At 70.7% G+C, this 56,936-nt stretch carries 44 protein-coding genes (1 of these 44 only partly in view); 16 read left to right on the top strand and 28 right to left on the bottom strand.

The window, feature by feature from the left end; all coding sequences use genetic code 11:
* Positions 1–791, bottom strand: the 5' portion of a protein-coding gene (locus tag ACIRD7_RS23445; protein WP_403456262.1) for a site-2 protease family protein. The gene continues 10 nt to the left of window position 1, outside the view; 791 of the gene's 801 nt are visible here — the first part of the coding sequence; its start codon is at positions 789–791; its stop codon lies beyond the left edge, outside the window.
* Positions 792–1,168: 377 nt separating this feature from the next.
* Between ACIRD7_RS23445 and ACIRD7_RS23440 the strand changes: the two genes are divergently transcribed.
* Positions 1,169–4,573, top strand: coding sequence for an AfsR/SARP family transcriptional regulator (locus ACIRD7_RS23440; protein WP_403456260.1), 3,405 nt, complete (start codon positions 1,169–1,171; stop codon positions 4,571–4,573).
* A 19-nt stretch (positions 4,574–4,592) separates the two neighbouring features.
* Here the strand turns inward: ACIRD7_RS23440 and ACIRD7_RS23435 are convergent, their stop codons facing one another.
* The 4 genes from ACIRD7_RS23435 to ACIRD7_RS23420 all read right to left on the bottom strand — a co-directional run bounded on the left by ACIRD7_RS23435 (position 4,593) and on the right by ACIRD7_RS23420 (position 9,094).
* Complete coding sequence (locus ACIRD7_RS23435) at positions 4,593–5,423, bottom strand: ABC transporter permease (RefSeq protein ID WP_403456258.1); 831 nt, start codon at positions 5,421–5,423, stop codon at positions 4,593–4,595.
* Positions 5,420–6,445, bottom strand: a complete 1,026-nt coding sequence (locus ACIRD7_RS23430; RefSeq protein ID WP_403456255.1) for an ATP-binding cassette domain-containing protein — start codon at positions 6,443–6,445, stop codon at positions 5,420–5,422. The genes ACIRD7_RS23435 and ACIRD7_RS23430 overlap by 4 nt, the downstream gene beginning before the upstream one ends.
* Positions 6,446–6,670: 225 nt before the next feature.
* Positions 6,671–7,894 carry an MFS transporter gene (locus ACIRD7_RS23425; RefSeq protein WP_403456254.1) on the bottom strand — a complete coding sequence of 408 codons (1,224 nt, stop codon included), beginning with the start codon at positions 7,892–7,894 and terminating at the stop codon, positions 6,671–6,673.
* Positions 7,895–8,041: 147 nt separating this feature from the next.
* Positions 8,042–9,094: an endonuclease/exonuclease/phosphatase family protein gene (locus ACIRD7_RS23420; RefSeq protein WP_403456252.1), complete on the bottom strand. Its 1,053-nt coding sequence runs from the start codon at positions 9,092–9,094 to the stop codon at positions 8,042–8,044.
* A gap of 374 nt (positions 9,095–9,468) precedes the next feature.
* Here ACIRD7_RS23420 and ACIRD7_RS23415 point away from each other — a divergent pair, with 374 nt between their 5' ends.
* A complete protein-coding gene (locus ACIRD7_RS23415) occupies positions 9,469–10,692 on the top strand; it encodes an RNA-guided endonuclease InsQ/TnpB family protein (protein ID WP_403456250.1) in 1,224 nt (407 codons plus the stop codon).
* Between the two features lie 58 nt (positions 10,693–10,750).
* Here ACIRD7_RS23415 and ACIRD7_RS23410 read toward each other — a convergent pair whose 3' ends face one another.
* Positions 10,751–11,380 (bottom strand): TetR/AcrR family transcriptional regulator, encoded by a 630-nt coding sequence (locus tag ACIRD7_RS23410; RefSeq protein ID WP_403456249.1) that lies wholly within the window; start codon positions 11,378–11,380, stop codon positions 10,751–10,753.
* Positions 11,381–11,487: 107 nt separating this feature from the next.
* On the bottom strand, positions 11,488–13,095 hold the full coding sequence (locus ACIRD7_RS23405; protein ID WP_403456248.1) for an MFS transporter: 1,608 nt from the start codon (positions 13,093–13,095) through the stop codon (positions 11,488–11,490).
* Positions 13,096–13,296: 201 nt separating this feature from the next.
* Here ACIRD7_RS23405 and panB point away from each other — a divergent pair, with 201 nt between their 5' ends.
* Complete coding sequence (gene panB, locus ACIRD7_RS23400; protein WP_403456246.1) at positions 13,297–14,172, top strand: 3-methyl-2-oxobutanoate hydroxymethyltransferase; 876 nt, start codon at positions 13,297–13,299, stop codon at positions 14,170–14,172.
* An 89-nt stretch (positions 14,173–14,261) separates the two neighbouring features.
* Here the strand turns inward: panB and ACIRD7_RS23395 are convergent, their stop codons facing one another.
* The 3 genes from ACIRD7_RS23395 to ACIRD7_RS23385 all read right to left on the bottom strand — a co-directional run bounded on the left by ACIRD7_RS23395 (position 14,262) and on the right by ACIRD7_RS23385 (position 17,625).
* On the bottom strand, positions 14,262–16,205 hold the full coding sequence (locus ACIRD7_RS23395) for a protease pro-enzyme activation domain-containing protein (protein WP_403456244.1): 1,944 nt from the start codon (positions 16,203–16,205) through the stop codon (positions 14,262–14,264).
* A 131-nt stretch (positions 16,206–16,336) separates the two neighbouring features.
* On the bottom strand, positions 16,337–16,960 hold the full coding sequence (locus tag ACIRD7_RS23390) for a DUF305 domain-containing protein (RefSeq protein WP_403456242.1): 624 nt from the start codon (positions 16,958–16,960) through the stop codon (positions 16,337–16,339).
* Positions 16,957–17,625, bottom strand: coding sequence for a DUF3105 domain-containing protein (locus ACIRD7_RS23385; RefSeq protein ID WP_403456239.1), 669 nt, complete (start codon positions 17,623–17,625; stop codon positions 16,957–16,959). Before ACIRD7_RS23385 ends, ACIRD7_RS23390 begins: the two co-directional genes overlap by 4 nt.
* Positions 17,626–17,810: 185 nt before the next feature.
* Between ACIRD7_RS23385 and ACIRD7_RS23380 the strand changes: the two genes are divergently transcribed.
* Positions 17,811–18,245 carry an Rrf2 family transcriptional regulator gene (locus ACIRD7_RS23380; protein ID WP_403456238.1) on the top strand — a complete coding sequence of 145 codons (435 nt, stop codon included), beginning with the start codon at positions 17,811–17,813 and terminating at the stop codon, positions 18,243–18,245.
* A 13-nt stretch (positions 18,246–18,258) separates the two neighbouring features.
* Here ACIRD7_RS23380 and ACIRD7_RS23375 read toward each other — a convergent pair whose 3' ends face one another.
* Positions 18,259–19,449 (bottom strand): globin domain-containing protein, encoded by a 1,191-nt coding sequence (locus tag ACIRD7_RS23375; protein WP_403456235.1) that lies wholly within the window; start codon positions 19,447–19,449, stop codon positions 18,259–18,261.
* A gap of 338 nt (positions 19,450–19,787) precedes the next feature.
* Here ACIRD7_RS23375 and glnA point away from each other — a divergent pair, with 338 nt between their 5' ends.
* On the top strand, positions 19,788–21,149 hold the full coding sequence (glnA, locus tag ACIRD7_RS23370) for a type I glutamate--ammonia ligase (RefSeq protein WP_403456234.1): 1,362 nt from the start codon (positions 19,788–19,790) through the stop codon (positions 21,147–21,149).
* Positions 21,150–21,252: 103 nt separating this feature from the next.
* On the opposite strand, the gene ACIRD7_RS23365 is transcribed toward glnA, so the two are convergent.
* Entirely contained in the window at positions 21,253–21,696 is a 444-nt protein-coding gene (locus ACIRD7_RS23365) for a VOC family protein (protein ID WP_403456232.1), read from the bottom strand.
* A gap of 2 nt (positions 21,697–21,698) precedes the next feature.
* Positions 21,699–22,220, bottom strand: a complete 522-nt coding sequence (locus ACIRD7_RS23360) for a pyridoxamine 5'-phosphate oxidase family protein (protein WP_403456230.1) — start codon at positions 22,218–22,220, stop codon at positions 21,699–21,701.
* Positions 22,221–22,390: 170 nt separating this feature from the next.
* On the opposite strand from ACIRD7_RS23360, the gene ACIRD7_RS23355 reads away from it, so the two are divergent.
* A complete protein-coding gene (locus ACIRD7_RS23355) occupies positions 22,391–25,390 on the top strand; it encodes a bifunctional [glutamine synthetase] adenylyltransferase/[glutamine synthetase]-adenylyl-L-tyrosine phosphorylase (RefSeq protein ID WP_403456228.1) in 3,000 nt (999 codons plus the stop codon).
* A gap of 101 nt (positions 25,391–25,491) precedes the next feature.
* Here the strand turns inward: ACIRD7_RS23355 and ACIRD7_RS23350 are convergent, their stop codons facing one another.
* Both ACIRD7_RS23350 and ACIRD7_RS23345 read right to left on the bottom strand, forming a co-directional pair.
* Positions 25,492–26,385, bottom strand: a complete 894-nt coding sequence (locus ACIRD7_RS23350) for a phosphatase PAP2 family protein (RefSeq protein WP_403456225.1) — start codon at positions 26,383–26,385, stop codon at positions 25,492–25,494.
* A gap of 142 nt (positions 26,386–26,527) precedes the next feature.
* A complete protein-coding gene (locus ACIRD7_RS23345) occupies positions 26,528–27,562 on the bottom strand; it encodes a LacI family DNA-binding transcriptional regulator (RefSeq protein ID WP_403456223.1) in 1,035 nt (344 codons plus the stop codon).
* Between the two features lie 381 nt (positions 27,563–27,943).
* On the opposite strand from ACIRD7_RS23345, the gene ACIRD7_RS23340 reads away from it, so the two are divergent.
* The 8 genes from ACIRD7_RS23340 to ACIRD7_RS23305 all read left to right on the top strand — a co-directional run bounded on the left by ACIRD7_RS23340 (position 27,944) and on the right by ACIRD7_RS23305 (position 42,285).
* Positions 27,944–29,215, top strand: coding sequence for an extracellular solute-binding protein (locus ACIRD7_RS23340; RefSeq protein WP_403456222.1), 1,272 nt, complete (start codon positions 27,944–27,946; stop codon positions 29,213–29,215).
* Between the two features lie 110 nt (positions 29,216–29,325).
* Positions 29,326–30,330: a carbohydrate ABC transporter permease gene (locus ACIRD7_RS23335; RefSeq protein ID WP_403456219.1), complete on the top strand. Its 1,005-nt coding sequence runs from the start codon at positions 29,326–29,328 to the stop codon at positions 30,328–30,330.
* Between the two features lie 13 nt (positions 30,331–30,343).
* Positions 30,344–31,252 (top strand): sugar ABC transporter permease, encoded by a 909-nt coding sequence (locus ACIRD7_RS23330; RefSeq protein ID WP_403456218.1) that lies wholly within the window; start codon positions 30,344–30,346, stop codon positions 31,250–31,252.
* 164 nt (positions 31,253–31,416) lie between these two features.
* Positions 31,417–33,078 carry a glycoside hydrolase family 13 protein gene (locus tag ACIRD7_RS23325; protein ID WP_403456424.1) on the top strand — a complete coding sequence of 554 codons (1,662 nt, stop codon included), beginning with the start codon at positions 31,417–31,419 and terminating at the stop codon, positions 33,076–33,078.
* A 160-nt stretch (positions 33,079–33,238) separates the two neighbouring features.
* The gene (locus tag ACIRD7_RS23320; protein ID WP_403456216.1) at positions 33,239–34,609 is read left to right on the top strand and encodes an alpha-amylase family protein; all 1,371 of its coding nucleotides are present in this window, start codon (positions 33,239–33,241) and stop codon (positions 34,607–34,609) included.
* A 113-nt stretch (positions 34,610–34,722) separates the two neighbouring features.
* Positions 34,723–40,137, top strand: a complete 5,415-nt coding sequence (gene pulA, locus ACIRD7_RS23315; RefSeq protein ID WP_403456214.1) for a pullulanase-type alpha-1,6-glucosidase — start codon at positions 34,723–34,725, stop codon at positions 40,135–40,137.
* A gap of 75 nt (positions 40,138–40,212) precedes the next feature.
* On the top strand, positions 40,213–41,901 hold the full coding sequence (locus tag ACIRD7_RS23310; RefSeq protein ID WP_403456213.1) for a SpoIIE family protein phosphatase: 1,689 nt from the start codon (positions 40,213–40,215) through the stop codon (positions 41,899–41,901).
* A 27-nt stretch (positions 41,902–41,928) separates the two neighbouring features.
* On the top strand, positions 41,929–42,285 hold the full coding sequence (locus ACIRD7_RS23305; protein WP_403456211.1) for a 5-carboxymethyl-2-hydroxymuconate Delta-isomerase: 357 nt from the start codon (positions 41,929–41,931) through the stop codon (positions 42,283–42,285).
* 20 nt (positions 42,286–42,305) lie between these two features.
* Here ACIRD7_RS23305 and ACIRD7_RS23300 read toward each other — a convergent pair whose 3' ends face one another.
* The 5 genes from ACIRD7_RS23300 to ACIRD7_RS23280 form a co-directional block, all read right to left on the bottom strand.
* A complete protein-coding gene (locus ACIRD7_RS23300) occupies positions 42,306–42,995 on the bottom strand; it encodes a TetR/AcrR family transcriptional regulator (RefSeq protein ID WP_403456208.1) in 690 nt (229 codons plus the stop codon).
* A 56-nt stretch (positions 42,996–43,051) separates the two neighbouring features.
* Complete coding sequence (locus ACIRD7_RS23295) at positions 43,052–44,074, bottom strand: PDR/VanB family oxidoreductase (protein WP_403456206.1); 1,023 nt, start codon at positions 44,072–44,074, stop codon at positions 43,052–43,054.
* Positions 44,074–44,961: a metal-dependent hydrolase gene (locus ACIRD7_RS23290; RefSeq protein ID WP_403456203.1), complete on the bottom strand. Its 888-nt coding sequence runs from the start codon at positions 44,959–44,961 to the stop codon at positions 44,074–44,076. The genes ACIRD7_RS23295 and ACIRD7_RS23290 overlap by 1 nt, the downstream gene beginning before the upstream one ends.
* Before the next feature lie 82 nt (positions 44,962–45,043).
* Positions 45,044–46,969, bottom strand: coding sequence for a hypothetical protein (locus ACIRD7_RS23285; protein WP_403456201.1), 1,926 nt, complete (start codon positions 46,967–46,969; stop codon positions 45,044–45,046).
* 52 nt (positions 46,970–47,021) lie between these two features.
* Positions 47,022–47,510 carry a tetratricopeptide repeat protein gene (locus ACIRD7_RS23280; protein ID WP_403456422.1) on the bottom strand — a complete coding sequence of 163 codons (489 nt, stop codon included), beginning with the start codon at positions 47,508–47,510 and terminating at the stop codon, positions 47,022–47,024.
* Positions 47,511–47,636: 126 nt separating this feature from the next.
* Between ACIRD7_RS23280 and ACIRD7_RS23275 the strand changes: the two genes are divergently transcribed.
* Positions 47,637–48,068 (top strand): hypothetical protein, encoded by a 432-nt coding sequence (locus ACIRD7_RS23275; protein WP_403456199.1) that lies wholly within the window; start codon positions 47,637–47,639, stop codon positions 48,066–48,068.
* Between the two features lie 89 nt (positions 48,069–48,157).
* On the opposite strand, the gene ACIRD7_RS23270 is transcribed toward ACIRD7_RS23275, so the two are convergent.
* The 8 genes from ACIRD7_RS23270 to ACIRD7_RS23235 form a co-directional block, all read right to left on the bottom strand.
* On the bottom strand, positions 48,158–49,717 hold the full coding sequence (locus tag ACIRD7_RS23270; protein WP_403456196.1) for a DUF1996 domain-containing protein: 1,560 nt from the start codon (positions 49,715–49,717) through the stop codon (positions 48,158–48,160).
* Positions 49,718–49,922: 205 nt separating this feature from the next.
* Positions 49,923–50,576: a LuxR C-terminal-related transcriptional regulator gene (locus ACIRD7_RS23265; protein WP_403456193.1), complete on the bottom strand. Its 654-nt coding sequence runs from the start codon at positions 50,574–50,576 to the stop codon at positions 49,923–49,925.
* A complete protein-coding gene (locus ACIRD7_RS23260; protein WP_403456191.1) occupies positions 50,561–51,823 on the bottom strand; it encodes a sensor histidine kinase in 1,263 nt (420 codons plus the stop codon). The genes ACIRD7_RS23265 and ACIRD7_RS23260 overlap by 16 nt, the downstream gene beginning before the upstream one ends.
* A 52-nt stretch (positions 51,824–51,875) precedes the next feature.
* Positions 51,876–52,901, bottom strand: a complete 1,026-nt coding sequence (locus tag ACIRD7_RS23255) for an SDR family oxidoreductase (RefSeq protein WP_403456190.1) — start codon at positions 52,899–52,901, stop codon at positions 51,876–51,878.
* A gap of 78 nt (positions 52,902–52,979) precedes the next feature.
* A complete protein-coding gene (locus ACIRD7_RS23250; protein WP_403456187.1) occupies positions 52,980–53,543 on the bottom strand; it encodes a winged helix-turn-helix domain-containing protein in 564 nt (187 codons plus the stop codon).
* A 336-nt stretch (positions 53,544–53,879) separates the two neighbouring features.
* Positions 53,880–54,911 carry a glutamine synthetase gene (gene glnII / locus ACIRD7_RS23245; protein WP_403456185.1) on the bottom strand — a complete coding sequence of 344 codons (1,032 nt, stop codon included), beginning with the start codon at positions 54,909–54,911 and terminating at the stop codon, positions 53,880–53,882.
* A 242-nt stretch (positions 54,912–55,153) separates the two neighbouring features.
* Positions 55,154–55,876, bottom strand: coding sequence for a hypothetical protein (locus tag ACIRD7_RS23240; protein ID WP_403456182.1), 723 nt, complete (start codon positions 55,874–55,876; stop codon positions 55,154–55,156).
* A gap of 118 nt (positions 55,877–55,994) precedes the next feature.
* Positions 55,995–56,360 (bottom strand): ArsC/Spx/MgsR family protein, encoded by a 366-nt coding sequence (locus tag ACIRD7_RS23235; protein WP_403456179.1) that lies wholly within the window; start codon positions 56,358–56,360, stop codon positions 55,995–55,997.
* Between the two features lie 220 nt (positions 56,361–56,580).
* Here ACIRD7_RS23235 and ACIRD7_RS23230 point away from each other — a divergent pair, with 220 nt between their 5' ends.
* Positions 56,581–56,907 carry a hypothetical protein gene (locus ACIRD7_RS23230; RefSeq protein ID WP_403456176.1) on the top strand — a complete coding sequence of 109 codons (327 nt, stop codon included), beginning with the start codon at positions 56,581–56,583 and terminating at the stop codon, positions 56,905–56,907.
* Positions 56,908–56,936: the final 29 nt, after the last annotated feature.

Here is a 56,936-nt window from a genome sequence, read left to right as displayed (position 1 = left end):
ATGGTGCACAGCTCGTTCGAGTCGCGCCAGAAGCGGAAGAGGTCGTATCCGCAGTACGTGTCGAAGTCGCTGATGCCGAGGCCGCGCAGGACGGCGTCGATCATGTCGAAGAACACGCTGTTGACCTCCGGCACCCACAAGAGCGCGAACACGAACAGCAGCCCGAACGGCGCGAACGGCTCCACCTGGCGCTTGACCTTCTGCGACAGCCAGGGCTCGAGCACGCCGTAGCCGTCCAGACCCGGGACCGGCAGGAAGTTCAGGATCGCGGCCGTGACCTGCAGCAGCGCGAGGAAGGCGAGCGCGAAGCGGAAGTCCCGCGGGACGCCGTCCAGCGCGTCCAGCCAGAACGGCGCGGTGCACACGACGGCGAAGAGCACATTGGTCAGCGGCCCCGCGGCCGAGATCAGACTGTGCCGCCAGCGGCCCCGGATCCGCCCGCGCTCGATGAAGACGGCACCGCCCGGCAGACCGATACCGCCCATGATCACGAAGATGACCGGGAGCACGATGCTGAGCAGCGCGTGCGTGTACTTCAGCGGGTTCAGGGTGAGATAGCCCTTCGCACCGACCGAGATGTCGCCGCTGTGCAGGGCGGTACGCGCGTGCGCGTACTCGTGCAGACACAGGGACACGATCCAGGCGGCCGTCACGAACAGGAACACCGCCAGCCCCGGCTGCTCGGCGAACCCGGTCCAGGTGGCCCAGCCCGTCACGGCGGTGACGGCCAGGATCCCGACGAAGACGGGGCTGATCCGCCGTTCGCTGCGGCGGCTGAGGGCGGTGGTCATGGGGCTCCCTGGACTCTCGTGACGCGCGGGACCGCGCGGCGGCCTGCCCGACCGTACCGGGCGCACGGGGAAAACGTCTCGCGGTGGGGTGGTGGTTCCGGAGAGGGTGGGGGCATGGGGCTTTCGCGGGTGTGCGACGAGGACGGGCGGATCCCGCGGAGGGTTGCCTGGCGCCCGCGCCCCTCGACGGCGATGGCGGTGCCATGGGCTCTGCGGCCGGCGCTCGGCCCAACCCCCTGGGGGCGCGGGGAACCGCGCGATCAGCCCCCACCGGCCCGTACCCGGACGACACGCGCGGCCACGCCGGGACCGCCCACCGGAACTCCTCACCCGCCCCGCCGCCCAACCCTGTGACCGCCCCCCACCCACCAGAGACAATGGACCCCGTGCGCTATCGCATCCTCGGCACCACCCAGGCCCTTCGCCCCGACGGCCGCTCCGTTCCGGTCGGCGGGGCGCGGCTTCGTACTCTGCTGACCGTGCTGGCGCTGCGGGCCGGCCGGACCGTCCCCGTGGGGCTGCTCGTCGACGAGGTGTGGGGCGGGGAGCCGCCCGCCGATGCCACCGGCGCCCTCCAGGCGCTCGTGGGACGGCTGCGCCGAGCCCTCGGGGCCGACGCGATTCTCTCGGCGGAGGGCGGCTACCGCCTCGCCGCCGCCCCCGACGACATCGACCTGCACCGCTTCGAGCGGCTCGTCGGCGAGGGCACCCGCGCGCTGGCCGACGGCGACCCGGCGAAGGCGGCCGGCATCCTCGACGACGCCCTCGCCCTGTGGCACGGCCCCGCCCTCGCCGACCTGCCCGACCACACCGCCGAGGCGGCACGCCAGCGGACCCGCCGCCTCGACGCCCTGCGCTCCCGGCACGCCGCCGCCCTCGCCCTCGGCCACGCCGAGCAGTCACTGCCCGAGCTGACCGCCCTGTGCGACAGCCACCCGCTCGACGAACCCCTGCAGGCCCTGCGCCTGCGCGCCCTGCGCGACGCGGGCCGCACGGCGCAGGCCCTGGCCGCCTACGAGGACGTACGACACCTCCTGGCGGACCGGCTCGGCTCGGACCCGGGGCCGGAGCTGCGCGCGCTGCACGCGGAACTGCTGCGGCCGACCGAGGGCGGCGTCGCCGACGGCACGGTGCGTCGTACGGCGTTCGGCGCGGTCGGTACGGGCGCGCCCCGCGCCGCCGACGCGTCCGGCGTTCCCGAGGCCCTCGACAGCGGCCGCGCCACGACCGCTCCCGCCGGCACGCGCGGCACACCTGACGCCCCCGCCGCGACCGCGGCCCCGGGCAATCTCCGCGCCCGCCTGACCTCCTTCGTCGGGCGCGAGGGCGACATCGCCGCCATCCGGGGCGACCTCACCACCGCCCGGCTCGTCACCCTGCTCGGCCCGGGCGGCGCCGGCAAGACACGGCTGTCGCAGGAGGCCGCCGAGAGCGTGCGCGACGGCGCGCCGGACGGGGTGTGGCTGGCGGAGCTCGCGCCGGTCGACGACCCGGGGGCCGTACCGGAGGCCGTGCTCACCGCCGTAGGAGCCCGCGAGACCGTGCTGTACGGCGCCGGCGCCGAGGCCATGCGGGCCGGGAACGACCGGCACGACGACCCCGTCGAGCGGCTCGCCGAACACTTCGGGAAACGCCGCATGCTGCTGATCCTCGACAACTGCGAGCACGTCGTCGAGGCCGCCGCCCGGCTCGTGGAGGAGCTGCTGGAGCGCTGCCCGGGACTGACCGTGCTGGCCACCAGCCGCGAACCCCTCGGCGTACCGGGGGAGTTGCTGCGGCCCGTCGAGCCGCTGCCCGAGCCGTTCGCGCTGGCGCTGCTCGCCGACCGGGGTGGCGCCGCGCGGCCGGGGTTCCGGATCGAGGACGACCCGGCGGCGTGCGCGGAGATCTGCCGGCGGCTCGACGGCCTGCCCCTGGCCATCGAGCTCGCCGCGGCCCGCCTGCGCATGCTCACCCCACGCCAGATCGCCGACCGGCTCGACGACCGCTTCCGGCTGCTGACCTCCGGCAGCCGTACCGTCCTGCCCCGCCAGCAGACCCTGCGCGCGGTCGTCGACTGGTCCTGGGACCTGCTCGACGAGGGCGAACGGGAGGTGCTGCGGCGGCTGTCCGTCTTCGCCGGCGGCTGCGACCTCGCCGCCGCCGAGGCCGTGTGCGGACCCGCCGCCCTGGAGGCGCTCGGCTCGCTCGTCGACAAGTCCCTCGTGGTGGCCGCACCCTCGAGCGACGGCGAGATGCGCTACCGGCTGCTGGAGACCGTCGCCGAGTACGCGGGCGAACGGCTCGACGAGACCGGGCGGCGGGCGGAGGCCGGTCGCGCGCATCTGACGTACTACCGCGAACTCGCCCGCACCACCGACCCGTTGCTGCGCGGCCCCGGCCAGCTCGCCGCCGTCGAGCGGCTGGAGCGCGAGTCGGAGAACCTGCGCACCGCCCTGCGGTTCGCCGTCACCGGCCGCGAGGAGCAGGAGGCGATGTGCCTGATCCTGTCGCTCGCCTGGTACTGGCAGATGCGTGACCTGCGGATAGAGGCCCGCAACTGGTCCAGCGAGGTGATGACCCTCGGGCCCGACCCGTTCCCCGACCCGCCCCGCCCCGCCGCCCCCGTCCGGGAGCGTTGCACGGACAGCCCGCCGCCCTGGAGCGGAGAGGTCCTCGAAGAGGCCCGGCGCGGTGTCCACCTGGTCCATCTCGCCTGCATGGACACCGAGTTGGACGCCTGGCAGACCCCCGAGGCACAGACGAAGCTGCGGTCCATCGCGGCCACCTACCAGCCGGGCATGCCGCAGACCTGCCGCGTCCCCGGCATGCTCTGGTTCTTCGCCGTCATGCTCTCCGGGGACGTGGAGCGGCTGCGGGCGGTCGCCGACGCCACCGTTCGCACCTCGCGCGAGACCCCCGGCTACGACTGGGAGCTCGCCTCCAGCCTGCAGTGGCGGGCCAACCTGTACGCCAACCGCAGCGAATGGGCGGTCGACGCCACCCGGGACGCCGAGGAGTCGCTGGAGATCTACCGGCGCATCGGCGATCTGTGGGGCACCGCGGAGGCCTTCTCCGCGCGGGCGGAGTCACATGAACGCAAGGGCCGCTTCGACCTCGCGGGCCCCGACTACGAGGCGGCGATCGAGATCGCCGAGCGGCTCGGCGCCCGTGCGCAGGGCTCGGTGCTCAAGGCACGGCTCGGCAGCGCGCTGGTGGAGGCGGGCGAGACCGAGCGCGGCGAACGGCTGCTGCGCGAGGTGATCGCGGGGATGGAGGGCGCGAGCAACGAGGCGATGCCCTTCGCCCGGCTGGCCCTCGCCGGATGGCTGTCCCTGACCGGCCGCACCGCCGAGGCACGCGAGCAGATCCGGCTGCTGCGTGAGCAGTTCAAGATCGCCCACTTCATCATCTTCGACGCCTTCATCCTGGGCGGAGAAGCGTTCGTGGAGGCGGCCGAAGGCAGCCATGAGGCCTGCCTGGCCAAGGTCCGGCCGGCCCTGGAGCGGGCCGAGGACCCCCTGGCGCAGACCATCGCCCCGTACATGCGTGCGGTGTTCCTGCACCTCGCCGCGTTCGGGCTCGCCGGAGTCGACGGCGGGAGCCGTGCCCGCGACGGGGCACGCTGTCTCGCCGCGGGCGACGCGTTGCTGCCGGCGAGCCATGCGCCGACGACCGTCGAACGCACGACGCACGCCAGGGCCACGAAAGCGCTGCGCGCCGCGCTCGGCGACGAGGCCTTCGAGGCGGCGTACGCCGAGGGCGGCGGCCTCTCCCCCGAGGAGGCCGCCGCCCTGGTCTGACGCGCCCGCAAGGCCGCCGTCAGCTCTTCGTACGGAACTTGTGGATGGCGACCGGCGCCATGACCGCCGTGATGGCCACCGACCAGCCGAGCGTCACCCACAGGTCGTGGGCGACCGGCCCGCCCACCATCAGGCCGCGCGAGGCGTCCGCGAGGGTGGACAGCGGGTTGTAGTCGGTGAAGGCCTGGAGCCAGCCCGGCATCGACGTCGTCGGCGCGAAGATCGACGAGCCGAACTGCAGCGGGAACAGCACCAGGAAACCCATCGCCTGCACGGACTGCGCGCTCTTCATGATCACGCCGAGGGTGAGGAACACCCACATGATCGACGAGGCGAACGCCGTGGACAGGGCGACGGTCGCCAGCAGCCCCGCCCAGTTGGTGATGTCGAACCCGACCAGGACGGCGACGATCATCAGCACGGCGGTCGCGAACAGCATCCGCAGCAGCTCCACGGAGATCTTCGCGAACAGCACCGAGCCGCGGCCGATCGGCAGGGACCGGAAGCGGTCCATGACACCGGAGTTGAAGTCCTGGCTGAAGCCGGTGCCGACCCCCTGGGAGAGCGTCATGCTCATCATCGCGATCATGCCGGGGATCACGTACTGCACGTACTGGTCCTGGCCGCCGCCCAGCGCCTGCCCGATCGAGCCGCCGAAGACGAACACGAACAGCAGCGTGAAGATGACCGGCATCAGCAGCGCGTCGGCCATCGACTCCGGGTCCTGCCTGATCCACAGCAGGTTGCGGCGTACGAGCGCGCCGGTGTGCCGCAGGTGTCCGCGCAGCGGGATGCGGGCGTCGTCCTTGATGACGGCGGTGCCGGCGTCGGTGACGGTGGTGGCGCTCATACGGCGACCTCCTCGCGGTCGTCGGTGGGCACGGTGTCCTGCGGCGCGCTGGCGCGGTGGCCGGTGAGCGACAGGAACACCTCGTCCAGGCTGGGCAGTTCGGTGGTGATGGAGGCGAGCGTGACGCCGCGCGCGGTGACGGCGCCGACGACGGCGGTCAGCTGCTCGTCGCTGAGGATCGGGACCAGGAGCGTGCCGGCGCCGGCGTCCACGGTGGTGGTCGCGAGCCCGGTGATGCCGAGGTCGTCGAGGTAACCGGCCAGCGGGCGCAGCTGGAGGGAGTCGACCGGGCGGATCCTGAGCGTGCGCCCGCCGACCTTGGCCTTGAGCTCCTCGATGCCGCCGGCCGCGACGACCTTGCCCCGGTCGACGACGGTCAGCTCGGTGGCGAGCTGCTCGGCCTCCTCCATGTACTGCGTGGTCAGCAGGACGGTCACACCGTCCCCGACCATCGTCTTGACCTCGTCCCACACCTCGTTGCGGGTGCGCGGGTCGAGTCCGGTGGTCGGCTCGTCGAGGAACAGCACGGCCGGCCGTCCGATCATGGAGGCGGCCAGGTCGAGCCGGCGCCGCATACCGCCGGAATAGGTGGACGCGGGCCGCTTGGCCGCCTCGGTCAGTGAGAACCGCTCCAGCAGCTCGTCGGCACGCGCGCGTGCCTCCTTGCGGGGCAGATCGAGCAGCCGCCCGATCATGTACAGGTTCTCCCACCCCGGGAGCTTCTCGTCCACGGAGGCGTACTGCCCGGTCAGCCCGATCACCCGGCGCAGCTGCCGCGGCTGACGCACGACGTCGTACCCGACGACGGTCGCCTGTCCGGCGTCCGGCGCCAGCAGTGTCGACAGGATCCGCACCAGGGTGGTCTTGCCCGCCCCGTTCGGCCCCAGCACCCCCATGACGGTGCCCTCACGCACATCCAGGTCCACACCGTCCAGAGCCTTGGTCTCGCCGTAGTGCTTGACCAACCCCCGCACGGAGACGGCGCTGCTCACGCCGCCCGGCTTGTTGTCGATTCGCTTCATGGCAAGGACAGTGCCAGCCCCCACCGACAAACCACCGACAGCCCACCGACAGGGGGTGTACGGCGGGCTGACGGTGCGGCGACGTGGGACGGGTGAGGCGCTGCCAAGCAGCGGAACGCCGGGCCCTGGGACCCGCTGGACCCCACGCCAGCCCCCGGCACCGCCCCACGAAAACGGGCCACCCAGCCCCAGCCAGGCAGCCCGCTCCCCGCAACCCCGTAAAACTCAGTGCTGAACCGTCTCCGCCGGCTGCGGAACATGCCCCGCGACCACGCGCTCCCGGCCGGCCCGCGGAGCGACCCGGTGGCGGTCCACCGCGTACGCCGCCCCCGCGACCCCCAGGCCGAGCACGGCCAGTGCCGCGCCGGTCAGGGCGGGGGACGTGACGCCGAAGCCCGCCGTCAGGGCCAGGCCGCCGATCCAGGCGCCGCCGGCGTTCGCGAGGTTGAAGGCCGCCTGGTTGGCCGAGGAGGCCAGGGAGGGGGCCGCGGAGGCCTTCTCCATCACCATCAGCTGCAGCGGCGAGCCCGTGACGAACGCCGCCGTGCCGAGGAGCGTCACCGCGAGCGCCGCGCTCCACTGCGCCGACATCATCAGCGGGAACAGCGCCAGCACCACGGCCAGCGAGATCAGCCCGCCGAACAGCGTCGCCCGCAGCGCGTGGTCCGCCAGCCGCCCGCCCAGCAGGTTGCCCACCGTCGCGCCCACCCCGAACAGCGCCAGCAGCATCGTCACGCTGGCGTCGGCGTACCCGGCGGCGTCGGTCAGCATCGGCGTGATGTAGCTGTACGCCGCGAACAGCGCGCCGAAGCCCGCGACCGTCGTGCCGAGCGCCAGCCACACCGGCAGCGAGCGCAGGGCGGCCAGTTCGCCCCGCAGACCGGAGGCGGGGGCGGCGTGCGCCTCGGCGCGCGGGATCAGCAGCGCGAGCGAGGCCATCGCCGCCAGGCCGATCGTGCTCACACCGAGGAAGGTCACCCGCCAGCCCAGGTGCTGCCCCATGAGCGTGGCCACCGGCACGCCGGCGACGTTGGCCATCGTCAGGCCCAGGAACATCAGCGACACGGAGCGGGCCTTGCGCTCCGGCGCGACCATGTTCGTCGCCACGACCGCGCCGACGCCGAAGAAGGCGCCGTGCGGCAGGCCGCTCAGGAAGCGGGCGGCCATCAGCCAGTGGTAGTCCGGCGCGAACGCGGACAGGGCGTTGCCCGCGACGAACAGGGCCATGAGGCCGATCAGGACGGAGCGGCGCGCCATCCGCGCCGTCACCGCCGCGAGCAGCGGGGCGCCGATGACGACGCCGAGCGCGTACGCCGAGACCAGATGCCCGGCGGTGGGGATCGAGATGTGCAGGTCGTTCGCGACCTCGGGCAGCAGGCCCATGATCACGAACTCGGTCGTGCCGATACCGAAGGCGCCTACGGCGAGGGCGAGCAGGGCCAGTGGCATGAAGTGCCTTTGCCTTTCGGGGTGTCGAGAGCGTCAGTTCCGTGACTTCGTATGTTCAAGTTCGGAACAAAGTCTCTCAGGCCCAGTACTCCGGCAGCTGACAAGCCGGTGGCAAAGACCCGTACAGAAGGTGCTGACCTGGGGTTTTCAGGAGGCGGATGTGTCGACCTTCACACGCGCCGCCACCGGCAGATGGTCGCTCCCGGTCTCCGGCAGCGTCCACGAGCTCACCGGCTCGACGCCCCGCACCATGATCTGGTCGATCCGCGCCATCGGGAACGACGCCGGCCAGCTGAACCCCATCCCGGTGCCGGAAGCGCCCTGCGTGGAACGCATCTGCGCGGTGACGGCCCGGAGCGCGCGGTCGTTCATCGTGCCGTTCAGATCGCCGAGCAGCACGACGTCGCGCACCGGCTCATGGGCGATGGCCTCGCCCAGCGCGTTGGCGCTCTTGTCGCGCTGCCGGGCGGTGAACCCGGCCTCCATCTTCACCCGCACCGACGGCAGATGGGCCACGTACACCGCGACCTGCCCGGCCGGCGTGGCCACCGAGGCCCGCATGGCACGGGTCCAGCCCAGCTCGATGTTGACCGGCTTCACACCGCTGAGCGGGTACTTGCTCCACAGCCCCACGGTGCCCTGCACCGAGTGGTACTTGTACGTCGACCCCAGCGCCTTCTCGTACGTCGGCACCGCGTCGGCCGTCAGCTCCTCCAGGGCCACGATGTCCGCACCGGAGGCGGCCACGTCCTGGGCGGTGCCCGCCGGGTCGGCGTTGTCGGCGTTGACGTTGTGCGTGGCCACCGTCAGGTCGCCGCCGGTGCCGGTCTTGTCGGTGAGCTGGCCGCCGAAGAGGTTCAGCCACACGATCGACGGGAGCAGTACGGCGATCAGCGCGGTCGCGGACCTGCGCACCAGGCCCAGCAGGACCAGTACCGGGACGAACAGGCCCAGCCACGGCAGAAACGTCTCGGTCAGACTGCCGAGGTTGCCGATGACGTTCGGGATCTGCGCGTGCAGCAGCATCACCAGCGCGAGGACCACCGCGAAGGCGGCCAGCACGATCCCGCGCCGCCAGATGCGCGGGTCACCGCGCCAGCCCGCGACGAGCCGTCCCCGCAGGCGCCGAAGCCCGGATTCCCGCCGCTCGGGACCCGGGCCCGAACCGTCCGTCTCCGTCACGTACGCCTGCTGCGCCATACCGTCGCCTCACTACCTGCCGTGCACACCGTCGTCCCCCCGCGCCCATGGAAAACCCTAGGGGATGATCGGCTCCGTTCCTGCCGTACTCATGACGGCCGTACGGGGGCGAGGACGTACAAGTCGCCTTCGCGAGTTCCGGTCACCCGGCGGGAAAGCGCGCTCTGTGACGAAACGCGCACATGCGTGCTACCGGGAATCATTCGCAGTGCTCCGGCCTTCAGCTTCAGGCCGGGTGTGTAGCGAATCTCGTGGTCGTGACGCGGAGCGTCGCGGTGGCGTTCCGGTGGAGCCGGACTCTGCTTCGTGAAGGTGACGGGTCGTTCACATGTTCCCGGTGACGATGTGAGTTCGACTTTCCTAGTGTGATCGTCATGCAGCTTCGGTACGCCTTCAGGTTGTACCCCGACGCCGTACAGCAGGCCGCGCTGGCCAGGGCGTTCGGGTGCGCGCGCGTCGTGTTCAACGACGCCGTGCGTGCCCGCGAGGACGCCCGTAAGGCCGGGCAGCCGTTCCCGACGGCCGGTCAGCTGTCGACACGCCTGATCACGGAGGCGAAACGGAAGCCGGAGCGCGCCTGGCTCGGCGGGGTCTCCGCAGTCGTCCTCCAGCAGTCCCTGCGGGACGCCGAGGCCGCCTACAAGAACTTCTTCGCCTCCCTCAAGGGCACCCGCAAGGGCCGAAGGATCGGCCCTCCCCGGTTCAAGTCCCGCAAGGACACGCGGCAGTCGATCCGGTTCACCGCCAACGCCCGCTGGAGCATCACCGATGGTGGCCGGCTGAGCCTGCCGAAGATCGGGGCGGTGAAGGTGAAGTGGTCGCGCACCCTGCCCACGACGCCCAGCTCCGTCACCGTCATCAAGGACGCGGCAGGCAGATTCTTCGCCTCCTTCGTCATCGACACCGATCCCACCGCCGACGCCGCCCGGATGCCCGAGACCGACCGCACCATCGGCATCGATCTCGGCCTCACCCACTTCGCGGTCCTCTCCGACGGCACGAAGGTCGACTCTCCGCGCTTCTTGCGGCGCGCGGAGAAGAAGCTGAAGAAGACCCAAAAAGACCTGGCCCGTAAGCAGAAGGGATCCAAGAACCGCGCCAAGGCCCGCCGCAGGGTCGCCCGCGCCCATGCCAGAGTTGCTGACGCGCGCCGGGAGTTCCACCACCAGCTCTCCACGAGGCTGATCTCCGAGAACCAAGGGATCGCCGTGGAGGACCTGTCGGTGGCGGGACTGGCCCGCACGCGCCTGGCCAAGTCCGTCCACGACGCCGGATGGGCACAGTTCATCAGCATGCTGGCGTACAAAGCGCAGCGGTACGGCCGCACCCTGGTGAAGATCGGCCGGTTCGAACCGACCAGTCAGGTCTGCTCCACCTGCGGCGTCAAGGACGGCCCCAAACCCCTGAATGTGCGGGAATGGACCTGTACCGCCTGCAACACCGTCCACGACCGGGACACCAACGCCGCACTCAACATCAAAACGGCCGCCGGACTGGCGGTATCGGCCTGCGGAGCGCCGGTAAGACCAGGAGCAATCCCGGCACAGCGCGAAGAAACAGGAAGCCACGGATTCCCGACCGGAAACCGTGCCGCGTAGCGGCACAGCAACCAGTCAAGGAAGGCCGGAATCCTCGCCCTTCAGGGCGAGGAGCATGTCAAGGAGTGCGTGAACTGACGGGCCGTAGACCTTCGAGCGCCATGTCGACCATCTGTTCCGCCAGCCCGTCCGGCAGGTCGGCGTCCGGGCGCATGACCGCACGCACCAGCATCGGGCCGAAGATCATGTCGTTCATCACGTCCACGTCGATGTCGGTGCGCAACTCGCCGTTCTCCTGCCCCCGCCGCAGGATCTCGTGCTGCCTGCGGCGCCGCGGCTCGACCACGATCGCGTGGTAGGCCTCCCAGATCTTCGGACTGCGCTTCATCTGGGCGATGACGTTGTGCAGGAGCACCGACGAGCGGGTCATCAGGCCGCGCCGGCGCAACTGCTCCACCAGCGTCACGAGATCGTCGCGCACCGAGGTGCCGGGCAGGTCGGGGTCCGGGGGCTCGGCGGCGCGCACGACGTCGACGAAGAGCTCCTCCTTGCCGTTCCAGCGGCGGTAGATGGTGGCCTTGCCGACGCCCGCGGTACGGGCGATGCGCTCGATGGACAGCTCCGCGAGCGGCACGCCCTCCTCGAGGAGCCGGATGACCCCCTCGATGATGGACCGCTCCACGGCCTCGCTGCGGGGACGGCCCCTGACGGGTCCGCCCTGCCGGGGGTGGCTGTCGGCGAGGCTCACGTGGTCGGTCCTTTCCCGTGGGGTGTGCTGATTGTCCCCCGCTGCGAAGGCCGCCGGGTACGAGAGCCACTCGGCGCGCTCGCGGGACGGCCACTCGGGCGCTTCTCCTACTCCGAGGACTCCGAGGACTCCGAGGTCACCAACTCCCGCTCCTCCTCGCCGTCCTGAGGCGCCTTCGGCCGCCCCGGCAGGAACAGCGCCACGATCACCGCGCCGAGCACCGCGACACCCGCTCCCCACAGCGCCGTGATGTGCATGGCGTGCAGGAACGCGTCGTGCGCCGGCCCGATGAGCGCATCGCCGCGCGGGCCCAGCCGGTCGGCGACGCCGAGCGTGGCCTCGATGGACTCGCCCGCCGTGTGCCGTACGCCCTCCGGCAGCGCCGTGAGCCGGTTCTCGATGTCGCCGCGGTACGCCGTCGACAGCACCGAGCCCAGCACGGCGATGCCCAGGGCGCCGCCGACCTGGCGGAAGGTGTTGCTGAGGGCGGAGGCGGAGCCGGCCTTCTCGCGCGGCAGGGCCTGCATGATGACGACGCTGATCGGCGTCATGATGTGCGCCATCGCGGCGCCCATGAGGAAGAAGACGACCTCCAGGATCCAGATCGGCGTGTCCGCCTCGAACGTGGCGAACGCGGCCAGCGTGAGCGCGATGAGCAGCATGGCGCCGGTGGTGGTGGCCCGGTTGCCGAACCGGTCGACGAGGAGCCGGGCGCGCGGCGCGAAGATCATCTGGGCGGCGGCGAGCGGCAGCATCAGCAGACCGGTCTGCAGCGGCGAGTAGCCGCGCACGCTCTGGGTGTAGAAGACCGAGAAGAAGGTCACGCCCATCAGCGCGAAGAAGACCAGCGCGATGACGCCGATCGCGGCCGAGAAGACCTTGTTGCGGAAGTACGTGATGTCGATGGACGGATGGTCGCTGCGCTTCTCGAACACCACGAAGGCGGCGAGTACGGCGAGCCCGGCGCCGATCGTCGCGAGGACCGTGACGTCGGTGAAGTCGGCGAGCTGGCCGCCCTTGATGATGCCGTAGACGAGCAGGACCAGGCCGACCACGGAGAGCACGACACCGACGGGGTCGATGCGGCCGGGCTTCGGATCGCGCGAGTCCGGGACGAGCCACAGCATCAGCGCGATCGCGAGCAGCACGATCGGCACGTTGATGAGGAAGACCGACCCCCACCAGAAGTGGTCGAGCAGCACACCGCCGGTGATCGGCCCGATGGCGATGGCGAGCCCGACGCCGCCCGCCCAGATGCCGATGGCCTTCGGCTGCTCGTCGCGCTCGAAGACGTTCATCAGGACGGCGAGGGTCGCCGGCATCACGAAGGCGGCGCCGAGACCCATCACCGCCCGGAACGCGATCAGCTCCCCCGGGGAGCCCGAGAACGCGGCGAGCGCGGAACCGATGCCGAACACCGCGAGGCCGCCGAGCAGGACCTTCTTGCGGCCGAGCCGGTCGCCGAGGATGCCCGCGCTGAACAGCAGGCCCGCGAAGACGAGCGTGTAGGCGTTGATCGCCCACTCCAGCTCGCTCTGGGTGGCGCCGAGGCCGGTCGGCGCGGGGGTCGAGATGGTCTTGATGGCGACGTTCAGGATGGAGTTGTCCAGGACGACGATCAGCAGGCTCAGCATCAGCACGCCGAGGATCGCCCAGCGGCGCCGGTGCACGGCTTCCGGTATCCGGTGGCCGGTGTCAGGGACGGGAGAAGTCATGCTGCCGAGCCTAGGAGATTTTCGATACGGAACCGTCTCGTATCTTAATTTCTTACCGAGAACTTACGCAGCCTCGGCTCGAGCGGGATCGGGGTGGATCTCACATGAGGGGGCCTGGCCCCGGCTGGCACGAGGTGCCACCATGGAGGGGATCCGGGGACGCCGTAAGGGCGCCTCGAGATGACAGAAGGAGCCGTTGCAATGACGCAGCTTTCTGCTGCCCAGACGCCTCAGGCGAAGCCCTCCGACGGCAGCAAGGCGCTGTACGGGGGCAAGGGCACTCGGCGCATCACCGTTCGCGACATCGCCGCCGCCAAGGAGCGCGGCGAGAAGTGGCCCATGCTCACCGCCTACGACGCGATGACCGCGTCCGTCTTCGACGAGGCCGGCATCCCGGTCATGCTCGTCGGCGACTCGGCGGGCAACTGCCACCTCGGCTACGAGACCACCGTGCCCGTGACGCTCGACGAGATGACCATGCTCTCGGCGGCCGTCGTACGCGGCACCTCCCGCGCCCTCATCGTCGGCGACCTGCCCTTCGGCTCGTACCAGGAGGGCCCGGTGCAGGCGCTGCGCTCGGCGACCCGGCTGGTCAAGGAGGCCGGCGTCGGCGCGGTCAAGCTGGAGGGCGGCGAGCGCTCGCACGAGCAGATCCGCCTGCTGGTCGAGTCCGGCATCCCCGTCATGGCCCACATCGGCCTGACCCCGCAGTCCGTCAACGCCATGGGCTACCGGGTCCAGGGCCGTGGCGAGGAGGCGGCGGCACAGCTGCTGCGGGACGCGAAGGCGGTCCAGGACGCGGGCGCGTTCGCGGTCGTCCTGGAGCTGGTCCCGGCGGAGCTGGCGGCCGAGGTGACCCGGGTGCTCCACATCCCGACGGTCGGCATCGGCGCCGGCCCGGAGACCGACGCGCAGGTCCTGGTCTGGACGGACATGCTGGGCCTGACCGGCGGCCGCGTCCCGAAGTTCGTCAAGCAGTACGCCGACCTGCGCGAGGTCATGGGCAACGCGGCGAAGGCGTTCGCCGAGGACGTCGTCGGCGGAACGTTCCCGCTGGAGGAGCACTCCGTCCACTGAGCCGTACCTGCCGGTACCTGTGAACCACTGCGGCACCAAGCGCCCCGCCGATCTTCCCCCGTCGGCGGGGCGCCTCCTTGTGCCGGTGATCAGGGGCGGCCGTACGACTCCACATAGCCGCCCGCGGGCGTGCCCACGCCCGTCACGTCGTCGTAGCCCTTCACGGCGCTCAGCGAGCTGTCCTTGCCGAGGCTGCGCACCGATGTGCTCAGGCCGTCCGTCGCGTCATAGCCGTTGACGAAGTCGACGCGGGCCACCGCGAGTCCGGAGCCCGTGGGGTTGTCCGTGACGTCGTGGTACGCCTTCGAGCCGTACCGTGCGTAGATCGCGGGGTTGGCGAAGCCGAGGGGCCTGCCGCCCGCCGCCTCCTGCGCGAGGGCCTGTACGGCCGCGACGACCGGCGCGGCCAGCGAGGTGCCGCCGAGACGGTACTCGTCGTAGGCCTGTGTCCGGCCGTCCGGCAGGGTCTGCGTCTGGCCCACCAGGAACCCGGTGTTCGGGTCGGCGATCGCCGCGATGTCCGGCACCACCCGGTTGCCGTCGGCGCTGTTGGCCTTCGCCAGCGCGTCCGGGACGACGCCCTTCTGCCAGTACGGCTCGGCGACGGTCCGGCTCGTGCCGCCGCCCGCGCCCGAAGTGAACGCGCCGGGGAAGTCGGTCCAGCTCCTGCCGTCCGCCGACAGGGTCGCCTTCCGCGTTCCCCAGCCGGTCTCCCAGAGGTACTTGTCCCCCTTGCCGACCGCCAGCGACGTACCGCCGACCGCCGTCACCCACGCCGAACTCGCCGGGATGTCGACCTGCTTGGTGCCGCTGCTCGCGACCTCGTCGCCGTCGTCGCCGGAGGAGTAGTAGAAGCCGATGCCCTCCACCGCGCCGAACTGGAAGACCTGGTCGTAGGCGGCCGCGAGGTCCGGCGTCTGGGCGTCCTCCGTCTCCCCCCAGGAGTTGGAGACGATGTCGGCCAGGTGGTTGTCGACGATCTTGCCGAGGGAGTCGAGCAGGTCCTCGTCGTAGCAGGACGCGGCGCCCACGTACGTGATCTGCGCGCCGGGCGCGACCGCGTGCGCGGCCTCGACGTCGAGCGTCTCCTCGCCGTACCAGCCGGCCGCCGAGCACTCCTTGGTCCGCGTGTACTTCGCGGGCAGGACCTGGTGCAACTGGCCGCTCTTCCAGGCCGCGTCGCCGTTGCGCCCCGCGTAGGTGGCGGCGTCGAAGGCGATGGTGGGGGAGGCGTACGCGTCGGTGATGGCGATGCGCACCCCCTGGCCGGTGCGCTTGCCGGCGCCGTAGGCCGCGCGCAGTTGCCTGCCGGTGTAGCCCTTGACGGCGTACGGGATCTTCGTGCCGTAGGCGTCCGGCAGCGCGCTCGCCACGTTCGAGCCGTGGTACGACGAGAACGGCCCGGCGTTGCGGAACACCGTCTCCGGCGGCGGGAGTCGGTCCTTGTGGCTCGCCAGGTGCGGCGCGTTGTCCAGGCCCGTGACGGTCAGGACGGCGTCCTTGAGGCCGTCCGGCACCGAGGCGGTCGTCGTGGGCGCGCGGTAGGTCCTGGCCCCCTTGGTGTAGTTGTGCAGCTGGGTGCCGAAGGCCTTCTCGGCGGCGGCCACCTCACCGGTGACGGCGACATAGTGCCGGGTGACGCCCGTGACCTTCAGCCCGGCGGCCGTCAACCAGCTCTTGATGCCGGCGACCTGGGCCTTCGTCGCGCCGAAGCGGGACCGCGCCTGGGCCGCGGTCAGGTACTTGCCGTACGACGCCGAGTGCGGGTCGGACACGGCCCTGGCGTAGGCGGCGAGCCCGTCCGCGTCCTTGCCTCGGAGGTAGACGCGGACGGAGACCCGCCCGCTGTCCGCGGCCGCGCCCTTGTCGGCCCTGGCCGTGGCCCACGCGGGCTTGGTGCCGGCGAGGGTGTCGCGGCCCGGTCCGTCCGCTGCGTGCGCCGCCGGTATGCCGAGCGCCAGCGCGCCGGTGAGCAGTGGCAGTGTCGCCGCCAGGCTCGTCGAGGCGCGCAGCGCGGCACGTCGAGATCTCATGGAACCCCCTGTGCGATTGGTGTGCGAGTGGATCACCCGACGGGGCCACTTAAGCGACGAACCGTTCACGCCAGGGGAATGCACGCCCCAAGAAGGTCCCAACTAACCTAATGCGCAGGCCATTTCAGGCCTCACGACCGGGGCTTCGCGCCCCGTTCGCGCAGCATGTCGGCCATCAGGTCGATCTCCGACCGCTGCCCGTTCACCATGGTCCGCGCGAGCCTGAACTCCACATCGACCACGCACTTGTCGAGGCAGCCCTCGGCCATGTGGATGCCGCCCTTGTGATGGGCCGTCATCAACTGGAGGAAGAAGACCTCGGCCTGCTTGCCGCTCAGGCTCTCCAGCTTCTTCATCTCCGTGTTCGTCGCCATGCCCGGCATCAGCGAGCCGTCCCCGGCGGAGGGCATGTCGCCCATGCCCATCCAGGTCATCGGCGCGTCCGAGGACACCTTCGGCAGCTTCCACAGATCCAGCCAGCCCAGCAGCATGCCGCGCTGGTTGGCCTGCGTCTGCGCGATGTCGTACGCCAGGCGCCGCACGTCCTCGTCCTCGGTGCGGTCGCGCACGATGTACGACATCTCCACGGCCTGCTGATGGTGCACCGCCATGTCCCGCGCGAAACCGGCGTCCGCCGAGTCCGCACCCGGCGTGCCGCTCGTCTCACCGTCCTGCGCGACCGAGTAGGTGAGCGCGCCGACCGCGACGAGCACGGCCGCCGCGGTCCCCGCTATCCAGCCGACGTGCTGCCTCACTCCGACAGACCACCCGTGCACGCCGCGCCCGGCTCGGGCGTCTGCTCACCCTGGACGTAGGTCTCGAAGAACTTGCCGACGTTCGGGTCGCTCGCGCTCGTCACCGTGCGCTGGTGCCCCCACGCGCTCAGCATGATCGGGTCCTTCTGCCGCTCGTCCAGGCTCATCAGCGTGTACGGCGTCTGCTTGACCTTCGCCGCCAGGGCGTCGACGTCGGCCTTGGAGGCCTTGCTGGTGTACGTCACCCACACCGCTCCGTGCTCCAGCGAGTGCACGGCGTTCTCCCGGGCCAGCTCCTTGGTGTAGACGTCACCGTTGCAGTTCATCCACGCCCGGTGGTGGTTGCCGCCGACCGGGGGCTCCATCGGGTACTTCACGCTCGTCTCGACGTGCGTGCTCGCCAGCTTCCCCTCCCAGGTCCGCACGCCGTCCTTGCCGGCGACGAACTTCCCGGTGGTCTTGTCGGGCTTCGCCGCATCCGCCTTCTTGTCGTCCGACTGGGACTGGATGAGGACGACACCGCCGACGACGAGCGCGGCGACGACCACCGTGCTGGCTCCGATCGTGAGGATGCGGTTGCGGCGCTCACGGGCCTGCTCGGCACGCCGCATCTCTTCTATTCGCGCCTTGCGTGAAGCGTTGCTCTGGTTCTTGGCGGAGCCCATGAGGCGTGTCCTTCTGGGGAAAGGGACGGACGAGTCCGCTGATCGTAATGGGGAAGGTGTGACGTCTCGTAGGGAGGGAGCCGGAAAGGCCGGATCGGGACGCCCCGGCCGGGCCCGCCCGCGTCCGGCCGGCCGGTACGGCCGATATTTTGAATCGCGGATGCGCATTACCTACGCTGCGGAGCATGCGGCTGTTGCGCTCCACCGACCTGGCACTGCGCCTCCTCATGCGGCTCGCCGTCCTCGGGGACGCCACGCCGACGACCCGCGAGGTCGCGGCGGACATGGAGGTGCCGTACACGCATGCCGCCAAGGTCGTCGCGGAGCTCCAGCACATGGGGCTGGTCGACGCGCGCCGGGGGCGCGGCGGCGGGCTCTCGCTCAGCGACCGGGGGCGTACCGCGTCGGTCGGCGCGATCGTGCGCGCCTTCGAGGGGGCCGGCGACGTCGTGGAGTGCGAGGGCGACAACCCCTGCCCGCTGCACTCCGGGTGCCGGCTGCGTGCCGCGCTGCGGCGGGCCCAGGAGGCCTTCTTCGCCTCGCTGGACCCGCTGACGGTGGCCGACGTGACCGCGGACCCGACCGGCCCGCTGCTGCTCGGCATCGGCCGCGCGCCCTGAGACCGGCCCTGCCTCAGCTCTCCCGCGCCAGCCAGAGGTCCGGCCCGAACACCTCGTAGTGGATGTCGGCCGGTGCCACGCCCTTCCCGATCAGCTGCGCCCGCACGGCCCGCATGAACGGCAGCGGGCCGCACAGGTAGGCACGCGTGGCCCGCGGTACGGCGATGTCGGCGAGGTCGACCAGGCCGGTGCGGTGCGTGCCGTACGCGTCGGCCTCGTACCAGAAGTGGACCGACGCGTCCGGCAGCTTCTCCGCGTACGCCTCGTGATCGGCGCGCAGGGCGTGCTCGGCGGGGGAGCGGTCGCCGTGCACGACGAGCACCGGGCCCGCGTGCCCGAGGTCCGCGAGCTGACCCAGCATGGCGACCATCGGGGTCACGCCGATACCGGCGGAGGCGAGGAGGAGCGGGGCGTCGGTGTCGTTCCCGTCGAGCACGAGGTCGCCGTACGGCGCGGACAGGCGCAGCCGGTCGCCGACGCGTACGCGCGCGTGGAGGTGGCCGGAGACCTCGCCCTCGGGCGCGGCCCCGCCGTGCACCCGCTTCACGCTGAACTGCCGTATCGGTGAACCGGGCGCGGCGCTGAGGCTGTACTGGCGTATCTGCCGGGCGCCGTCCGCCAGTTCGACCTGGACGGAGACGTACTGCCCGGCCCGGAAGTCCGGCACCGGGCCGCCGTCGGCCGGGCGCAGCCGGAAGGTGGCGACGTCGGCGGTCTCCTCGACCCGCCCGACGACCTCCCACTCCCGCCACGCGGCCCCGCCGCGCTCGTCGTACAGCCGCCTCTCGATCGCGATCAGCGCGTTCGCCATCAGCCAGTAGACCTCGTCCCAGGCCGCCGCGACTTCCGGGGTGACGGCGTCGCCGAGGACGTCGGCGATGGCGGCGAAGAGGTGCTCGTGGACGAGCCGGTACTGCTCCGCCGTGACGCCCAGCGAGGCGTGCTTGTGGGCGATGCGGCCCAGCATGGCGTCCGGCCGCTCGTCGGGGCGGTCCACCAGGTGCGTGGCGAACGCGGCGATGGACCCCGCGACCGCCTGCCGCTGGGTGCCGGCGGCCTGGTTGCCGCGGTTGAACAGGTCGCGCAGCAGGTCGGGGCGGGCGGCGAAGAGGCCGGCGTAGAAGCGCTCGGTGATCTCACCGATGGCCCCGCCGACGACGGGAAGGGTGGCGCGCACCGTGGCGGCGGACTGCTCGGACAGCATCGGATCTCCTCATGCTCGACGGGGCGGCGCGAGGGTGACCGCCCGCCCTCATTAAAACTTGCATCCGAGATGCAAATTAACGCGGGGTGGGTCCTGGGCGGCCGGGCATTACGGATGGCGGTCCGAGCAGGCAAGATGGGCGACAGAGCACCGCATCGCATACAGCGGAGCGGGACAGGACACTCGTCGTAGGCCGGGCGTTCCACCAGGGGTCGCCGCGGCGATCATGGTCCGCAACGCGCTCGAAACGGTGTTGTGGTGTGATGCTCAGGTGCCCGACCGCCTCCTGCGGGACTCGGAGACAGGCGGCCTGACCAGCAAGGATGGGGAAGCGGAAGATGGACAAGCAGCAGGAGTTCGTGCTCCGGACCTTGGAGGAGCGCGACATCCGGTTCGTACGCCTGTGGTTCACGGACGTGCTGGGCTTCCTCAAGTCCGTGGCCGTGGCCCCCGCCGAGCTGGAACAGGCCTTCGACGAGGGCATCGGCTTCGACGGCTCGGCGATCGAGGGCTTCGCCCGGGTCTACGAGTCCGACATGATCGCCAAGCCGGACCCGTCGACCTTCCAGATCCTGCCCTGGCGCGCCGAGGCCCCCGGCACGGCCCGGATGTTCTGCGACATCCTCATGCCGGACGGCTCCCCGTCCTTCGCCGACCCGCGCTACGTCCTCAAGCGCGCCCTCGCCCGCGCCTCCGACCTGGGCTTCACCTTCTACACCCACCCGGAGATCGAGTTCTTCCTGCTGAAGGACCGGCCGCTGGACGGCTCGCGCCCCACGCCGGCCGACAACTCCGGCTACTTCGACCACACCCCCACCAACGTCGGCATGGACTTCCGCCGCCAGGCGATCACCATGCTGGAGTCGATGGGCATCTCGGTGGAGTTCTCCCACCACGAGGGCGCGCCGGGCCAGCAGGAGATCGACCTGCGCTACGCCGACGCGCTGTCCACGGCCGACAACATCATGACGTTCCGCCTGGTCATGAAGCAGGTGGCGCTGGAGCAGGGCGTCCACGCGACGTTCATGCCCAAGCCCTTCTCCGAGCACCCGGGCTCCGGCATGCACACGCACCTGTCGCTGTTCGAGGGCGACCGCAACGCCTTCTACGAGTCCGGCTCGGAGTACCAGCTCTCCAAGGTCGGCCGCTCCTTCATCGCCGGTCTGCTGCGGCACGCGGCGGAGATCTCCGCGGTCACCAACCAGTGGGTGAACTCCTACAAGCGCATCTGGGGCGGCTCCGAGCGCACCGCGGGCGCCGGCGGCGAGGCCCCCTCGTACATCTGCTGGGGCCACAACAACCGCTCGGCCCTGGTCCGCGTCCCGATGTACAAGCCCGGCAAGACGGGCTCCGCACGGGTCGAGGTCCGCTCCCTGGACTCCGGCGCCAACCCGTACCTGGCCTACGCCCTGCTGCTGGGCGCCGGCCTCAAGGGCATCGAGGAGGGCTACGAGCTGCCCCCGGGGGCGGAGGACGACGTCTGGGCGCTGTCCAACGCCGAGCGCCGCGCGATGGGCATCGAACCGCTCCCGCAGAACCTCGGCGAGGCCCTGACCCTCATGGAGAACAGCGACCTCGCGGCCGAGACGCTGGGCGAGCACGTCTTCGACTTCTTCCTGCGCAACAAGAAGTCGGAGTGGGAGGAGTACCGCAGCGAGGTGACGGCGTTCGAGCTGCGGAAGAATCTGCCGGTGCTGTAGGCGCAGGTCAGGGCGGTTTCTCGTGCATTCGGCGGGTGGGCCGACGGTCATGGACCGTCGGCCCACCCGCGTTTCCGGACGAGTTCCCGCCCCCTGCGCGGCGTTACTGACCCGCCGGCTTCGCCAGCACCGCGTGCAGCGGCTCCGTAGCCCTGCGCCGGTACTCCTGGATCGACCAGCCGTTGCCGTCCGGGTCCGTGAAGTACATGAACGTGGCGCCGTCGTCCGGCGTGTACTGGACCGGCTCCGACACCTCCAGGCCCCGCTCCACCAGCTCCGCGTGGGCCGCCTTGATGTCGGCCACGCAGAGCTGGAGGCCCTGGTAGGAGCCGGGCTCGGGCCGGGTCTCGCCCTTCGTCATGTCCCAGATGCTGTCGCCGAGGGCGATCGAGCAGCCGGAGCCCGGAGGCGTCAGCTGGACGATGCGCATGCCCGGCATGACCTCCTGGTCGATGTCGACGTGGAAGCCGACCTTGTCCCGGTAGAAGTCGCGGGCCCGGTCGATGTCGCTCACGGGCAGCGGGATCACTTCGAGGGTGAAGTCCATTGCTACTCCTCCATGGTGAAGCGCCAGCGGGTCTGGCTGAACGGCTCACCCTTACCGAAGCCGAAAACCGTGCGGGGCGCCACCGAAAAGACATAGGCCTGTCCCGCCCCGTGGCGGAAGCTGCCGTTCCCCACCTCGAAGTGCCAGAAGCTGCCGTACTTCGCCTCCCACCCGGCGGCCAGCTCACGCAGCCGCGCGTCGTCACTGATCCGCACCGCCTCGCCCTCGACCACCAGGTCGTACCCCTTGTCCCAGGTGTTCGTGCCGGTCGTCAGGACGACGTCCGGGTTCAGCGCGAGGTTGCGCGCCTTGCGTTCCTCCGGGCCCGTGCAGAAGTGCAGCGCGCCCCGTGACCACACCGCCGGCAGCGGGGTCACATGCGGCCGCCCGTCCGGCCGTACCGTCGAGATCCAGAACAGCTCGGCCTCGGCCAGCAGCTTCTCCGCCTCGGACCACGGTGTCGCGGTGGCCGTCTCGTCGCTGTAGCGCGCGTCCAGCCGCGTCTGTGGTTGCCTGTCGGTCATCGGACGCCCTCCAGAGGTGTCGCCGGGTTCGGTCGGGACATGTCGTCCGACAGGGCAGACCGCCCCGGCCGCCGGAACTCATCGGCGCCACTCGCAGGTACTCGGGCTAGGCTCGACCGCGTACGCCCTTGATCGGGAGCGTACGACCCCGATCGGACGGGAGGGCGAGCATGACGGCGCCGGGGCGCAGGAGCAGTACCTTCACACGGCTGCTGCGGCACGGATTCACCGACCCGTCGGCCGCCGAGCGACTCCTGGAGAGCGCCGAGCTCGCCCCCATCAGGAACGACCCCGTCCTGCTGGAGGCCCTCGGCGGCACCGCCGACCCGGACCTCGCCCTGCACGGTCTCGTCCGGCTGATCGAGGCGCAGCCCGCCCCGGCCGCCCGGCGGGAACTGCTCGACACCGTCATAGCGGCCAAGCCCCTGCGCGACCGGCTGCTCGGCGTGCTCGGCGCCTCCTCCGCGCTCGCCGAGCACCTCGCCCGGCACCCCGGCGACTGGCAGGCCCTCGTCATGTACGAGCCACGGGACCTGCACCCCGAGGTGGAGGAGTTCGAGCAGGGCCTCGCCGACGCCACCGACCCGGTGTCGCTGCGCGTCGCCTACCGGCGCTGCCTGCTCTCCATCGCCGCACGCGACGTGTGCGGCACCGCCGACGTGGCCCAGACCGCCGCCGAGCTGGCCGACCTCGCCACCGCGACCCTGCGCGCCGCCCTCGCCATCGCCCGCGCCGCCGCCCCCGAGGACGCCGGGCAGTGCCGGCTCTCGGTGATCGCGATGGGCAAGTGCGGCGGCCATGAGCTCAATTACGTCTCCGACGTGGACGTCATCTTCGTCGGGGAGACCGCCGACGGCGCGGACGAGGCCAAGGCGCTGCGCTCGGCCACCAAGCTCGCCTCGCACATGATGCGGATCTGCTCCGAGACCACCGTCGAGGGCTCCATCTGGCCGGTGGACGCCAATCTGCGCCCCGAGGGCAGGAACGGCCCCCTGGTGCGCACCCTCAGCAGCCACCTCGCCTACTACCGGCGCTGGGCCAAGACCTGGGAGTTCCAGGCGCTGCTCAAGGCCCGTCCGGTGGCCGGTGACATCGAGCTCGGCGAGGAGTACGTCGCCGCGCTGGAGCCGCTGGTCTGGAAGGCCGCCGAGCGGGACAACTTCGTCCCCGACGTGCAGAAGATGCGCCGGCGCGTCGTCGAGAACATCCCGGTGGCGGAAATGGACCGGCAGCTGAAGCTCGGTCCCGGCGGGCTCCGGGACGTCGAATTCGCCGTCCAGCTCCTGCAGTTGGTGCACGGCCGCGACGACGCCTCGCTGCGCAGCGGTACCACCCTGGACGCGTTGCAGGCGCTCGCCGCCGGCGGCTACGTCGGACGGGCCGACGCGGCCCAGCTCGACGCGGCCTACCGCTTCCTGCGGTCCATGGAGCACCGCATCCAGCTCTACCGGCTGCGGCGCACCCACCTCGTGCCCGAGGACGAGGCCGACCTGCGGCGAATCGGCCGCTCGCTCGGGCTGCGCGTCGACCCCGTCGCCGAGCTGAACCGCGAGTGGAAACGGCACGCGAGCGTCGTACGACGGCTGCACGAGAAGCTCTTCTACCGGCCGCTGCTCGACGCCGTCGCCCAACTCGCCCCCGGCGAGGCCCGGTTGAGCGCCGTCGCGGCACGGGAGCGGCTGGTCGCGCTCGGGTACGCCGATCCGGCCGCCGCGCTCAGGCATCTGGAGGCGCTGGCCTCCGGGGTGACGCGGAAGGCGGCGATCCAACGCACCCTGCTGCCCGTGCTGTTGGGATGGTTCGCGGACTCGGCCGACCCGGACGCCGGCCTGCTGAACTTCCGCAAGGTCTCGGACGCGCTCGGCAAGACCCCTTGGTACCTACGGCTGCTGCGGGACGAGGGCGCCGCTGCCGAGAACCTCGCCCGGGTGCTGTCGGCCGGCCGGCTCGCCCCCGACCTGCTGATGCGGGCGCCGGAGGCGGTGGCGCTGCTCGGCGACGGGGACGGCGGCACCGGTCTCGAGCCCCGCTCGCGCGCGCACCTGGAGCAGGAGATCCTCGCGGCGGTCGGCCGCGCCGACGGTGCCGAGCAGGCGGTCACGGCCGCCCGCGGGGTGCGCCGCCGCGAGCTGCTGCGCACCGCCGCGGCCGACATCATCGACTCCTACGGCACCGAGACGAATCCGGCGGAGGCCGATCAAGGGGCGCTGGTGGACCGGGTCGGCGGCGCGGTCTCGGATCTGACGGCGGCGACGCTCGCGGGGACCTTGCGGGCGGTGGTCCGGGACGGCTGGGGGGACACCCTGCCGACCAGGTTCGCCGTCATCGGCATGGGGCGGTTCGGCGGGCACGAGCTGGGATACGGCAGTGACGCCGACGTCCTCTTCGTGCACGAGCCGCAGGACGGCGTCGACGAGCGCGAGGCCGCCGACGCCGCGAACCGGGTCGTCGCGGAGATGCGCCGGCTGCTGCAGATCCCCAGCTCGGACCCGCCGTTGCTGATCGACGCCGACCTGCGGCCCGAGGGCAAGACTGGCCCGCTGGTGCGCACGCTGAAGTCGTACGAGGCGTACTACCGGCGCTGGTCGCTGGTGTGGGAGTCGCAGGCGCTGCTGCGCGCGGAGCCGGTGGCAGGCGACCAGGAGCTGGCGGACCGGTTCGTCGAGTTGATCGATCCCCTGCGGTATCCCGCCAAGGGGCTCGGCGAGGACGCCGTACGGGAGATCAGGCGGCTGAAGGCGCGCATGGAGTCCGAGCGGCTGCCGCGCGGCGCCGACCCCAAGCTGCACACCAAGCTCGGGCCCGGCGGGCTCTCCGACGTCGAGTGGACCGTGCAGCTCCTCCAGCTGCGGCACGGATGGGCCGAGCCCGGCCTGCGGACGACCCGGACCCGGGAGGCCCTCGCCGCCGCCTGCGCGGCCGGGCTCATCCCGCAGGAGGAGGCCGCGATCCTCGACGAGGCGTGGGTGCTGGCCACGCGGGTGCGCAACGCCGTGATGCTCGTGCGCGGCCGGGCCGGGGACACCTTTCCGTCGGACGGCCGTGAGCTGGCCGCGGTGGGCCGTTACCTGGGGTACGAGCCCGGTCACGTGGGGGACATGCTCGACGCGTACCGGCGTACGGCACGGCGGGCTCGCGGGGTCGTGGAGGAGCTGTTCTACGGGGGGTGAGCCGACGGGGCCAGGGCCTGTCCGGCGGATCAGGCAGGCCTGGAGTGGCCGCCACTTTTCGGCCGAGCCGAGGACAACGCGGCTGGGGTCACCTGCAGGCGCTACGCGCGCGTGCGTCCGTCCGCCCGGGCGGAGGCGGGCTCGGCGTCGGCGCCGCCGCTCTCCTTCTTCCTGCGCGCCACGTGCCTCGGCAGCGCGTACGGGAACGCCCCGTACCAGACGCGTGCCACCCCGTAACCGAACGCCAGGCACATCAGGCCGCCCACCGCGTCCAGCCAGAAGTGGTTGGCCGTCGCCACGATCACGACCAGGGTGGCCATCGGGTAGAGCAGGCCCAGGACGCGCACCCAGGGGATCCTCGCCAGGGCGAAGATCGTCAGACCGGACCACACGGACCAGCCGATGTGCATCGACGGCATCGCCGCGTACTGGTTCGACATGTTCTTCAGGTCGCCCGACGCCATCGAACCCCAGGTGTCGTGCACCAGCACCGTGTCGATGAAGCCGGTGTTGGTCATGAGCCGAGGGGGAGCGAGTGGGTACAGGTAGTAACCGACCAGGGCCACACCCGTGGTCGCGAAGAGGACCAGGCGGGTCGCCGCGTAGCGGCCGGGATGACTGCGGTAGAGCCAGACCAGCACACCCAGGGTGACGATGAAGTGCAGCGTCGCGTAGTAGTAGTTCATCCCGACGATGAGCCAAGTCACCGAGTTCACGACGTGGTTGACCGACTCCTCGACGGCCATGCCGAGGCTGTGCTCCAGCTTCCAGAGCCAGTCGGCGTTGCGCAGGGCCTCGGCCTTCTGCTCCGGGACCGCGTTGCGGATCAGTGAGTACGTCCAGTAACTCACCGCGATCAACAGGATCTCGAACCACAGTCGAGGCCGGCGAGGGGTGCGCAGCCGGCGCAGGGGACCATGTCCCGGCTGGGCCGCGACGGGGTGCGGAACGGCCGCTTCCCGGCCTTCCAGTGTCGTCACGGTCGTGTCACCCATAGGCACAGAGTTTGCCAGACAATCCTTCCCCGACCGATCATCCCTCGGGCGGGTTCGGGACGCACGTTCTACGGCGGACGTATCGCCCCATTCTCCTACCAACGCACCGGCGGGCGCGGCTATTCTCCGCCTCGGGGACGACTTAGGGACGGTTCCTGTCCCCGGGTGCCGAGGCCGTCGAACCGCGCACCACCAGCTCCGGCATGAACACGAACTCGCTGTGGGGCGCCGGCGTCCCGCCGATCTCCTCCAGGAGGGTGCGGACCGCGGCCTGGCCCATCGCCGGGACCGGCTTGCGGATCGTCGTCAGGGGCGGGTCGGTGAAGGCGATCAGGGGGGAGTCGTCGAATCCCACGACGGAGATGTCCGTGGGCACCTCCAGGCCGATCTGCCGGGCCGCCCGTATCGCGCCGAGCGCCATCATGTCGCTCGCGCAGACGACCGCGGTGCAGTCGCGGGAGATCAGGGCGTTGGCCGCCGCCTGGCCGCCCTCCAGCGTGTACAGGGAGTGTTGGATCAGTTCCTTCTCGATGACGTCCGTCGGCAGGTTCAGCTGGTCCTGGATGGCGCGGACGAATCCCTCGATCTTGCGCTGGACCGGGACGAAGCGCTTGGGTCCCAGGGCCAGGCCGATACGGGTGTGCCCGAGCGAGGCGAGATGCGTGACCGCGAGGGTCATCGCCGCGCGGTCGTCGGGGGAGATGAAGGGCGCCTGGACCTTGGGGGAGAAGCCGTCCACCAGGACGAACGGGACACCCTGGGCGCGCAGTCGCTCGTAGCGCTCCATGTCGGCGGTGGTGTCGGCGTGCAGACCGGAGACATAGATGATGCCCGCGACCCCGCGGTCCACGAGCATCTCGGTGAGCTCGTCCTCGGTGGAGCCCCCTGGTGTCTGGGTGGCCAGCACCGGCGTGTAGCCCTGCCTGGTCAGCGCCTGCCCGATGACCTGGGCGAGGGCCGGGAATATCGGGTTCTCCAGCTCCGGGGTGATCAGGCCCACCAGGCCCTCGCTGCGCTGGCGCAGCCGCACCGGGCGCTCGTAGCCGAGCACGTCGAGTGCGGCCAGCACGGACTGGCGGGTGGTGGCGGCGACGCCCGGCTTCCCGTTGAGGACGCGGCTGACGGTCGCTTCGCTCACCCCCGCCTGCGCAGCGATGTCCGCAAGCCGTGTGGTCACGGCACTGGACTGTACCGGCCGTATGTCGCCTTGCACACCAATCGGACGCCGTGGGCGACCTGTTGGCCGGCCGCGCCCGGGCTGCTGCGTCATCGCGCTCCCTAGTGAAAGTGATGGCAAGAGCTTGCAGAGTCTTGCACAAACGGCCTCCGTGCCGCTCCACCGCTGTAAAGAAGCGTCTCATGGTGGTCGCCGCGCGGTCACACCCCGGTAACTTCCGCGTTCTCTTGCACTTTTTTTCTGCAAGGTCTTTCGTAAGTCTTTCAGCGCTGTTACGTTCACGTCGCCCGGCCGCCGCAACGGCGCAGTCGGCACTACAGCAGAGGCAGGCAGACGGGGCCGCCTCTGCACGAGACGGGCTTTCACCCTCAAGGAGAACTCATGCGGCGTGGCATAGCGGCCACCGCGCTGGTGGCGTCCCTCGCCCTGGCGGCGACGGCCTGCGGCGGCGGGGACGACAGTGGCAGCGACTCGAGCGGGCCGGTGACCCTCACATGGTGGGACACCTCCAACGCCACCAACGAGGCGCCGACGTACCAGGCCTTGGTCAAGGAGTTCGAGGCCGCCAACAAGGACATCAAGGTCAAGTACGTCAACGTCCCCTTCGACCAGGCGCAGAACAAGTTCGACACCGCCGCCGGTTCCAAGGGCGCCCCGGACATCCTGCGCTCCGAGGTCGGCTGGACGCCCGCCTTCGCCAAGAAGGGCTTCTTCCTGCCGCTGGACGGCACTGACGCCCTCGCAGACCAGGCCAAGTTCCAGCCCAGCCTGATCGAGCAGGCCAAGTACGAGGGCAAGGTCTACGGCGTTCCGTTCACCACGGACACCCTGGCCTTCGTCTACAACAAGGACCTGTTCAAGAAGGCCGGCGTCGAGGCCCCCAAGACCTGGGACGACCTGAAGAAGGCCGCCGCGACGATCAAGGACAAGACCGGCGTCGACGGCTACTGGGGCTCCACCCAGGCCTACTACGCCCAGACGTTCCTCTACGGCGAGGGCACCGACACCGTCGACGCCGGCGCCAAGAAGATCACCGTCAACTCGGCCGAGGCCAAGAAGGGCTACGGCACCTGGCTGAGCCTCTTCGACGGCAAGGGCCTGCACAAGGCCGACACCACCGCCGACGCCTACGCCCACATCCAGGAGGCGTTCGTCAACGGCAAGGTCGCCTCGATCATGCAGGGCCCGTGGGAGATCACCAACTTCTACAAGGGCTCCGCGTTCAAGGACAAGGCCAACCTCGGCATCGCCACCGTCCCGGCCGGCTCCTCCGGCAAGGCGGGCGCCCCGACCGGCGGCCACAACCTCTCCGTGTACGCGGGCTCCGACGAGGCGCACCAGAAGGCCGCGCTGAAGTTCGTGAACTTCATGACCTCGGCGAAGGCCCAGGAGACCATCGCCCTGAAGAACAACACGCTGCCCACCCGTGACGACGCCTACACCGCCGAGGTCAAGGCCGACCCGGGCATCGCCGGCTACCAGGGCGTCCTCGCCGCCGCCCAGCCGCGCCCGGCGCTGCCGGAGTACAGCTCCCTGTGGGGCCCGCTGGACACCGAGCTGCTGAAGATCGCCGGTGGCAAGGAGTCCCTGGACAAGGGTCTGAGCACCGCCGAGACCTCCATCGCCAAGCTGGTCCCGGACTTCAGCAAGTGACCCCGAGTGGCCGCCGGATCTCCCTGCTCAAGGGGGGAGAGATCCGGCGGCCACCGGCCTGTGCGCCGTACACCCCCTGATCTGCTGATCTTCGAGAAGGTTGTCGAACCATGACAGTCGCCATCGACCGCGCGACCGGCAAGCGCCGCGGTGACCGCGCGCCGCGGCCCGGGCTGGGCCAGCGCCTGAAGCACGGCTACCAGAAGCACTGGTACGCCTACGCGATGATCGCTCCGGTGGTGATCGTCCTCGGCGTCCTCGTGCTGTATCCGCTGGTGTACGGCTTCTACCTCACGCTCACCGACGCCAACAGCCTCAACAGCGCCCGCACCATCGGCGTCAACGAGATCGAGGCCACGTACAAGTTCATCGGCTTCGACAACTACGCCGACATCCTGTGGGGCGAGACGGCCTACGACCGCTTCTGGTCGCACTTCATCTGGACGATCTTCTGGACGGCGGCCTGCGTCACCCTCCACTACACGATCGGCCTCGGCCTCGCCCTGCTGCTCAACCAGAAGCTGCGCGGGCGCACCCTGTACCGGCTGATCCTGATCCTGCCGTGGGCCGTGCCGACCTTCGTCACCGTGTTCGGCTGGCGGTTCATGCTCGCCGACGGCGGCATCATCAACTCGTTCCTGGAGACGCTCCACCTGCCGACACCGCTGTGGCTGGAGGACACCTTCTGGCAGCGGTTCGCCGCGATCATGGTCAACACCTGGTGCGGTGTGCCGTTCATGATGCTCTCGCTGCTCGGCGGGCTGCAGTCCATCGACTCGTCGCTGTACGAGGCGGCCGAGATGGACGGTGCCAGCCGCTGGCAGCAGTTCCGGTACGTCACGCTGCCGGGCCTGCGGTCCGTCAGCTCCACCGTCGTCCTGCTCGGCATCATCTGGACCTTCAACCAGTTCGCCATCATCTTCCTGCTGTTCGGCGACACCGCCCCGGACGCCCAGATCCTGGTCACGTGGGCCTACTACCTCGGCTTCGGACAGCAGCCGCGTGACTTCGCGCAGTCGGCCGCCTACGGCATGCTGCTGCTGGCCATCCTGATCGTCTTCACCTCCTTCTACCGCCGCTGGCTGAACCGCAACGACCAGCAGCTCGCGATCTGAGGCAGGAGTCCCCATGAGTACGACCACTGTGGAGAACCCGGTGACCAAGAAGGACTCCGCGCCTACCGCCACCCCGCGCAAGGGACGCCGCCGCGGCGAGAACAGCCTCGGCACGTCCCTCACCTCGCACGGCATCCTGATCGTGGCGAGCCTGATCGCGCTCTTCCCCGTGGCCTGGCTGGTCTTCCTGTCCCTCGGCCCGGACAAGGACGACTACCTCCACCCCGGTGGCATCTGGGGGAAGATGACGCTGGACAACTACACGTACGTGCTGCAGGAGACCAAGTTCTTCGACTGGCTGACGAGCACCCTGATCGTCACGCTGGGCACCACGCTGATCGGCGTCATCATCTCCGCCACCACCGGCTACGCGGTCTCGCGGATGCGCTTCCCGGGCTACAAGAAGTTCATGTGGGTGCTGCTCGTGACCCAGATGTTCCCGGTGGCGGTGCTCATGGTGCCGATGTACCAGATCCTGTCCGAGGTCCAGCTCATCGACAACTACCTCGGTCTCATCCTCGTCTACTGCTCGACGACCGTGCCGTACTGTGCCTGGCTGATGAAGGGCTACTTCGACACGATCCCGTTCGAGATCGACGAGGCCGGACGCGTCGACGGCCTGAGCCCCTTCGGCACCTTCGGGCGGCTGATCCTGCCGCTCGCCAAGCCGGGCCTGGCGGTCGCCGCGTTCTACAGCTTCCTCACGGCCTTCGGTGAGGTCGCGTTCGCGTCGACGTTCATGCTGTCCGACACGAAGTACACGTTCGCGGTCGGACTGCAGACCTTCGTGAGCGAGCACGACGCGCAGCGCAACCTGATGGCCGCCACGGCGGTGCTGATCGCCATACCCGTGTCCGCGTTCTTCTACTTCGTGCAGCGGAACCTGGTCACCGGGCTCACCGCGGGCGGCACGAAGGGCTGACGCCGGCTGCCGATCGGCTGCGGCGCCGCCCTGGCCGGTCGCGCCCCTCCCCGAAGGACCCGAGGCGGTCGCGGTGGCCATCCGACCCCGCTGTCACCGCGACCGCCTCGTCATCACTTGTACGCACACCTGACCCCATGACCCTGTTACGCATCAAGGACGCCATGAGCCAGCAGCACTCCGCCATCGCCCCGGCCCCGAACCCCGCCAAAGCCAAGCGCGGCGACTGGTGGCGGGATGCGGTGATCTACCAGGTCTATCCGCGCAGCTTCGCCGACAGCAACGGCGACGGCATGGGCGACCTGGAAGGCGTACGCTCCCGCCTGCCGTACCTGCGCGACCTCGGTGTGGACGCCGTGTGGCTCAGCCCCTTCTACGCCTCGCCGCAGGCCGACGCCGGCTACGACGTCGCCGACTACCGGGCCGTCGACCCGATGTTCGGCAACCTGCTCGACGCGGACGCGCTGATCCGTGACGCCCACGAACTGGGCCTCAGAATCATCGTCGACCTGGTCCCGAACCACTCCTCGGACCAGCACGAGTGGTTCAAGCGGGCGGTCGCGGAGGGCCCCGGCTCCCCGCTGCGCGACCGCTACCACTTCCGCCCCGGCAAGGGGAAGAACGGCGAACTGCCGCCCAACGACTGGGAGTCCATCTTCGGCGGTCCGGCGTGGACGCGGGTCGCGGACGGCGAGTGGTACCTGCACCTCTTCGCGCCCGAGCAGCCCGACTTCAACTGGGAGCACCCGGCCGTCGGGGACGAGTTCCGCTCGATCCTCCGCTTCTGGCTGGACATGGGCGTCGACGGCTTCCGGATCGACGTGGCACACGGCCTTGTGAAGGCGGAGGGCCTGCCCGACCTCGGTTCCCATGATCAGCTCAAGCTGCTGGGCAACGATGTCATGCCGTTCTTCGACCAGGACGGTGTGCACGGGATCTACCGGCAGTGGCGCACGGTCCTCGACGAGTATGCCGGTGAGCGCATCTTCGTCGCCGAGGCCTGGACCCCGACCGTCGAGCGCACCGCGAACTACGTCCGTCCGGACGAGCTGCACCAGGCCTTCAACTTCCAGTACCTGTCGACGGAGTGGGACGCTCAGGAGCTGCGCGAGGTCATCGACCGCACCCTGGAGGCGATGCGCCCGGTCGGCGCCCCCGCCACCTGGGTCCTGTCCAACCACGACGTCACCCGCCACGCCACCCGCTTCGCCAACCCGCCCGGCCTCGGCACCCAGATCCGCACGGCCGGCGACCGCGAGCTGGGCCTGCGCCGGGCGCGCGCGGCCACCCTGCTGATGCTGGCCCTGCCCGGCTCGGCGTACATCTACCAGGGCGAGGAGCTCGGGCTCCCGGACGTCGTCGACCTGCCCGACGAGGTGCGCCAGGACCCGGCGTACTTCCGCGGCGCCGGTCAGGACGGCTTCCGGGACGGCTGCCGGGTGCCGATCCCGTGGACCCGCACGGGATCGTCGTACGGCTTCGGCACGGGCGGCAGTTGGCTGCCGCAGCCGGAGGGCTGGGGCGAGCTGAGCGTCGAGGGGCAGACCGGCGACCCCGGCTCCACCCTGGAGCTGTACCGCTCCGCGCTCGCCGCCCGCCGCGCGCAGCCCGATCTGGGGGCCGGCGACGCGGTGGAGTGGCTGAAGGCGCCCGAGGGCGTCCTCGCCTTCCGGCGCGGGGAGTTCGTCTGCGTCGCCAACACCGGCGAGGAGTCGGTGACGACCCCGGCGTACGGCCGTCTGCTGCTCGCCAGCGGTGAGGTCAGCGAGACGGGCGGCGAGGCGAAGGTGCCGGGCGACACCACCGTGTGGTGGACGACGGCCTGACGCGCCCCGAGGTTGCCCTGCAACTTCTTTCATTGAATTTCACACGGCCCGCTGCCCTTTCAGGCAGCGGGCCTTTAACATCTCCGTCACCGCAAGGTAGTTGAAAGTTTTCAGCAAGAGCCTTCAACAGCAAGAGCCTTCAACGGAGAAGGAACCCCACATGGCACGCAGAACCCTCGCGGGGGCCGTCATACTGGCCGCCGCACTTGTCATGCCCCCGGCTACAGCGCAGGCCTCCCCACCCGGCACCAAGGACGTCACCGCCGTGATGTTCGAGTGGAACTTCGCCTCCGTCGCCAAGGAGTGCACCAGCACCCTCGGCCCCGCCGGTTACGGCTTCGTCCAGGTCTCCCCGCCCGCCGAGCACATCCAGGGCGCGCAGTGGTGGACCTCGTACCAGCCGGTGAGCTACAAGATCGCCGGGCGCCTGGGCGACCGCGCGGCCTTCCAGAACATGGTCAACACCTGCCACGCGGCCGGGGTGAAGGTCGTCGTCGACACCGTCATCAACCACATGGCGGCCGGCAGCGGCACCGGCACCGGCGGCTCGTCGTACACGAAGTACAACTACCCGGGCCTGTACTCGTCGTTCGACTTCGACGACTGCACGAGCCAGATCAGCAACTACCAGGACCGCTGGAACGTCCAGCACTGCGAGCTGGTCGGCCTCGCCGACCTGGACACCGGCGAGTCCTACGTCCGCGGCGCCATCGCCGGCTACATGAACGACCTGCTCTCGCTCGGCGTCGACGGCTTCCGCATCGACGCGGCCAAGCACATGGACGCCGCCGACCTCGCCAACATCAAGTCCCGCCTGAGCAACCCCTCCGTGTACTGGAAGCAGGAGGCCATTCACGGCAGCGGCGAGGCCGTCCAGCCCACCGAGTACACGGGCAACGGGGACGTCCAGGAGTTCCGCTACGCCTACGACCTCAAGCGGGTCTTCAACAACGAGAACCTCGCCTACCTGAAGAACTACGGCGAGGGCTGGGGCTACATGAGCAGCGGCGTCTCCGGTGTCTTTGTCGACAATCACGACACCGAGCGCAACGGCTCCACCCTCAACTACAAGGACGGCGCCAACTACACGCTGGCCCACGTCTTCATGCTCGCCTGGCCCTACGGCGCGCCCGACATCAACTCCGGCTACGAGTTCTCCGACACGGACGCCGGGCCGCCGGGCGGCGGCTCGGTGATCGCCTGCTGGCAGAACGGCTGGAAGTGCCAGCACAACTGGCCGGAGATCAAGTCGATGGTCGCCTTCCGCAACGCCACGCGCGGCGAGGCCGTCACCAACTGGTGGGACAACGGGGGCGACGCCATCGCCTTCGGGCGGGGGAGCAAGGGCTTCGTGGCCATCAACCACGAGTCGGGCTCGCTGAGCCGCACCTACCAGACGTCGCTCCCCGCCGGGACGTACTGCAACGTGCAGAACAACACGAGCGTGACGGTGAACTCCAGCGGCCAGCTCACGGCCACGCTGGGCTCCAACACCGCTCTGGCGATCTACGCCGGCAAGAGCGGCTGCTGAGCCCAACTGAAAGTTTTTACCGATGGTTTCACGCCTCTTGCTGTAAGCGTTGCGGCGGCGATACGGTCGCGCGGGGTCGGACCCACTGAGCCGTAATCGCAAGGAGTCCATCTGTGATACCGAGATGGCCGTCGCCGTCGAGGCGCCGCACAGCCACCGTCGGACGGGTCGCCGCGGTCACCGCAGCCGCGTTGGCCGCAGCGCTCGTCCAACCCCTCGCGGCGCGGGCCGACACCCCGCCTCCGCCCCCGTCCGACGCCCGGCTCGCCGCCGAGCCCGCCCGGCACGACGTCACCCGCGACCAGTTCTACTTCGTCCTGCCGGATCGTTTCGCCAACGGTGACACCGGCAACGACAAGGGCGGCCTGACCGGTTCGCGCCTCGCCACCGGCTACGACCCCACCGACAAGGGCTTCTACCAGGGCGGCGACCTCAAGGGCCTGACCAAGCGCCTGGACTACATCAAGGGCCTCGGCACCACCGCCATCTGGATGGCCCCGATCTTCAAGAACCAGCCCGTGCAGGGCACCGGGAGCAACGCCTCCGCCGCCTACCACGGCTACTGGATCACCGACTTCACCCAGGTCGACCCGCACTTCGGCACCAACAAGGACCTTCAGACCCTCATCTCCAAGGCGCACGCCAAGGGCATGAAGGTCTTCTTCGACGTCATCACCAACCACACGGCCGACGTCGTCGACTACGAGGAGAAGTCCTACGACTACCTCTCCAAGGGCGCGTTCCCGTATCTGACCAAGGACGGCAAGCCCTTCGACGACGCCGACTACGCGGACGGAAAGTCCGCCTTCCCGGCCGTGGACAGGGACTCCTTCCCGCGCACGCCCACGGTGCCCGCCGCGAAGAAGAACGCCAAGGTCCCGTCGTGGCTCAACGACCCGACGATGTACCACAACCGCGGCGACTCCACCTTCGCCGGTGAGAGTTCCACCCACGGCGACTTCTCCGGGCTCAACGACCTGTGGACCGAGCGTCCCGAGGTCGTCGGCGGTATGGAGAGGATCTACCAGCGCTGGGTGCGGGACTTCGACATCGACGGCTTCCGGATCGACACCGTGAAGCACGTCAACATGGAGTTCTGGACCCAGTGGGCCACGGCCCTCGACTCCTACGCGGCCAAGCGGGGCCGCGACGACTTCTTCATGTTCGGCGAGGTGTACTCCGCCGACACGAACGTCACCTCGCCCTACGTCACCGAGGGCCGCCTCGACGCCACGCTCGACTTCCCCTTCCAGGAGGCGGCACGCCAGTACGCCTCCCAGGGCGGCAGCGCGAAGAAACTCGCGGGCGTCTTCGGCGACGACTACAAGTACACGACCGACAAGGCCAACGCCTACGAGCAGGTCACCTTCCTCGGCAACCACGACATGGGCCGCATCGGATACTTCCTGAAGCAGGACGACCCGGACGCGACCGACGCCGAGCTGCTGAAGAAGGACGGGCTCGCCAACGAGCTCATGTTCCTCAGCCGCGGCAACCCCGTCGTCTACTACGGCGACGAACAGGGCTTCACGGGCGCCGGCGGCGACAAGGACGCCCGCCAGACCCTGTTCGCCTCGAAGACCGCCGACTACCTCGACGACGACCAGATCGGCACCGACCGCACCCACGCGAGCGACGCCTACGACACCAGCGCGCCGCTGTACCGGCAGATCGCGTCCCTCTCCAAGCTCCGCAAGGCCCACCCGGCCCTCGCCGACGGTGTCCAGACCGAGCGGTACGCGGCCGACGGCGCCGGGATCTACGCCTTCTCGCGCACCGACGCGAAGACGGGCGCCGAATACCTCGTCGCCTTCAACAACGCCGGTGAGGCGAAGACCGCGACGCTGCCGGTCGGCTCCGCGAACATGACGTACAAGGGCCTCTACGGCAGCTCGGCCACCCCGAAGAGCGACGGCGGCAGCAAGCTCACCGTCACCGTGCCGGCCGGCTCGGCGATCGTCCTCGAGGCGGCCGGCCGTCCCGCGAAGCCGGCGACCGCGCCGCTCATCACGCTCAAGGCCCCGGCGGCCGGCGCCACCGGAACGGTCGAGATCGGCGCCGACGTCGACGGCGGACAGCTGGGCCGCGTCGTCTTCGCCGCACAGGTCGGCAACGGCAAGTGGAAGACCCTCGGCTCCGCCGACCACGCCCCGTACAAGGTGACGCAGGTCCTCGGCAAGGACGTACCGGCCGGCACCGCCCTGCGCTACAAGGCCGTCGTGATCGACTCGGCGGGCCGCACGAAGAGCGCCACGGCGGCCTCCACCACGGGCACCCCGCCCGCGCCCGAGCCCCCCACGGCCTCCTCCCGCGACTACGCGGTCGTCCACTACAAGCGCGCCGACGGCGACTACGCGAACTGGGGCGTGTACGCCTGGGGCGACATCGCCGAGGGCGAGTCCACGAACTGGCCGGACAGCCACCCCTTCACCGGCCGTGACTCCTACGGCGCCTTCGCCTACGTCAAGCTGAAGCCGGGCGCCTCGTCCGTCGGCTACCTCGTCATCGACAAGAACGGCAACAAGGACGTCTCCACCGACCGCACGATCGACGTCACCAAGACCGGCGAGATCTGGGTCGAGCAGGGCAAGGAGGCCGTGCTCACCGAGAAGCCGGCGGCCGACTACCCGGCGCCGGACAAGTCCAAGGCCGTCCTGCACTACCACCGCGCCGACGGCGCCTACGACGGCTGGGGTCTGCACACCTGGACGGGTGCCGCGAACCCCACCGAGTGGTCGAACCCGCTGAAGCCGGTCAAGACTGATAGCTATGGTGCGGTCTTCGAGGTACCGCTCACCGACGGTGCCACCAGTCTCAGCTACATCCTCCACAAGGGCGACGAGAAGGATCTGCCCGCCGACCAGTCGCTCGACCTCACGGCGAACGGCCACGAGGTGTGGCTGTTGAGCGGCCAGGAGAAGTACCTGCTCCCGCAGCCGGCCGGGTCCGCCGCCGCGCTCGACCTGACCACCGCCAAGGCGGTCTGGATCGACCGCCACACGGTCGCCTGGAACGGCTCCGAGGCCGCCGCCTCCACCCAGCTGCTGTACAGCCGGGACGGCGACACCGCGGTGAAGGACGGCGCGCTGACCGGCGACGCCAAGTGGCTCCGGCTGTCCAGGAGCTCCCTCGCCGACGCCCAGAAGGCGAAGTTCCCGCACCTGAAGGACTACACCGCCTTCTCCGTCGACCCACGCGACCGCGACCGGGTCCGCGAGGCCCTGAACGGTCAGGTCGTGGCCTCCCAGCGCGCCGCCAACGGCGCCGTGCTCGCCGCCACCGGTGTGCAGACCCCCGGCGTGCTCGACGACCTGTACCCCGCCGCGACGAAGGCGGACCTCGGGCCGGTCTTCGACAAGGGCCGTCCGACGCTCGCCGTCTGGGCGCCCACGGCACAGTCCGTGAAGCTGGAGATCGGTGACTCCACCGTCGCCATGAAGCGCAGCGACACCACCGGCGTCTGGTCCGTGACCGGCCCCAAGTCCTGGAAGAACAAGCCCTACCGGTACGTCGTGAAGGTCTGGGCGCCCAGCGTCCGCAAGGTCGTCACCAACAAGGTCACCGACCCCTACTCGGTCGCCCTCACCGCGAACTCCGAGCGCAGCCTGCTCGTCGACCTCGACGACCGGACCCTGGCGCCGAGCGGCTGGTCCACCTACACCAAGCCCAGGGCCGTGCCGCTGAAGGACGCGCAGATCCAGGAACTGCACGTCCGCGACTTCTCGGTGGCGGACAAGACGGTGCCCGCGAAGGACAAGGGCACCTACCTCGCCTTCACCGACAAGCTCAGCGACGGCTCCAAGCACCTGAGGAAGCTGGCCGAGGCGGGCACGTCGTACGTCCATCTGCTGCCGGCCTTCGACATCGCCACCATCCCCGAGAGGAAGTCCGACCAGGCGAGTCCCGACTGTGACCTCGCCTCCTTCCCGGCCGACTCCGACAAGCAGCAGGAGTGCGTGGCGAAGACCGCCGCGAAGGACGCCTACAACTGGGGCTACGACCCGTACCACTACACGGTCCCGGAGGGCTCCTACGCCTCCGACCCGGACGGCACCGCGCGTACCGTCGAGTTCCGCAGGATGGTCAAGGCGCTCAACGAGGACGGCCTGCGCGTCGTCATGGACGTCGTCTACAACCACACGGCGGCCAGCGGCCAGGCGGACACCAGCGTCCTGGACCGCATCGTCCCCGGCTACTACCAGCGCCTCCTCGCCGACGGCTCGGTCGCGAACAGCACCTGCTGCGCCAACACCGCCACCGAGAACGCCATGATGGGCAAGCTGGTCGTCGACTCGATCGTCACCTGGGCCAAGGAGTACAAGGTCGACGGCTTCCGCTTCGACCTCATGGGGCACCACCCGAAGGCCAACATCCTGGCCGTCAGGAAGGCGCTCGACGCCCTGACCCTCGCCAAGGACGGCGTCGACGGCAAGAAGATCATCCTGTACGGCGAGGGCTGGAACTTCGGCGAGGTCGCCGACGACGCCCGCTTCGTCCAGGCCACGCAGAAGAACATGGCGGGGACGGGGATCGCGACCTTCTCCGACCGGGCTCGCGACGCCGTACGCGGCGGCGGCCCCTTCGACGAGGACCCCGGCGTCCAGGGCTTCGCCTCCGGGCTCTACACCGAGCCCAACTCCTCGAAGAACAACGGCACTCCCGAGGAGCAGAAGGCACGCCTGCTGCACTACCAGGACCTCATCAAGGTCGGCCTGTCCGGCAACCTCGCCGGCTACCGCTTCACCGACACCGCGGGCAAGGAGGTCAAGGGCTCCGAGGTCGACTACAACGGCGCGCCCGCCGGATACGCGGCCGCCCCCGGCGACGCCCTCGCCTACGCGGACGCGCACGACAACGAGTCACTGTTCGACGCGCTGGCGTTCAAGCTGCCCGCCGGCACGAGCGCGGCCGACCGCGCCCGGATGCAGGTCCTCGCCATGGCCACGGCCGCCCTCTCGCAGGGCCCGGCGCTCTCCCAGGCCGGCACCGACCTGCTGCGCTCGAAGTCGCTGGACCGCAACTCCTACGACAGCGGCGACTGGTTCAACGCCATCCACTGGAACTGCGCCGACGGCAACGGCTTCGGACGGGGGCTGCCGCCTGCGGCCGACAACGCCTCCAAGTGGCCGTACGCGCGGCCGCTGCTCGGCACCGTCAAGGTCGGCTGCGAGCAGATCGAGGGCACCTCGGCGGCGTACCGGGACCTGCTGCGGATCCGTACGACGGAGAGCGCCTTCTCCCTCGACACGGCCGACCAGGTGCAGGCCGCGCTGTCCTTCCCGCTGTCCGGCACGGACGAGACGCCCGGCGTGATCACCATGCGGCTCGGTGACCTCGTGGTCGTCTTCAACGCGTCCCCCGGCAAGCAGGAGCAGCGCGTCGCCTCGCTCACCGGCGAGGGGTACCGACTGCATCCGGTGCAGTCCTCGGGCGCGGACCCTATCGTCAAGTCGGCGTCCTACGAGGAGGAAACCGGTACGTTCGCCGTTCCGGGTCGTACTGTCGCCGTCTTCACCCGGGCCGGGTGACACGACGCTAGGTTGAGTGGGGCGTGCCCGATCACCGGGGCCGCCCCACTCACGCGTATCCAAGGGCTGCCGACGATGGACCGTAACGTCAAGCAGTCGGGCGCGACCGTGATGGTCGTCGACGACGTCCCGACCAACCGCTACGCCATGGGCGCGGTGCTGCGCCGCGCGGGCCATGACGTCGTCCCGGTCGCGAGCGCGGGCGAGGCGCTGAGCGAGCTCGACACCTGGCTGCGGGCGGGCACCCTGCCGGACGTGGCGCTCGTCGACGTCGGGCTGCCGGACATGAGCGGCTTCGAACTGTGCCGCCGGGTCAAGTCCCGGCCGTCCACCGCCGCCCTGCCCGTGGTCCACTTCTCCGCGACGGCCGTGGGCGCGAAGGACCGGTGCCGGGGACTGGACGCGGGCGCCGACGCCTTTCTGCCGGTGCCGGCCGAGCCGAGGGAGATCCAGGCCGTCGTCCACGCGGCGGTCCGCAGGGCGCGCAAGCGCACCGAGGCCGAGGCGCTCGCCCACCGGCTGACACTGCTCTCCCAGGCCATCATCACCGTGCAGACCGCGCGCTGCCTGGAGGAACTGGCGGACGCGGCCGCCGCGGGCGCGGCCCGGCTCACCGGAACACCGGCGGTCGTCTTCGTCATCGGCCCGGACGGCGAAGCCCACCACGGCACGTCTCGCAGTCGGCTCGCCCTGTCCGACGCGGGCCCGCACCAGGCCGCGGCCCGGCTGATCACGCGGATCGCGGACCGGCGGGCCGGCGTCCACAGCACCGTCGTCCCGGCGCCCGTGTGGCCGACGGGTCTCTTCCGTCCCGGCGTGCAGGACGACGCCCACCTGATACTGGCGCCGGCCCAGGAGGGACGGGCCCTGGTGTGCGTAGCCACGCCCGCGCACCGGACGGCGGTACCCGTCGCGCCCTTCAGGGGCGCGGGGAACCGCGCGAGCCGCCCCGACGAAGCCGCGGACGCCCGCCGGCACGACGCGGCACTCTCGGCGGCGCTCGACGCGGAGCGCCTCGCGGAGGCCACCGCGCTCGCCGCCGAACCCCTCCTCATGTACCAGGCGGAGCGGGACATCGCCCTCACCCTCCAGCACAGCTTCCTGCCCCAGCCGCACCGGCTGCCCGACCTGCCGGGTGTGGACCTCGTCGTGCGGTACGTGCCCGCCTCCCGGCAGACCGAGATCGGCGGGGACTTCTACGCCGCCCTGCGCACCCCGGGCGGGGTGCTCACCGCGGTCGGGGACGTCGTCGGGCACTCGCTGGACGCGGCCACCGTGATGGTGGAGATCCGGCACGCGCTGCGCGCCTACTGCGTCGAGGAGAGCGACCCGCGCGCGCTCGCCGAGCGGCTCGACCGGATGCTGCTGCACTACCACCCCGAGGTCACCGCAACGGTCTGCCTCGCCCTGGTCGACCCCGGCACCGGGCGGGTCCGGATCGCCAACGCGGGCCACATCCCGCCGGTCCTGGTGCGGGAGGCGGGCGAGGCCGAGTACGTCCCGGTGTCCGGTCCGCTGCTCGGGCTCGCCCTGGACCGACCCGAGCCGACCGAGCTGGTGCTCGACCGGCGGGACCGTCTGCTGATGGTCACCGACGGCCTCATCGAGACCCGCGGCATCGACCTCACCGCGTCCATGGAGCAGCTGCGCACGGCCGCCGCCGGCGCCCCGGCCGGCCTCGACGGGCTGTGCGACACCCTGCTGGGCTGCTTCGGGCGCGACCGGGAGGACGACATCGCGATGCTGGCCCTGCGGCTAGGGTGAGCGCTGCCACGTAGAACAGGAGTGCCCATGCCGCAGATCACCGTCGACCACTCGCAGACGATCTCCTTCGACCGGGCGGCGTTCGCCCGGGACCTGCACGCCGCGACCGTCGAGATCGCGGCGGCCAAGCCGGAGGCGTGCAAGACGCAGTTCCGGCCCGGCCAGTACACGGCCTTCGGCTACGAGGACCCCGCTGAGCAGCGCCACGCGGTCGTCCATGTCACCCTCGGCCTGCTCGCCGGGCGCAGCGAGGAGACCAAGGCGAAGCTGACCGAGGCGGTCCTGGAACTGCTCCGCAAGCACATCGAGGACGACGGCACCGTGCTCCACGCCTCCGCCGAGGTCCGCGACCTCGACCCGTCGTACCGCAAGTTCGACCGCTAGGACCCGCCCTAGGACGGGTCCTAGGACGCCAGTGACAGGAGCCGGGTGACCAGGTCCGCGAACGGGCCGTCGGCCGGCTCTTCCTTGAGCATGCCGCGCAGCAGGGTGCCCATCTCCTCGTCCTGGGCGGCGCTGACGGCGGCGAGTGCCGCGAAGTCGTGCACGAGCTGGACCTCCAGCTCGGCGCGCGGGATGCGCCGGCCGTCCAGCCAGATCAGCGCCGTCGACTCGGCGAGCGAGATCCATGAGCGGACGACCAGTTCCAGGCGCGCCGGCGGATTCTCCACGCGCAGATGCGAAAGGATCTGGACATACGCGGCCTGCCGCACGGAGTCGATCAGTGCGTTCGTCGCCGTCGAGCCGACCGCCGGGCCACCCCGCATCAGCGCCGAGAAACCGGGGCCGTGGTCGTCGACGAAGTCGAAGAACCGCCGCATCACCCGCAGCAGCCGCGCCCCCAGCGGCCCTTCCCGCGGCTCGACGAAACGGCCCGCCAATTCCTCCGCGGCACGCTTCAACGCGGCTTCGTACAGGCTGAGTTTGCCGGGGAAATAGTGATAGACCAGCGGCCGCGAGATGCCCGCGGCCGCGGCTATCTCGTCGATGGAGACATCGTCGGGCGAGCGCTGGCTGAACAGTTCGAGGGCGACGCCTATCAACTGCTGCCGCCGCTCCTCGACTCCCATTCTTCGCCGTACCCCGGTAGTCATGCGAACACCTTACCGATCGATTCCGGCCCCGAACGGACCGGAGTGACCACAGGCGTTCACATATCCAGTACGAGCCGATCACCCCGCGCCCGCGACACACAGATCAGCATGGAGTCGCCACGCTCCGCGTCCGTGAGCAACTCGTCCCGGTGGTCCACCTCGCCCTCCAGCACCCGCTGTTGGCAGGTCCCGCAGAAGCCCTGCTCGCAGGAGTAGGCGGTGTCCGGCAACTCTGCGCGCACGGCGGCCAGGACGGTCGAGTCGGCGGCCACGCTCAACGTCCGTCCGCTGCGCCGGAGTTCGACCTCGAAGGCGCCGCCGGTCGAGGTGCCGGGTGTGAACCGCTCCGACTGGACCGCGGGGATGCGCCGCGCCACCGCCGCCATCAGCCCCTCGGGTCCACAGCAGTACACGGCGGCACTCTCGGGCACGTCCGCGAGGAACCCGTCGACGTCCGGCAGCCCCTCCACGACCGTCACCCGGTCCCCGCCCAGCTTCTCGACGTCCTCCAGGAACGGCATCGAGGCCCGGTCGCGCCCGCAGTACAGCAGCCGCCACTCGACCCCGTCGGGCAGCGCCCGCAGCATCGGCAGCACCGGGGTGATCCCGATGCCGCCCGCGACGAAGACGTAGGACTCGGCCTCGACGAGCGGGAACCGGTTCCGCGGTCCGCGCACCTCCAGCTCCATGCCCTCGCGGACCTGCTCGTGCACCTCGCGCGAGCCGCCCCGCCCGTCCGGGACCAGCCGCGTCGCCACGGTGTACGACGAGGTGTCCTCCGGGTCGCCGCACAGCGAGTACTGCCGCACCAGCCCCGACGGCAGCACCAGGTCGAGATGGGCGCCGGGTTCCCAGCGCGGCAGGTCGTGCCCCTCCAGCCGCAGGCGTACGACCCCCTCGGCGACCTCCTCGCGCGCGGCCACCAGCACGCGCAGCGCCCGCGACCGGGGTCGGCCGGAGACCGGTTCCTCGAGGGCGGGCAGCGGCCACAGGGGCGAGACCCGGATACGGCGCCGCATCGCCCGACGCACGAGCAGGGCGGCACCGGCGACGACGGCGACGGTCATCGGCTTCGGCATCAGGCGGCACCCTTCTCCGCGGCGAGTGCGGCGAGCGCGGCGGGCGACGTGGCGAGATAGGCGACGGCCTGCTGCGTGGAGCCCTCCTGCGAGGGGTGGTAGGAGCGGCTCAGATAGCGCGGGATGGACCTGAGCATGTCGCCGGTCGCGGGCAGGGTGCCGCGCCGGCCCGCGACGTAGAAGTCCTTGAAGGTCGCCCGGCCGTCGACGAGCGTCGGGTCGTTCTCCATGAAGAACCGCGACCCGCGCTGCCAGAGGAAGACCAGCGCCGTGAACGCGGTCGCCCAGGTGCGCACCCGTCGCCGGTATCCCCCGTCGACGTGCATGAACAGGTCGAAGGCGACCGACCGGTGCTCGACCTCCTCGGCGCCGTGCCAGCGCAGCAGGTCCAGCATGGTCGGGTCGGCGCCGCGGCGGTCCAGCTCCTCGGCGCCCAGGACCCAGTCGCCGAGGAAGGCGGTGTAGTGCTCGATCGCCGCGATCAGCGCCACCCGCTCCATCAGCCACCACCTCCGCGCCCGCCCCGGTGGCAGCGTGCGGTCGCCCAGCAGCTTCTCGAAGAGCCAGTCGACCTGCGCGGTGTACGGCGTCGGGTCGAGCCCCTGCTCCCGCAGATGCGGCAGCACCTCGTCGTGGGCCTGCGAGTGCATCGCCTCCTGCCCGATGAACCCGAGGACGTCCTTGCGCAGTCGCTCGTCCCGTATGTACGGCAGTACCTGCTTGTAGACGTGCACGAACCAGCGCTCGCCGGCCGGCAGCAGCAGATGCAGCACGTTGATGGTGTGCGTGCTGAACGGGTCCCCCGGCACCCAGTGCAATGGGGTGCCGTCCCAGGAGAAGGACACCTTGCGCGCCTTGAGGGGCACGCGGTCCGGCGTGTTAGACATGGCGTCAATGTACTGACGGGTAGGGCTCGGGTGAACCCTTCTGCACGCCCTTATTTACATTTCTGTCAGCAGCGGGGTTTCTTCACTGAAGCCCGTTGATCGAGCGGCCGTTCTCCAGCGTGGCCTTCAGCTTCGCCTGCGCGCCCTGCTTCGTCCGCGCTTCCAGCAGGTGGCCCCGGGAGATCGCGTCGACACCGCCCGTCGCCTGGATCGAGCCGGTGTCGCGGGTGCCCGCCGCCATCAGGTACCAGTCGCCCGCCTTCGCCTTCCACAGCACCCCGGCCAGCACATGCGGATCCCGCGCCCCGCACGCCGACACGTTCTCCGCCTTGGCCACCACCGCCGCCTGCGCCGTACCGGGCGTGCGGAACTGGGCCAGCACCCGCTCGCCCCCGCCCCGCCAGGTCTCGGCGCGGGTGCACACCCAGTCCGCCGTGCCCGTGCCGTCGGGCAGCGTCTGCCGGGCGAACGTCCAGGAGTTGACCGCCCGCACCCCCGCGGAGCGCAGCGCGCCCAGCCAGCAGGAGTATGGCGCCCAGGCGTGCAGCGCCTTCGCGCCGGTCACGTCGACGGCCGCACCGGGACGGCCCTCGGTGAGGCGCGCCGGGACCAGTTCTGCGAGGTCGGTCAGCAGCCGGGTACCCGCGGTGTCGGTCACCTGCAGGACGTTCCACGACGAGCAAGCGCCGGTCCGCTGGGAGACGGGACTCGCCAGCGGCGAGGTGACCCCCCGCGTCACCGTGAGGTCCATCGCCCCGGAATCCGGCTTCAGCAGATCCCGCTCGGCCGCCCTCTTCACCCAGGGCGCCAGCAGATAGCGGACGTTGCCGTCGGCCCTGCTCAGCACCACCGCGCTCGCCCCGGCCCGGCTCGCGCCGTCGACCCGGGAGAAGTCCAGGGCGGCGCCGGCCGTGCCGTCCGTCGGCTCGGCGTAGCGGGCGATGCGCAGACCGTCGTAGAGGATCACCACGCGCGCGGTGTCGATCGTCCCCGCGTACAGCAGCTGCGGTGCGCCGGGCGGGCCGCCCGCCGGGGTGCCCGGGGTCGCCGAGACCGTGACCGTCTCGCCGGGGCGGGCCCAGACGGCCAGGGCGCGGCGCAGCAGGGCCGAGTCGCCGGTGAGTTCGCCGCGCGCGGGCCACACCGAGAAGTCGGTGCGGGCGGAGGACTGCCAGGCCAGCGCGGGGACCTTCGTCAACTGGGCCGGGTCGAGGGCCGCCTCGGCCGCCGGGTTCTGCGCGTACGAGGGCGCGGCCGGACCGTCCGGGGCCCAGCCCTCACCGGGCAGGCCGAGCAGCGCCCCGCACACCAGCAGGGCGGCCCCGGCGGCGAGCGCGGCCCGCAGGTGCTGCCTGCGCCGCATCAGGTCGGTGGGCCGGGCCTGCAGCGAACAGGGGTCGAACTCGGGGGAGTCGAGCAGCGCGTACTGCGCCGGTACGGCGTCGGCCTCGTCCAGCGCGTCGTCCACGTCCTCGACGCCGGCCGCCGTCAGCACCTCGCGTACGTCGCCGTCCGGGAGCTTCTCCAGGCCGCGCAGGACGTAGGCCGCCCGCGCCGGGCCGGACAGCGCCGACAACCGCTGGTCCAGGGCCAGCTCGTCGGCGCCGCCCGACCGGGGGAAGAGGCGCAGGCCCCAGACCTGTGGCAGCAGGGGCGGCAGTTGGGAGCGCTTGGGCCAGGCCGGGCGCACCAGGGGCAGGCCCGCCTCCAGCGCCGTACGCAGGACCCGCAGGCGCAGGAAGGTGTACCCCGGGTCGCCTTCCCGGCCCGTCGCCTGGGCCGGGATCACCGACGTCGACGACGCCCGGCCCCGGGGCAGGGCGCGCTGGGTCAGGGAGTGCGCGGTCACCACGCGTCGGTTGCGGCCGAGGCTCGGCGGCAGTACCAGGTAGGCGAGCCGGACGAGACGCGGATAGTGCTCGACGAGCGCGGCCTCGGCCCGCTCGACGTCGACGACCGGATCGGCCGAGGCGGGCGCGGGGCGTGAGGCGACATCCTGTGACTGCACGTTCAGCAGAACGAGCGAACGGGCGGTTGGTCACAGCCGTACGGGCTCGGTCTCAGGGCTCCAGCAGAGCGCGGGCGTAGTTCGCCATCGACCGCTGATACCGGGGCAGATGGGGCGCGAGCGCACCCAGTACGAGCGCCAGCCCTTCCCGGTCCCGTCCGAGACTGGACAGACACAGCGCCAGCGTCGCGCGGACCGCGTCGTCCAGCTCGTCGGAGGGCGCGTCCAGCTCGGGCGTGAGGAGTTCGACACCCTCCTTCGCCTGCCCGACGTTGCGCAGCGAGCTGGACAGCTGGATCTTGGCCCGACGGCCCTTGTAACCGTCCAGGCCGCGCGCGAGGGCCTCCCGGTACAGCGGCACCGCCTTGTCCGAGTGCCCCGTCGAGTCCCACGCGCAGGCCTGCTCGAACGGGCCGAGCGGGCTGTCGTCGGGCAGTTCGGCGACGAGGGCGTCGATGACGGCGCGGAAGTCGGCCGCCTCCTCCTCGGGGTAGCGGTCGAAGGTCGCCCAAGCCGCGCTCACGCGGTCGTCCCAGTCCATGTCCACCGGGCCACACTCGCACACCCGTGCCCGTGAGAGCCTCTGATTTGAGCGCATCGCACACCGCAGCCGTATGGGACACGAGGGCTCCGCCGGGGCTCTGTGCGGCTTGGACCGGAGGAACAGATGACATTGACCCGACCGATGCTCGCGCTGACCGGCGCGGTGGCGGTGCTCGCGCTGGCCGGCTGTGGCTCCGGCGGCGACAAGGGGGCCGAGGTGCCTGAGACGGCGACCGGCAGCCTGGAGCATCTGGCCGCCATGGCGAAGTGCGACCCGAACATGCAGACCGACGCCGACGAGATCCGCCAGGCGATCTGCAAGACCGGCAAGGACAGGTACATCCTCGCCACCTTCGCCACCGACCGCGGCCAGGCCGAGTGGCTGAGCGGCGCGAAGGACTACGGCGGCTACTACCTCGTCGGCCGCAAGTGGGTCGCCGTCGGCCAGGAGAACACGGTCACGACGCTGCAGAGCAAGCTGGGCGGGACCATGGAGGAGGGTTCCGCGCACATGAACCCCGGCGGCAGCCACAACAAGGGCGGCCACCACAGCTGACCTTTTCGCGGATCCGGACCGACGAAAGCCGGCGGTGGGAATTCCCACCGCCGGCTTCCTGCTGTGTCGGCTTCCCTACCGGGTGCGGACTACTGGCAGTCCTGCCCGCTGTTGATGCACTGGACCATCTGGTTCATCGTGTTCTCGTCGAAGAAGTTGATGAAGTCGTTGTGGTCGGTGATCGCCTTGTGCAGCTGGTCCGGGAAGGAGTCCACCGCGAAGGCGTTCTGCACCTGTCCGTTCTGGATCTGCGGGGCCGGGACGTCGTAGACCAGGCGGACCTGGAGCTGGGGGATCGCCTGGAAACCGTTGGCGCAGGTGCCGTCGCCCTGGACGAACGCCACGTGCGTACGGTGGTTGGCGCTGTCGATGTTCTGACGGTCCCAGCAGCTCTGGAAGTTCGACGTCCGCACCACGGAGCTGCCCTCGGGGCAGATCGGGAGCTTGTCGTGCAGCTGGACCTTGTCCTCGAAGCCGGTGCAGCTCCAGTTCGCGTTGGCGTTGTTGTTGCCGTTCACGAAGGACTTGGCGTCACCGGTGATGATGCGCAGGGCCTGCGGCATCGCGACGACATCGCTCGTCTTGTTGCCGACGAACTTCAGCTGTGCCTCGCTGGGCTGGACGATCGTGCCGACGTTGCCGTCCTGACCGCCACCGGGCGCGTTCGCGTCGATGTCGTTCTGACCGTCCTGAATACGCAGCACCGGCCAGAAGTACGACGACCGGTCACCCTGGTTCTGGCAGGTGGTGTCGCCGTTCGCCAGGTCCTGGTCGCTCGCGAAAGCGTTGTTGGCCTGGTTGCCGACGTAGTCGTGCTGGTGCTGCGCACCGTTGCTGACACCGGGGGCGACGATCACGTTGTCCGAGTTGCGGTTCTCGTTCTCGTTGGTACCGCAGTTCGTGGTGAAGCTGCCGGTCGAACCGCTGTCCCCGTTCGCGGGGAGGCCGTTCGCGCCGACGCCCAGCTGGGCGCTGCCCTGGACCTGCGTGATGTCGACGAAGTCGTCCGCCGACGGGCCGTTGCCGGCCTGACCGCCGTTGCCGCCCTGGTCCTGTCCGCCGCCGTCCTGGCCGCCCTGGTCCTGACCGTCCTGGTTCTGGTCCTGACCGTCGTTGTTCTGGTCCTGACCGTCCTGGTTCTGGTCGCCGTCCTGTTGGCCGTCGTTGGTCTGCGGCTGCTCGGCCGGGACGCCCTGACACTGGGCGAGCTGGTCCAGGTTCTGCGGGCGCTGGCCGCCGGCCCGGTTGATGTTGATACCGATCCGGTCGAGCGTGGCCACACGCTTGGACTTCAGCGGGCCGAGGATGGCGTTGTCGACGTAGTTGGCGTCCCCCGCCTGGGCCTGCCGCGTCTCGGCGAGACGCTTATAGGCCTCCGTGACCTGCCTGTCCAGCAGCGCCAGCTCCTTGGCCACGCCCCTGCGCGCGCTTCTCGGCACCTTCGTCAGCTTCTGGCCGACATCCGGGCAGTTGATCGTCGCGACCTGGGCGTTCGTGGACTTCGTCTGGTTCCACCCATCGTTGTCCTCGTGCGCCGAAGCGTAGAAATTGGCCCATACAAGCCCGCCCCCGCCGAGCGCTAGGGCTGCCGATGCGGCTATGGCCTTGGTGGCCAGCGGCGTCCGGCGTTTTCTTGTGTTGCGTCCCATGGAACTCCTCTGACTTCCTTTTTCGGGGGCATCGAGGGCGCCCGACAGGAGTGAAGCGGCTCCCTTTCATACGGAGGCCGTCCCATGGGTGTTCAGCCGCCTCGGAAATTGATGCGAGATTCGTGCGCACACTGTGTGCACAACCGCCCCTGAAATACCGGGAGTTGTTGATCCCGCACGGCGGGTGCATGAACGGGTCCGGTTTTTACCGGCCGTGGTCGAGATAGGCGAGAACCGCCAGCACACGACGGTTGTCGTCGTCCGACACCTCCAGGCCCAGTTTGGTGAAGATATTGGCGGTGTGCTTGGCGATGGCCCGTTCCGTGACGACGAGCCGCTCGGCGATCGCCGCGTTCGTCCGGCCCTGTGCCATCAGCTCCAGCACCTCCGTCTCCCGGGGCGTCAGGCGGGCCAGCGGCTGGTCGCCGGCCGCGCGCCGGCTCAGCAGCTGCTGGATCACCTGCGGATCCATCGCCGTACCGCCCGCCGCGACCCGCCGTACCGCGTCCACGAACTGGTCCGCGTCGAACACCCGGTCCTTCAGCAGATATCCGACCCCGCCGCTGCCGTCGGCGAGCAACTCCCGCGCGTACAGCTGCTCCACGTGCTGCGACAGCACCAGCACCGGCAGTCCGGGCTTCCTGCGACGGGCCTCCAGGGCGCACTGCAGCCCCTCGTCGGTGTTCGTCGGCGGCAGGCGTACGTCGACCACCGCGACGTCCGGGTCCAGTTCGGCCAGCGCGCGGGACAGCTCCGGGCCGGTCTCGACGGCCGCCGCGATCTCGAAGTCGTAGGCCTCAAGCAGCCGGACGAGTCCGTCGCGCAGCAGGAACAGGTCTTCGGCTAGGACAACGCGCAAGGAATCTCCATGGTGACCATGGTGGGGCCGCCCGCGGGCGAGCTGACGGCCAGGACGCCGTCGAATGTACCCAGTCGCCGCTCGATCCCGGCCAGGCCCGAGCCGGCCCCGATCACCGCGCCCCCCTTGCCGTTGTCGGTGACGGTGACGCGCAGCATGCCGTTCGCGTGGTGCAGGTCGATCCAGATCCGGTCGGCGCCCGCGTGCTTCACGGCGTTCGTGAGCACCTCGCTGACCGCGAAGTACGCCGCCGACTCCACGGGCGCCTCCGCCCGCCCGGGCAGCTCCACGGTCACCTCGGTCGCCACCGGCAGCCGCAGCGCCAACGCCCTTACGGCATCGCCCAGTCCGCGTTCGGCGAGCACCGGCGGATGGATGCCGCGCACCAGGTCACGCAGTTCGGAGAGCGCGTCGGCGGAGGACCGGCGGGCCTGCGCGACGAGCTGCTTCGCCTTCTCCGGGTCCTTGTCGAGCAGCATCTCTATGGTGCCGAGGTCCATGCCCACCGCCACCAGGCGGGCCTGCGCGCCGTCGTGCAGATCGCGCTCGATACGGCGCAGTTCGGCGGCCGAGGTGTCGACGGCGTCCCGGCGGGTCTCCGTCAGCACCCGCACCCGCTCGGCCAGTTCGCCCTGGTTGGTGCCGAGGACGGCGCCGGTCAGCCGGAAGTGGGCCTGGAGCAGGGGCACGGTGAGGAAGTGCGCGAGGAAGAGGAGGACGAGGCCCAGGGCGCCGGCGCCGAGTGCGGAGGCCTGGTCGGTGACCGGCACGAAGCCGTACCAGTACCCGTCGGGCAGGACGCGCCACAGCCCCGCCGCGATCACGAACCCCTCCAGCGGATAGATGAGCAGCACGGCCGGCAGCAGCGCCGTGAAGAACCCCGCCGTCATGTCGACGGGCAGCCACAGCAGATCCCGCCAGGTCGCCGGATCACCCAGCATCCCGAAGGTGCGGGCCCACGGGTTGGCGTCCTTCGGCAACGGCCGGTACGCCGGCGGGATCCGCACCCCGCCCCACTCGGCGGCCAGCACCCGGCGCCGGTCGGCGAACACCCGCACCCCCGTCAGCACCCACGGCGTCGTGACGATGCCGACGCCGATCGGTATGAGCGCGATGGACACGAGGGAGAGGACGAGGCAGACGACGGCGCTCGGCAGGGAGATCAGCGCCAGCGCCAGCCCCCGCAGCGCGGCGACCCCCATGCCCCGTGCCCCGGAACCCCGCCTGCTCTTCATGTCGTTGGTCATGCCGTCAGTCTCGCGGAGGCGACAGCGCCGGGCACGGGGCCGGGCCCCCGAATCAGGGGGTGGTGCCAGGTACACCCCCTCGGGCCGCCAGCACCTTCGCCTCCAGCTCCGGATCGAGGCCCTTGACGGTCCGGTCCGGCCGCAGGGGCGCCGTGCCGCCGAGGTCCCGCAGCCACCGCCAGGTGTCCTCGACGGTCTCCTCGACGGGCCGGCAGCGCAGTCCGGTCGCCAGGGCCCGGGACACGTCCGCGCGGTGCAGGGCGTCGTGCATGTCGCTGCCCGGCGGCACCCACACCGGCAGCTGCGTCCAGGGCTCGATGCCCGCGTCCAGGATCAGCTCGGGCTCGGTCCACCGGAGTTCGGCCGCCGAGCCGGTGGTCCGCACGCACGCCTCGAGCAGGCTGCCCATGGTGGCGTGCCCCTGCGGTCCGACCAGGGTGTACGGCCCGCTGAGCTCGCGTTCCACGGCGCCGAGGGTCCACTGAGCGAGGTCACGGACATCGACGTACTGCAGCGGAAGGTCCCGCGGCCCCGGCGCGAGCACCGGCCCCCCACGCGCCACCCGGCCCAGCCACCAGGGCAGCCGGCCGACATTCTCGTACGGGCCGAGGATCAGCCCCGCCCGCACCAGCACCGAGCGGTCCGCCCCGAAGGCCTCGACGGCGGCCAGCTCGCCGCCCCGCTTGTCGCGCGCGTAGTCGGTCTGTCCGGCACCGGCCTCGGCGCCCTCCACCAGCGGCGCGTCCTCGGTGTGCCCGGCGGGCGGCGCCCACGCGTACACCGAGCGGCTCGACACATACACATACCGCCCGGCGCGGCCCCGCAGCAGCCGCGCCGAGTCCAGCACCGCGCGGGGCGCCGCCGACCAGGTGTCGACGACCGCGTCCCACTCGCCGTCCGCCTCGGCGAGGGCGGCGAGGCCCTCGGGCGCGGTGCGGTCGCCCAGGAGCGACCGCACGCCCTTCGGGGCCTCGTGCCGCCCCCGGTGGAAGACGGTCACCTCCCAGCCCCGCTCCAGGGCCGCCTCCACGACGGCCCGCCCCACGAACTCCGTACCACCCAGCATCAAGAGCCTCATGCCGCAGACTCTGCACGGTACGGACGGGAGACGGAACAGGACTCTGCCGTCAGCAGAGGCCCGGACGCGGGCGCCGGGTCAACGCCCGGCGGGCGGGGCGTACTTGTACCCCACCCTGCGCACGGTCCGGATGGTGTTCCGGTGCTCGGCGCCCAGCTTGCGGCGCAGCCGGGCGACATGGACGTCGACCGTGCGGCCGTCGCCCACGTGCCCGTACCCCCACACCGTGGTGACCAGCTGGTCGCGGGTGTGCACGCGATGGGGGTTGGCCACCAGGTGCGCGAGCAGCTCGAACTCCAAATAGGTCAGGTCGAGTTCACGACCTTCGACGGCGGCGGTGCGCCGTACGGGGTCCACCCGGACGAGCGGGTCGGTGTCCGCGTCGGCGCCGGCGTCGACGGCGTGCGGCACGGGCGGCTGCCGGTCGGCCGGGACGAGCACCAGGTAGCCGATCATGGGCGGCTGTCCGGGAAGGGCGGGCAGGGAGTGCTGTGGAGCGGGCAGCCAGGTGGCGCCCGGCGGCAGGAGGTCCGCGACGTCGATCACCTCGTCCCGGTCCACGGCACGCAGGTGATGCCGTGGGCCGTTCGAGGCGGGGGCGTTGAACGGGGCGGCGGGGGACAGAGAACGAGTGGTCGCCATGAGAGGTCAGCTCTTTCGCGCGAGAGGTCCGTCGAGAGGTCCGTGGGAGACGTACGTCGTTTCGCGCTGGCCGAAGGCCGGGGTGACGGCTTTAGAGGGCCCGCGCGTTCGTCGCGCGGCAACACACCCGGTCGAAGTCGTGGTGCTGACGGGAAGGCCAGAAGGGCTCGAGGTCATGGCGACCTGTCGCGGTGAGCTTCTGGATGCTGGCCATGACCCCATTGAAGCAGACGCAGTCCATGGACAGGACCCTCCTCTCACAGCTCGGACGCTTCCTTTACGCGAAGGGGGCGCCCACCGAGACGGTGGACGCCCTCTCCGCGGGACTCTGGCGGATCAGACCTGGCCGGCCTTCTCCAGCGCGGAGCAGCAGGTGTCGACGAGCAGACGCGTCACGACGTACGGGTCGACGTTGGCGTTCGGGCGGCGGTCCTCGATGTAGCCCTTGCCGTCCTTCTCGACCTGCCAGGGGATACGCACCGAGGCGCCGCGGTTGGAGACGCCGTAGGAGTACTCGTTCCACGGGGCGGTCTCGTGCAGACCGGTCAGGCGGTCGTCGATGCCGGCGCCGTAGTTCTTGACGTGGTCGAGCGGCTTGGAGCCCTCGCCCAGCGACTCGGCGGCGGTGATGATCGCCTCGTAGGTCTCGCGCATCGCCTTGGTGGAGAAGTTGGTGTGCGCGCCGGCGCCGTTCCAGTCGCCCTTGACCGGCTTGGGGTCGAGGGTGGCGGACACGCCGAAGTCCTCGGCGGTGCGGTAGAGCAGCCAGCGGGCCACCCACAGCTGGTCCGAGACCTCCAGCGGGGCCAGCGGGCCGACCTGGAACTCCCACTGGCCGGGCATGACCTCGGCGTTGATGCCGGACAGGCCGAGGCCCGCCGCGAGGCAGTTGTCCAGGTGTGCCTCGACGACCTCGCGGCCGAAGATCTCGTCGGCGCCGACACCGCAGTAGTAGCCGCCCTGCGGGGCCGGGAAGCCGCCCTTGGGGAAGCCGAGCGGGTAGCCGTCCTGGAAGAACGTGTACTCCTGCTCGATGCCGAAGATCGGCTCCTGGGCGGCGAACTTCTCCGCCACCTCGACCAGCGCGGCGCGGGTGTTGCTGGCGTGCGGCGTGAAGTCGATGTTCAGGACCTCGCAGAGCACCAGCACGTCGTCGCCGCCGCGGATCGGGTCCGGGCAGGTGAAGACCGGCTTGAGCACGCAGTCCGAGGCGTGACCCTCGGCCTGGTTGGTGGAGGACCCGTCGAAGCCCCAGATCGGCAGCGCGTCCAGACCGGCGGGCTCACCCGCGATGATCTTCGTCTTGGAACGCAGCTTGGCCGTCGGCTCGGTGCCGTCGATCCAGATGTACTCAGCCTTGAAGGTCACGGGCCACATCCTTCGGGGGTGTGTCTAGGCGCACTTGCGGGTGCTGCGGCGCTGCGGCACTTCAGGCGCCGCGTTTGATGCCCGCGAGCCTGTCAACAGGCGATTTCCCGGTCATTGCTCCTATGTGAACCCCGTGTTACCTGGTGTTCTTGTGGCGCGTTTCACGCACACGCGCGCGGGCCCTGCCACCCGTGGCCGCGGGTGGCAGGGCCCATGACACGTACGAGCTGGTTACGGGAGCCTCACCCCACCTTCTCGATCACCGCCCGGCGGATCAGGAACTTGCCGGGCTCGCGGACCTGCTCGAAGGCCGCGTTGTTGAGCAGTACGCAGCTGCCGGAGACCGAGGTGACCTCCACCGTCGTGGACTTGTTGTTGTCCAGGTTGGTGACCTTCAGTTTCGTGCCGGCCGGGAACTGGTTGCTGGACGCGGCCGGGGCACCGCCCTCACCGGAGAGCGTCACGGTGGAGCCGTTGCAGACCTGCTGCCCGGAGGCCGCGGCGCCGCCGCCGGCGTTCCCCGCGTTCCCGGCGTTCTCGTCGCCGCCGGCGTTGTCCGCGGCGCCCGTGTCGCCGGCGCCCGCGTTTCCGGCACCCGTGTCGCCGGCGCCCGCGGCCGGTGCGCTCGGCTGTGCGGCCTGGGAGCCCTGAGCCGACTCCCCAACCGCGCACCCGGACGCTTCCTGCTGGACCTTGATCTGCTGGATGACGGCCTCACGGTTGGCGATCCGGGCCTGCGACTGTGCGTCGGGATTGGCCCGCTGCCCCTCGATGAACCGCTGGTTGTTGCCGAGGGCGGTGGCGAGGCCCTGGCAGACGGTCGACTCCGCGGCGGACTTCACCGTCGGTGTCTGCGAGGCGTTCGAGGTGCTCGCCATGACGAAGGCACCGCCGCCCGCGACCGTCGCGGCGCTGACGAACAGCGCGATCTTCTTCTGCGTGCTGAGAGTTCTCCTACGCGACATGCGCGCCTCCTGGGAGGTAGGGGAGCGTACGCCGCTATGTACGAGATACCGAACGAGGTTACTCAGTGGTTACGGGAGTATCTGAAGTAACGTGCGTCACACGTCATCTGACGAAGGCTCAGCTGGGCCGGGACAGCGCGTCCCGGACGGCGTCCTCCGTGCGCGCGACCACGGCCGTACCGTCGTCCGCCGTGATGATCGGCCGCTGGATCAGCTTCGGGTGCTCCGCCAGCGCCTTGATCCACCGCTGCCGGGAATCCGCGTCCCGCGCCCACTCCTTGACCCCGAGCTCCCGGGCGACGGCCTCCTGGGTCCGGGTGATGTCCCACGGCTCCAGTCCGAGTCGCTCCAGCACCTCCCGGATCTCGTCCTCGCTCGGTACGTCCTCCAGGTAGCGGCGGACGGTGTAGTCGGCGCCCTCGGCGTCGAGCAGCGTGAGGGCGCTGCGGCACTTGGAACAGGCCGGGTTGATCCAGATCTCCATGCGGCCCACCGTATCCCGAAGCGCGATGTTCGAATTTCTCGCCGCCTCACGGGCCACTGGCTGACCTGCTGTGACATGGCCGCAATTTCGTTGCTGACCAGGGGATTTCATGGGGGAGTGAGGTCTGCTGATTGTCAGTGGCGGGCACTAGAATGGAGGAAGTGTTCGAGGGTGTCACCGGAAAACCCGGAGGCGCTCTGACCGCGACAGGAGGATGCCTGTGCCCGCTGCCGCACTGAAGCCGAAGCCCACCCGCAAGCCGCTGCCCACCCAGTCCACCGCGCAGCACCCGGTGCTGCTCGACCTGCCGTACGCGCCCCTGGAGAAGCGGGCGCTGCCGCCGGGCCGGCCGCGCGAGTGGTACATCACCCACAACCGCCGGCTCAAGGCCATGCGCCTTGCGATAGCGCTCCTCGACTCGGGGGTCTACATGCCGAACCAGGCACGCAACGAGACGATCCGGGACACCGCGGAGACGATCGGCGTCCACCCGCCGTCGGACACGACCTGCCACATGGTCAGGGCGCTGATGCGGTACTCGAGGTAGCCGTGGCGCCGGGTGCCGTGCCGTGAGCG

The sequence above is a fragment of the Streptomyces sp. NPDC093568 genome, from assembly GCF_044764945.1.
GTDB lineage: Bacteria > Actinomycetota > Actinomycetes > Streptomycetales > Streptomycetaceae > Streptomyces.
The sequence above is the reverse complement of the archived record's forward strand: the minus strand, read 5'-3'. Positions and strand labels throughout refer to the sequence as shown.

What these genes read in the sequence shown, in the direction of transcription:
- panB (WP_403456246.1), top strand. Translation starts at nt 13,297, where the DNA reads ATGACGCAGCTTTCTGCTGCCCAGACGCCTCAGGCGAAGCCCTCCGAC.
- ACIRD7_RS23235 (WP_403456179.1), bottom strand. Translation starts at nt 56,360, where the DNA reads ATGGAGATCTGGATCAACCCGGCCTGTTCCAAGTGCCGCAGCGCCCTC.
- ACIRD7_RS23350 (WP_403456225.1), bottom strand. Translation starts at nt 26,385, where the DNA reads ATGGGTGACACGACCGTGACGACACTGGAAGGCCGGGAAGCGGCCGTT.
- ACIRD7_RS23440 (WP_403456260.1), top strand. Translation starts at nt 1,169, where the DNA reads ATGGACCCCGTGCGCTATCGCATCCTCGGCACCACCCAGGCCCTTCGC.
- ACIRD7_RS23340 (WP_403456222.1), top strand. Translation starts at nt 27,944, where the DNA reads ATGCGGCGTGGCATAGCGGCCACCGCGCTGGTGGCGTCCCTCGCCCTG.
- ACIRD7_RS23405 (WP_403456248.1), bottom strand. Translation starts at nt 13,095, where the DNA reads ATGACTTCTCCCGTCCCTGACACCGGCCACCGGATACCGGAAGCCGTG.
- ACIRD7_RS23420 (WP_403456252.1), bottom strand. Translation starts at nt 9,094, where the DNA reads ATGGCGCAGCAGGCGTACGTGACGGAGACGGACGGTTCGGGCCCGGGT.
- ACIRD7_RS23290 (WP_403456203.1), bottom strand. Translation starts at nt 44,961, where the DNA reads ATGTCTAACACGCCGGACCGCGTGCCCCTCAAGGCGCGCAAGGTGTCC.
- ACIRD7_RS23365 (WP_403456232.1), bottom strand. Translation starts at nt 21,696, where the DNA reads ATGGACTTCACCCTCGAAGTGATCCCGCTGCCCGTGAGCGACATCGAC.
- ACIRD7_RS23300 (WP_403456208.1), bottom strand. Translation starts at nt 42,995, where the DNA reads ATGACTACCGGGGTACGGCGAAGAATGGGAGTCGAGGAGCGGCGGCAG.
- ACIRD7_RS23295 (WP_403456206.1), bottom strand. Translation starts at nt 44,074, where the DNA reads ATGCCGAAGCCGATGACCGTCGCCGTCGTCGCCGGTGCCGCCCTGCTC.
- ACIRD7_RS23355 (WP_403456228.1), top strand. Translation starts at nt 22,391, where the DNA reads ATGACGGCGCCGGGGCGCAGGAGCAGTACCTTCACACGGCTGCTGCGG.
- ACIRD7_RS23270 (WP_403456196.1), bottom strand. Translation starts at nt 49,717, where the DNA reads ATGGGACGCAACACAAGAAAACGCCGGACGCCGCTGGCCACCAAGGCC.
- ACIRD7_RS23255 (WP_403456190.1), bottom strand. Translation starts at nt 52,901, where the DNA reads ATGAGGCTCTTGATGCTGGGTGGTACGGAGTTCGTGGGGCGGGCCGTC.
- ACIRD7_RS23280 (WP_403456422.1), bottom strand. Translation starts at nt 47,510, where the DNA reads ATGGACTGGGACGACCGCGTGAGCGCGGCTTGGGCGACCTTCGACCGC.
- ACIRD7_RS23305 (WP_403456211.1), top strand. Translation starts at nt 41,929, where the DNA reads ATGCCGCAGATCACCGTCGACCACTCGCAGACGATCTCCTTCGACCGG.
- ACIRD7_RS23375 (WP_403456235.1), bottom strand. Translation starts at nt 19,449, where the DNA reads ATGCTGTCCGAGCAGTCCGCCGCCACGGTGCGCGCCACCCTTCCCGTC.
- ACIRD7_RS23425 (WP_403456254.1), bottom strand. Translation starts at nt 7,894, where the DNA reads ATGCCACTGGCCCTGCTCGCCCTCGCCGTAGGCGCCTTCGGTATCGGC.
- ACIRD7_RS23430 (WP_403456255.1), bottom strand. Translation starts at nt 6,445, where the DNA reads ATGAAGCGAATCGACAACAAGCCGGGCGGCGTGAGCAGCGCCGTCTCC.
- ACIRD7_RS23240 (WP_403456182.1), bottom strand. Translation starts at nt 55,876, where the DNA reads ATGTCGCGTAGGAGAACTCTCAGCACGCAGAAGAAGATCGCGCTGTTC.
- ACIRD7_RS23415 (WP_403456250.1), top strand. Translation starts at nt 9,469, where the DNA reads ATGCAGCTTCGGTACGCCTTCAGGTTGTACCCCGACGCCGTACAGCAG.
- ACIRD7_RS23385 (WP_403456239.1), bottom strand. Translation starts at nt 17,625, where the DNA reads ATGGGCTCCGCCAAGAACCAGAGCAACGCTTCACGCAAGGCGCGAATA.
- ACIRD7_RS23335 (WP_403456219.1), top strand. Translation starts at nt 29,326, where the DNA reads ATGACAGTCGCCATCGACCGCGCGACCGGCAAGCGCCGCGGTGACCGC.
- ACIRD7_RS23320 (WP_403456216.1), top strand. Translation starts at nt 33,239, where the DNA reads ATGGCACGCAGAACCCTCGCGGGGGCCGTCATACTGGCCGCCGCACTT.
- ACIRD7_RS23435 (WP_403456258.1), bottom strand. Translation starts at nt 5,423, where the DNA reads ATGAGCGCCACCACCGTCACCGACGCCGGCACCGCCGTCATCAAGGAC.
- ACIRD7_RS23260 (WP_403456191.1), bottom strand. Translation starts at nt 51,823, where the DNA reads ATGACCAACGACATGAAGAGCAGGCGGGGTTCCGGGGCACGGGGCATG.
- ACIRD7_RS23330 (WP_403456218.1), top strand. Translation starts at nt 30,344, where the DNA reads ATGAGTACGACCACTGTGGAGAACCCGGTGACCAAGAAGGACTCCGCG.
- ACIRD7_RS23275 (WP_403456199.1), top strand. Translation starts at nt 47,637, where the DNA reads ATGACATTGACCCGACCGATGCTCGCGCTGACCGGCGCGGTGGCGGTG.
- ACIRD7_RS23360 (WP_403456230.1), bottom strand. Translation starts at nt 22,220, where the DNA reads ATGACCGACAGGCAACCACAGACGCGGCTGGACGCGCGCTACAGCGAC.
- glnA (WP_403456234.1), top strand. Translation starts at nt 19,788, where the DNA reads ATGGACAAGCAGCAGGAGTTCGTGCTCCGGACCTTGGAGGAGCGCGAC.
- ACIRD7_RS23325 (WP_403456424.1), top strand. Translation starts at nt 31,417, where the DNA reads ATGAGCCAGCAGCACTCCGCCATCGCCCCGGCCCCGAACCCCGCCAAA.
- ACIRD7_RS23380 (WP_403456238.1), top strand. Translation starts at nt 17,811, where the DNA reads ATGCGGCTGTTGCGCTCCACCGACCTGGCACTGCGCCTCCTCATGCGG.
- ACIRD7_RS23250 (WP_403456187.1), bottom strand. Translation starts at nt 53,543, where the DNA reads ATGGCGACCACTCGTTCTCTGTCCCCCGCCGCCCCGTTCAACGCCCCC.
- ACIRD7_RS23395 (WP_403456244.1), bottom strand. Translation starts at nt 16,205, where the DNA reads ATGAGATCTCGACGTGCCGCGCTGCGCGCCTCGACGAGCCTGGCGGCG.
- ACIRD7_RS23310 (WP_403456213.1), top strand. Translation starts at nt 40,213, where the DNA reads ATGGACCGTAACGTCAAGCAGTCGGGCGCGACCGTGATGGTCGTCGAC.